The organism is Streptomyces sp. NPDC017056 (assembly GCF_044332485.1).
In the GTDB taxonomy this organism is placed as follows: domain Bacteria; phylum Actinomycetota; class Actinomycetes; order Streptomycetales; family Streptomycetaceae; genus Streptomyces.
The window spans coordinates 56157-111654 of sequence record NZ_JBIRPD010000022.1; the positions used below are offsets into that span (position 1 = coordinate 56157).

The 55498-nt window shown below is 70.4% G+C and carries 53 protein-coding genes and 2 pseudogenes (2 of these 55 only partly in view); 18 read left to right on the top strand and 37 right to left on the bottom strand.

Annotated elements, in window-relative coordinates; genetic code table 11:
• Window positions 1-309 (bottom strand): annotated as a pseudogene (locus ACH4OW_RS31960) (signal peptidase I); it reaches 62 nt to the left of the window's first position.
• Window positions 224-580, bottom strand: coding sequence for a MerR family DNA-binding transcriptional regulator (locus ACH4OW_RS31965; RefSeq protein WP_398031426.1), 357 nt, complete (start codon window positions 578-580; stop codon window positions 224-226). The pseudogene ACH4OW_RS31960 and the gene ACH4OW_RS31965 overlap by 86 nt, the downstream one beginning before the upstream one ends.
• Window positions 581-691: 111 nt before the next feature.
• Between ACH4OW_RS31965 and ACH4OW_RS31970 the strand changes: the two genes are divergently transcribed.
• From ACH4OW_RS31970 to ACH4OW_RS31980, 3 genes are all read left to right on the top strand, one after another.
• The gene (locus ACH4OW_RS31970; RefSeq protein ID WP_398031435.1) at window positions 692-886 is read left to right on the top strand and encodes a hypothetical protein; all 195 of its coding nucleotides are present in this window, start codon (window positions 692-694) and stop codon (window positions 884-886) included.
• A 122-nt stretch (window positions 887-1008) separates the two neighbouring features.
• The gene (locus ACH4OW_RS31975; protein WP_398031314.1) at window positions 1009-1722 is read left to right on the top strand and encodes a hypothetical protein; all 714 of its coding nucleotides are present in this window, start codon (window positions 1009-1011) and stop codon (window positions 1720-1722) included.
• 107 nt (window positions 1723-1829) lie between these two features.
• Window positions 1830-2504 (top strand): formylglycine-generating enzyme family protein, encoded by a 675-nt coding sequence (locus ACH4OW_RS31980; protein WP_398031315.1) that lies wholly within the window; start codon window positions 1830-1832, stop codon window positions 2502-2504.
• Between the two features lie 133 nt (window positions 2505-2637).
• Here the strand turns inward: ACH4OW_RS31980 and ACH4OW_RS31985 are convergent, their stop codons facing one another.
• Window positions 2638-4026 (bottom strand): hypothetical protein, encoded by a 1389-nt coding sequence (locus tag ACH4OW_RS31985; RefSeq protein ID WP_398031316.1) that lies wholly within the window; start codon window positions 4024-4026, stop codon window positions 2638-2640.
• A 540-nt stretch (window positions 4027-4566) separates the two neighbouring features.
• Here ACH4OW_RS31985 and ACH4OW_RS31990 point away from each other — a divergent pair.
• Entirely contained in the window at window positions 4567-4989 is a 423-nt protein-coding gene (locus ACH4OW_RS31990) for a cupin domain-containing protein (protein WP_398031317.1), read from the top strand.
• 84 nt (window positions 4990-5073) lie between these two features.
• A complete protein-coding gene (locus ACH4OW_RS31995) occupies window positions 5074-5823 on the top strand; it encodes an SDR family oxidoreductase (protein WP_398031318.1) in 750 nt (249 codons plus the stop codon).
• A gap of 13 nt (window positions 5824-5836) precedes the next feature.
• On the opposite strand, the gene ACH4OW_RS32000 is transcribed toward ACH4OW_RS31995, so the two are convergent.
• The 10 genes and pseudogenes from ACH4OW_RS32000 to ACH4OW_RS32045 all read right to left on the bottom strand — a co-directional run bounded on the left by ACH4OW_RS32000 (window position 5837) and on the right by ACH4OW_RS32045 (window position 12691).
• The gene (locus ACH4OW_RS32000) at window positions 5837-6337 is read right to left on the bottom strand and encodes a zinc-ribbon domain-containing protein (protein ID WP_398031319.1); all 501 of its coding nucleotides are present in this window, start codon (window positions 6335-6337) and stop codon (window positions 5837-5839) included.
• A 92-nt stretch (window positions 6338-6429) separates the two neighbouring features.
• A pseudogene (locus ACH4OW_RS32005) lies at window positions 6430-6528 on the bottom strand (zinc-ribbon domain-containing protein); the annotation flags it as partial.
• Between the two features lie 104 nt (window positions 6529-6632).
• Complete coding sequence (locus tag ACH4OW_RS32010) at window positions 6633-6923, bottom strand: zinc-ribbon domain-containing protein (protein WP_398031320.1); 291 nt, start codon at window positions 6921-6923, stop codon at window positions 6633-6635.
• 254 nt (window positions 6924-7177) lie between these two features.
• Entirely contained in the window at window positions 7178-7369 is a 192-nt protein-coding gene (locus tag ACH4OW_RS32015) for a hypothetical protein (protein ID WP_360134155.1), read from the bottom strand.
• Between the two features lie 50 nt (window positions 7370-7419).
• Entirely contained in the window at window positions 7420-7695 is a 276-nt protein-coding gene (locus ACH4OW_RS32020; protein ID WP_398031321.1) for a hypothetical protein, read from the bottom strand.
• Between the two features lie 360 nt (window positions 7696-8055).
• Window positions 8056-8322: a hypothetical protein gene (locus ACH4OW_RS32025; RefSeq protein WP_360133999.1), complete on the bottom strand. Its 267-nt coding sequence runs from the start codon at window positions 8320-8322 to the stop codon at window positions 8056-8058.
• Between the two features lie 187 nt (window positions 8323-8509).
• On the bottom strand, window positions 8510-9472 hold the full coding sequence (locus tag ACH4OW_RS32030; RefSeq protein ID WP_398031323.1) for a GNAT family N-acetyltransferase: 963 nt from the start codon (window positions 9470-9472) through the stop codon (window positions 8510-8512).
• Window positions 9473-9579: 107 nt separating this feature from the next.
• Window positions 9580-10542 carry a hypothetical protein gene (locus ACH4OW_RS32035; protein WP_398031324.1) on the bottom strand — a complete coding sequence of 321 codons (963 nt, stop codon included), beginning with the start codon at window positions 10540-10542 and terminating at the stop codon, window positions 9580-9582.
• Between the two features lie 523 nt (window positions 10543-11065).
• Complete coding sequence (locus ACH4OW_RS32040; protein WP_398031326.1) at window positions 11066-12082, bottom strand: metallophosphoesterase family protein; 1017 nt, start codon at window positions 12080-12082, stop codon at window positions 11066-11068.
• A 285-nt stretch (window positions 12083-12367) separates the two neighbouring features.
• Window positions 12368-12691: a cupin domain-containing protein gene (locus tag ACH4OW_RS32045; protein WP_398031327.1), complete on the bottom strand. Its 324-nt coding sequence runs from the start codon at window positions 12689-12691 to the stop codon at window positions 12368-12370.
• A 113-nt stretch (window positions 12692-12804) separates the two neighbouring features.
• On the opposite strand from ACH4OW_RS32045, the gene ACH4OW_RS32050 reads away from it, so the two are divergent.
• The 5 genes from ACH4OW_RS32050 (at window position 12805) to ACH4OW_RS32070 (ending at window position 17343) form a co-directional block, all read left to right on the top strand.
• Window positions 12805-13278, top strand: coding sequence for a MarR family winged helix-turn-helix transcriptional regulator (locus ACH4OW_RS32050; protein ID WP_398031329.1), 474 nt, complete (start codon window positions 12805-12807; stop codon window positions 13276-13278).
• Window positions 13279-13824: 546 nt separating this feature from the next.
• Entirely contained in the window at window positions 13825-14892 is a 1068-nt protein-coding gene (locus tag ACH4OW_RS32055) for a polyprenyl synthetase family protein (RefSeq protein WP_360133982.1), read from the top strand.
• 80 nt (window positions 14893-14972) lie between these two features.
• Window positions 14973-15872 (top strand): UbiA family prenyltransferase, encoded by a 900-nt coding sequence (locus tag ACH4OW_RS32060; RefSeq protein WP_360133980.1) that lies wholly within the window; start codon window positions 14973-14975, stop codon window positions 15870-15872.
• Window positions 15873-15886: 14 nt separating this feature from the next.
• Entirely contained in the window at window positions 15887-16522 is a 636-nt protein-coding gene (locus ACH4OW_RS32065) for an ABC transporter ATP-binding protein (RefSeq protein ID WP_360133977.1), read from the top strand.
• The gene (locus ACH4OW_RS32070; RefSeq protein ID WP_398031332.1) at window positions 16519-17343 is read left to right on the top strand and encodes a hypothetical protein; all 825 of its coding nucleotides are present in this window, start codon (window positions 16519-16521) and stop codon (window positions 17341-17343) included. The genes ACH4OW_RS32065 and ACH4OW_RS32070 overlap by 4 nt, the downstream gene beginning before the upstream one ends.
• On the opposite strand, the gene shc is transcribed toward ACH4OW_RS32070, so the two are convergent.
• A complete protein-coding gene (gene shc / locus ACH4OW_RS32075; RefSeq protein WP_398031334.1) occupies window positions 17340-19346 on the bottom strand; it encodes a squalene--hopene cyclase in 2007 nt (668 codons plus the stop codon). The genes ACH4OW_RS32070 and shc overlap by 4 nt on opposite strands.
• A gap of 407 nt (window positions 19347-19753) precedes the next feature.
• Between shc and ACH4OW_RS32080 the strand changes: the two genes are divergently transcribed.
• Window positions 19754-19960: a hypothetical protein gene (locus ACH4OW_RS32080; protein ID WP_398031336.1), complete on the top strand. Its 207-nt coding sequence runs from the start codon at window positions 19754-19756 to the stop codon at window positions 19958-19960.
• 102 nt (window positions 19961-20062) lie between these two features.
• Here ACH4OW_RS32080 and ACH4OW_RS32085 read toward each other — a convergent pair whose 3' ends face one another.
• The gene (locus ACH4OW_RS32085) at window positions 20063-21391 is read right to left on the bottom strand and encodes an erythromycin esterase family protein (RefSeq protein ID WP_398031338.1); all 1329 of its coding nucleotides are present in this window, start codon (window positions 21389-21391) and stop codon (window positions 20063-20065) included.
• 60 nt (window positions 21392-21451) lie between these two features.
• On the opposite strand from ACH4OW_RS32085, the gene ACH4OW_RS32090 reads away from it, so the two are divergent.
• A complete protein-coding gene (locus ACH4OW_RS32090; protein ID WP_360133962.1) occupies window positions 21452-22009 on the top strand; it encodes a helix-turn-helix domain-containing protein in 558 nt (185 codons plus the stop codon).
• On the opposite strand, the gene ACH4OW_RS32095 is transcribed toward ACH4OW_RS32090, so the two are convergent.
• A complete protein-coding gene (locus tag ACH4OW_RS32095) occupies window positions 22006-22680 on the bottom strand; it encodes a TetR/AcrR family transcriptional regulator (RefSeq protein WP_398031340.1) in 675 nt (224 codons plus the stop codon). The genes ACH4OW_RS32090 and ACH4OW_RS32095 overlap by 4 nt on opposite strands.
• 108 nt (window positions 22681-22788) lie before the next feature.
• On the opposite strand from ACH4OW_RS32095, the gene ACH4OW_RS32100 reads away from it, so the two are divergent.
• Both ACH4OW_RS32100 and ACH4OW_RS32105 read left to right on the top strand, forming a co-directional pair.
• Window positions 22789-24009 carry a cytochrome P450 gene (locus ACH4OW_RS32100; protein WP_398031342.1) on the top strand — a complete coding sequence of 407 codons (1221 nt, stop codon included), beginning with the start codon at window positions 22789-22791 and terminating at the stop codon, window positions 24007-24009.
• A gap of 20 nt (window positions 24010-24029) precedes the next feature.
• Window positions 24030-24221 carry a (4Fe-4S)-binding protein gene (locus tag ACH4OW_RS32105; protein ID WP_360133955.1) on the top strand — a complete coding sequence of 64 codons (192 nt, stop codon included), beginning with the start codon at window positions 24030-24032 and terminating at the stop codon, window positions 24219-24221.
• A gap of 53 nt (window positions 24222-24274) precedes the next feature.
• Here ACH4OW_RS32105 and ACH4OW_RS32110 read toward each other — a convergent pair whose 3' ends face one another.
• From ACH4OW_RS32110 to ACH4OW_RS32155, 10 genes are all read right to left on the bottom strand, one after another.
• Window positions 24275-24952 (bottom strand): hypothetical protein, encoded by a 678-nt coding sequence (locus ACH4OW_RS32110; protein WP_398031344.1) that lies wholly within the window; start codon window positions 24950-24952, stop codon window positions 24275-24277.
• 111 nt (window positions 24953-25063) lie between these two features.
• Window positions 25064-26017: a GNAT family N-acetyltransferase gene (locus ACH4OW_RS32115; protein ID WP_398031346.1), complete on the bottom strand. Its 954-nt coding sequence runs from the start codon at window positions 26015-26017 to the stop codon at window positions 25064-25066.
• Between the two features lie 50 nt (window positions 26018-26067).
• The gene (locus ACH4OW_RS32120; protein WP_398031348.1) at window positions 26068-26748 is read right to left on the bottom strand and encodes a nitroreductase; all 681 of its coding nucleotides are present in this window, start codon (window positions 26746-26748) and stop codon (window positions 26068-26070) included.
• Complete coding sequence (locus ACH4OW_RS32125) at window positions 26745-27341, bottom strand: TetR/AcrR family transcriptional regulator (protein WP_360133946.1); 597 nt, start codon at window positions 27339-27341, stop codon at window positions 26745-26747. The genes ACH4OW_RS32120 and ACH4OW_RS32125 overlap by 4 nt, the downstream gene beginning before the upstream one ends.
• A 134-nt stretch (window positions 27342-27475) precedes the next feature.
• On the bottom strand, window positions 27476-28756 hold the full coding sequence (locus ACH4OW_RS32130) for an acyltransferase family protein (RefSeq protein WP_398031350.1): 1281 nt from the start codon (window positions 28754-28756) through the stop codon (window positions 27476-27478).
• 7 nt (window positions 28757-28763) lie between these two features.
• Complete coding sequence (locus tag ACH4OW_RS32135; RefSeq protein ID WP_398031352.1) at window positions 28764-29651, bottom strand: SGNH/GDSL hydrolase family protein; 888 nt, start codon at window positions 29649-29651, stop codon at window positions 28764-28766.
• A 118-nt stretch (window positions 29652-29769) separates the two neighbouring features.
• The gene (locus ACH4OW_RS32140; RefSeq protein WP_398031354.1) at window positions 29770-30174 is read right to left on the bottom strand and encodes an ester cyclase; all 405 of its coding nucleotides are present in this window, start codon (window positions 30172-30174) and stop codon (window positions 29770-29772) included.
• A gap of 31 nt (window positions 30175-30205) precedes the next feature.
• The gene (locus ACH4OW_RS32145; RefSeq protein ID WP_398031355.1) at window positions 30206-30931 is read right to left on the bottom strand and encodes a TetR/AcrR family transcriptional regulator; all 726 of its coding nucleotides are present in this window, start codon (window positions 30929-30931) and stop codon (window positions 30206-30208) included.
• Window positions 30932-30990: 59 nt separating this feature from the next.
• A complete protein-coding gene (locus ACH4OW_RS32150) occupies window positions 30991-32028 on the bottom strand; it encodes a streptomycin biosynthesis protein (protein WP_398031357.1) in 1038 nt (345 codons plus the stop codon).
• A gap of 371 nt (window positions 32029-32399) precedes the next feature.
• Window positions 32400-34064 (bottom strand): sigma-70 family RNA polymerase sigma factor, encoded by a 1665-nt coding sequence (locus tag ACH4OW_RS32155; protein ID WP_398031359.1) that lies wholly within the window; start codon window positions 34062-34064, stop codon window positions 32400-32402.
• Between the two features lie 324 nt (window positions 34065-34388).
• On the opposite strand from ACH4OW_RS32155, the gene ACH4OW_RS32160 reads away from it, so the two are divergent.
• Both ACH4OW_RS32160 and ACH4OW_RS32165 read left to right on the top strand, forming a co-directional pair.
• The gene (locus ACH4OW_RS32160) at window positions 34389-35348 is read left to right on the top strand and encodes a D-alanyl-D-alanine carboxypeptidase family protein (RefSeq protein ID WP_398031361.1); all 960 of its coding nucleotides are present in this window, start codon (window positions 34389-34391) and stop codon (window positions 35346-35348) included.
• A 200-nt stretch (window positions 35349-35548) separates the two neighbouring features.
• Window positions 35549-36460: a CPBP family intramembrane glutamic endopeptidase gene (locus tag ACH4OW_RS32165; RefSeq protein ID WP_398031363.1), complete on the top strand. Its 912-nt coding sequence runs from the start codon at window positions 35549-35551 to the stop codon at window positions 36458-36460.
• Here ACH4OW_RS32165 and ACH4OW_RS32170 read toward each other — a convergent pair whose 3' ends face one another.
• Window positions 36461-37135, bottom strand: a complete 675-nt coding sequence (locus ACH4OW_RS32170) for a hypothetical protein (RefSeq protein WP_398031365.1) — start codon at window positions 37133-37135, stop codon at window positions 36461-36463.
• A gap of 122 nt (window positions 37136-37257) precedes the next feature.
• On the bottom strand, window positions 37258-37992 hold the full coding sequence (locus ACH4OW_RS32175) for a hypothetical protein (RefSeq protein WP_398031366.1): 735 nt from the start codon (window positions 37990-37992) through the stop codon (window positions 37258-37260).
• Window positions 37993-38279: 287 nt separating this feature from the next.
• Here ACH4OW_RS32175 and ACH4OW_RS32180 point away from each other — a divergent pair, with 287 nt between their 5' ends.
• Window positions 38280-38549 carry a hypothetical protein gene (locus ACH4OW_RS32180; protein WP_360133913.1) on the top strand — a complete coding sequence of 90 codons (270 nt, stop codon included), beginning with the start codon at window positions 38280-38282 and terminating at the stop codon, window positions 38547-38549.
• A 415-nt stretch (window positions 38550-38964) separates the two neighbouring features.
• Here the strand turns inward: ACH4OW_RS32180 and ACH4OW_RS32185 are convergent, their stop codons facing one another.
• From ACH4OW_RS32185 to ACH4OW_RS32210, 6 genes are all read right to left on the bottom strand, one after another.
• On the bottom strand, window positions 38965-39414 hold the full coding sequence (locus tag ACH4OW_RS32185; protein ID WP_398031368.1) for a nitroreductase family deazaflavin-dependent oxidoreductase: 450 nt from the start codon (window positions 39412-39414) through the stop codon (window positions 38965-38967).
• A 150-nt stretch (window positions 39415-39564) separates the two neighbouring features.
• Window positions 39565-40437 carry an ABC transporter permease gene (locus tag ACH4OW_RS32190; RefSeq protein WP_398031369.1) on the bottom strand — a complete coding sequence of 291 codons (873 nt, stop codon included), beginning with the start codon at window positions 40435-40437 and terminating at the stop codon, window positions 39565-39567.
• On the bottom strand, window positions 40434-41369 hold the full coding sequence (locus tag ACH4OW_RS32195; protein ID WP_398031371.1) for an ABC transporter ATP-binding protein: 936 nt from the start codon (window positions 41367-41369) through the stop codon (window positions 40434-40436). Before ACH4OW_RS32195 ends, ACH4OW_RS32190 begins: the two co-directional genes overlap by 4 nt.
• Window positions 41366-41692: a transcriptional regulator gene (locus ACH4OW_RS32200; RefSeq protein WP_360133904.1), complete on the bottom strand. Its 327-nt coding sequence runs from the start codon at window positions 41690-41692 to the stop codon at window positions 41366-41368. The genes ACH4OW_RS32195 and ACH4OW_RS32200 overlap by 4 nt, the downstream gene beginning before the upstream one ends.
• Entirely contained in the window at window positions 41689-42177 is a 489-nt protein-coding gene (locus ACH4OW_RS32205; protein WP_360133901.1) for a hypothetical protein, read from the bottom strand. The genes ACH4OW_RS32200 and ACH4OW_RS32205 overlap by 4 nt, the downstream gene beginning before the upstream one ends.
• Window positions 42178-42300: 123 nt before the next feature.
• Window positions 42301-43779 (bottom strand): PLP-dependent aminotransferase family protein, encoded by a 1479-nt coding sequence (locus ACH4OW_RS32210; protein ID WP_398031373.1) that lies wholly within the window; start codon window positions 43777-43779, stop codon window positions 42301-42303.
• 126 nt (window positions 43780-43905) lie between these two features.
• Between ACH4OW_RS32210 and ACH4OW_RS32215 the strand changes: the two genes are divergently transcribed.
• Entirely contained in the window at window positions 43906-44877 is a 972-nt protein-coding gene (locus tag ACH4OW_RS32215) for an NADP-dependent oxidoreductase (protein WP_398031375.1), read from the top strand.
• A 121-nt stretch (window positions 44878-44998) separates the two neighbouring features.
• On the opposite strand, the gene ACH4OW_RS32220 is transcribed toward ACH4OW_RS32215, so the two are convergent.
• From ACH4OW_RS32220 to ACH4OW_RS32230, 3 genes are all read right to left on the bottom strand, one after another.
• On the bottom strand, window positions 44999-45424 hold the full coding sequence (locus ACH4OW_RS32220) for a cold shock domain-containing protein (protein ID WP_360133892.1): 426 nt from the start codon (window positions 45422-45424) through the stop codon (window positions 44999-45001).
• A 235-nt stretch (window positions 45425-45659) separates the two neighbouring features.
• Window positions 45660-53078: a MupA/Atu3671 family FMN-dependent luciferase-like monooxygenase gene (locus tag ACH4OW_RS32225; protein ID WP_398031428.1), complete on the bottom strand. Its 7419-nt coding sequence runs from the start codon at window positions 53076-53078 to the stop codon at window positions 45660-45662.
• 47 nt (window positions 53079-53125) lie between these two features.
• Window positions 53126-55498, bottom strand: partial view of a type I polyketide synthase gene (locus ACH4OW_RS32230; RefSeq protein ID WP_398031376.1) — the 3' portion only. 927 nt of this gene lie beyond the right edge of the window; only the last 2373 of its 3300 coding nucleotides appear in the window; its start codon lies off the right edge, out of view; its stop codon occupies window positions 53126-53128.

The following is a 55498-nucleotide window of genomic DNA, read 5'->3' on the forward strand; positions in this document are numbered from 1 at the left end:
ACTCCTCCCCCGCTGTCCATGAATGGTCGATCCCACGCCCCACACCACATAATCACCCTGCTCTTCCAGCAGAACACTGCGGTCGGGAAGCTCAACGCGAAAGCGTCCCTTGATGAGTACTAGAAGAGCCGTTCGTTGCTCGCCTGTCACCCATTGACTTCGCTCATCGCCTCGCGGATGGACACCCCACTTGATCTCTACCGTCCCGCTGTAGCGAGGATCGTCAGCATCCTTGAAATGCCCGAGCAACCACCCCTTGTCCAGCACCGCATCTTTGCCCGCATTGCCTACATAGACGCCGTCGTTCATGTCCTCGGACGCTAGCAACTGCCGGCGGAAGGCGAGTCACCGCCTTCGCGACGGGCGACGGGCGACGGCGTAGAGACTGTGTCACCAAGGCCCAAACGGGTGTGTCTGGCCTGGGGAGGCTGCCTCGGCACTGACTGCTCAAGGCTCTTTCACCCTCACGTTGGTATCCGGTCTTCCGGTCGCGACGCGGGCGTACCAGCCCGGCGCGCTTCCATGCGCGTAGCGTCGCGGGCCGGATGCCGAGCTTGTCTGCCAGTGACCCGATGAACATGCCGTCGGGTCCGGTAAGCACCTCGGGCTCGGACGCTCCGGCGGGCGGCCCCACATCACGGATGGCGCTCTCCACGGCTTGCAGGGTTTGCTGGTCGTTGAGGAGCTGTGCGTGGCTTTCGTCGTTGAGATCGTGTTCATCAAGAAGGTCCCGCAAAGTTCGTACCAAGGCTCGGCGCCCTGTCTTGCCGGTCGGCAGCCGGGCGTCACAGGCCGTCGAAAACGGACCGCAACCGCGAGCAGCAAGTCTGCGTCGATCGCCCCGGTCTTTCGCGCCGCCTTTGCCCTGCCAACGGAGGGAAGTTGAGTATGTGTACTCATGCGCTCAGCCCTCGCCTTCTCGAAAGGTGGGGGCGGAGGTGCGGGATGAAGGAGGCCGTGAGGGCTTCGTTGTGCAGAGTTCGCAGGCGGTGCATTCAGGCAGGTGGGTTGCTGCTGGCATTCGCCCTGGTGGGGCTGACTGCGGCGTGCTCGCGCGAGCCTTCGGAGGAGAAGCTGCGGGCGCAGGCCACCTCGCCCGTAGCGAACTCTCGTAGGGAGGTGGAGGAGCAGAAGATACGCACCCTGATCGAGCGACTGACCGCTGTGGAGGGCCTGGAGCACGTGCTCACGCGCTTCGCTGACTCCTGTGCCAAGCCCTACAACGGGTCGGTGTTCGAGAGCAACCGGTCACCGTACGCCCTGACGTGCAGCATGCAGGCTGACGTCTATTTCGGCGTCCGGGGAGACATCACCGACGTTCTGCCCCGCGTCCGCGCAGCCAACATCGCGGCCTGGGGTTTGCAGGACGATGAGGGGCACGACCTGCCGCACGCGGCCGGCACCATAACGTACGCGCTCACCTACCATCGTGATCACGGACGGTTCCCGGACGGCAGCCTGATGTCCGAACCGCAACTCGAAGCCCCAGGGCTGCGGATGGACTGGGACCGGCCGGATCTGCCACTCCACTACCGGATCGAAGATCCCACGCCGTGTCCCGAGGCCGGATCCGACGGAATCTACCAACGCTGCTCGACCGTCCCGAAGACCGCGATGAGCATGACGGCCGCGCGAGCCCGCTATGGAACTGTCCTGTCCCTCAGCTTCGACCACTGGGGCTCGACCGCGTACCACTACTTCACGGTGCCCCGCCGCAAGTGACCTGCCGGACTCGTTTGACTACCACCGACCAGGCAGTACGGGGCCGCGGCCCGCGATGGAGGGCGACAGCCTCGGGCGCTGCGCGGTGCCGCTACGATCATTCACTCATGGATATGAGCGCAGAAGAGATGATCGCCATCCCGCCCGGGCGGGTAACACTGTCCGACCGGCGGACGAAACACAGCTGGTCCGTTGATCTGGAGCCCTACGAACTCGCGGCGTTTCCGGTGACCCAGGCACTGTACGCGCAGGTCACCGGGCAGCAGCCGAGCACCGCCCGGGGAGACACACTGCCTGTCGAGAGCGTTTCTTGGTGGGATGCGGTCCGCTTCTGCAATGCCCTTTCCCAACGTGACGGGTACGCGCCCGCATACCACCGCACTGCCGACGACGAAGGTATCGAGTGGGATGCATCCGCCGACGGTTACCGGCTGCCGACCGAAGCCGAGTGGGAACATGCCTGCCATGCCGGTACGACCGGAGCGCACTACGGGGCGCTCGACGAGATCGCTTGGTATCGAGGCAACTCGCACGAGCGAATCCACGCTGTGGGCGGCAAGCGCCCCAATCCGTGGGGCCTCCACGACATGCTCGGCAACAGCTGGGACTGGTGCTGGGACATCTACGATGCCGAGGTCTACGGTGACTACAGAGTGCTGCGCGGCGGTGGCTGGTTCGACGAGCACTGGAGCTGCCGGGCTTCCGCGCGGCGCCGCAGTCACCCGACGTTCCAAGTCGACGACGTGGGTTTCCGCATCGCACGTTCCCTTGAGGCTGCCTAGAACGGGAGTGGGACTAGGTAGTTGAGGCGTTGCCTCCCGCTGGCCGGGAGACAACGTCTCATGACTACCCTTTAGGTGCAGCGCATAACGCCTCAAGCCGTAACGTGGGTATGCGCGCCCTCGGCTTCGGGTATCAGCCGAGGTATTCCACCTTCACCGGCGCGGTGTTGTTCTCCTGATTGGGGTCGATCTCCGGATCGGACGTAGCGGAGATGCTTCCCTGGGCACCCTCTACGCGCTTGTCGATACGGGCCCGCAGCCAGGAACTGCCGTCGAGACGTCCGGCGCAGTGCACCAAGCCATTTCCCTGCTCGGCGTACCAGCAGTAGGAGATTTCGCTCGGGTGGTCTCCGAGCTTCACCGGCACCAAGCTGACGCCTTCGGGCAACTGCAGCCGCAGCACGCCTCCATCGTAATTCCGCGGGGAGGGCACCTGCGTTTCGACCACCTGGCCGACCTTGCCCTTGATGGCGAATCCGATGGCCTGTACGTCGTTGATCTGGTTCGTGCTGAACGTGAGGTTGCTGCTGGACATCTCCGCCTTCCAAGACGGTGACGAAATGAAATCGTCCCCGCTGCCGTCAACAGGACGCAAGCCCAGCGGCCCCCCGGTGCCGCGCGGTGCCGAGGCGGGCAACAGCGTGTTGTTGAGGGGGTCGTGCGCCCGGAGCACGGAGTAGAAGACCTTGCCGTACATCGCCGTCTTGTCGACCACGGCCGTCAACGACCCGTCGGTCTCGTACGCCGCCCCGGCCGGCAGCGGACCGGGCAGCTCGCACAGCGCCTTGGTGGGAGATACGGCCTTGTCGTAGCGGCAATTGCTGTACTGCCTGCGCAGCGTCGCTTCCTCCGTCGACAGCAAAACGAAGAAGCTGTCGTCGATCGCCGTGTCGCCCTTGTTGCCGAAAGCGGGCGTCAGCCGCAATGCGGAGCCGGGCTCTACCCCGGCCAGCGGCTGGTTCTGCCGTGCGGTCAGGACCGGCGCCCCCATGACGATGTGGGTGGTGTGCCGGATGGTGGGAGCGTTGGCGCTGGTCACGGTAATGTTCATGTCCCCGGCGGGGCCCAGCGTCGCACCCGGCTCCGGCGTCAGGCGGAACGGGGTGAAAAGCGCACCCGAGTCGATGTCTCCCAGCGCGCAGGTCATCAGGGAGCCCGAGCGTTTGCAGCCGTAACCCGTGTTCTCCCAGACGACGCGCACCTTGCCCTTGAAGGCGGCAAGGTCGATATTCACCTTGACGTTCTTGACCGTCAACGGCTCACCGTCGGCTGAATGTCCGGTCGCCTTGAGGCTGACCTGATACTCGGTTGGACCTGCGTCGGGAGCCGACGCTTGATACTTCGGTATGTAGTACGTGTTCATCATGTGCTCGGCCTGCAACTGCGCACTCGTGGCCTGCTGTGCCCCGCCGCCGACGGCGGCCACCGGCGTAGTGCCACCGACCGCCACCACCGTGCCCAGCGCCAACAGCAGAGCCGCCGCCCCGGCCCCGACCAGGCGCTGCCCCCGCGTACTTGCCATAGTTCCCTTCATACGTGATCGGACTGGCAGGGATGCCAAATGGTTGTAACAGTTGTACTTTCTGTCAGGGGTAGTCGGCGTCTGAGGGGGGACGCAGGGCGAGTAGTACCTGTGCCAGGCCAGACCAGGCCAGGTGATGTTCCATCCGCGAGTCTCTGTCAGTCCGACGGAGCCACGTCGGCCCGGCCTTTAACCGACGACTGCCTGTGAGTACCGAGGTGGGCCACTTGCACGAGGGACCGGCTCCCTGGCTGCCCGCCTCCAGCGCAGTGTTATGTCGAGGACGTGTCCGGATCGGCGCTCACCGAGCAGGGCCCTCACCGAGCAGGCTGGAGGCTCTGAACAATGGGCCTCCTCTTCGAGATGCCCCGCGAGCCATCAGGCTGAGCGCCAAGGTCCGCCAGTCGTGGCTCTTGAAGGGTTGGCGCCAGACCTACCGGCAGGGGTGCGTTCCCCTATGTGTCAGGAGTATGTGCCAGGAGTGTGACTGCACCGACATCGGCTACAGGACCGAATCCGACGCAGAAGCGGAGGCCCACCATGACCGACACACACGAGCAGCCGCGCTCAGAGGTATGGAAGACCGCGCTCACTGTGCTGCAGGAGGTCGCCCCGCCCGTCATTCCGGAGGGCGCGCACGTGATGACTGTCCAGATCGAGTACCCGTCTGGCGACCCGGGTACCCCGCCGCACCGCCACTCCGGTCCGGCCTTCGGGTACGTACTGGAGGGTGAGATGCGCTTCGAGTTGGAAGGCGAACCGCAGCGCATCGTCCGAACCGGGGAGACGTTCTGGGAGCCTGGCGGGGACGTCATTCACTACCAGGACGGCAACGCCCGCACCGACGCTCCCCTGCGCTTTCTCGTCACCATGCACTGCGTGCCGGGACAGCCCATGCTCGTCCTGGTCGACGACGATGAGCTCAAGCGGCGCGCGCATCTGCGTGCGCCCCGGCCGACCTGACGCGTTCTCGCCGATAGATCAGCAAGTGTGGGCATCAAACCGCCATGGGAGCTGTCGCAGCGATCGAAGCAAGGAGTGCGCAACGTGAAGATCGTGGTCATCGGAGGAACCGGCCTCATCGGCAGGAAAGTGGTCGCCAATCTCAACGACCTTGGGCATGAGGCGGCGCCGGCCGCACCCAGCACGGGCGTAGACACCCTTACCGGCGAAGGTCTCGCCACCGCGCTGGCCGGAGCCCGGGTGGTCGTGGACGTGACAAACTCCCCCTCCTTCGAGGAGGAGGCGGTACTGAATTTTTTCACCACATCCACACGCAACCTGCTGGCCGCCGAAGAAGCGGCGGGGGTGACGCACCACCTGGCACTGTCTATCGTCGGCATCGACGGGCTGCCCGACAACGGATACTTCCAGGCGAAAGTGGCTCAGGAGCGCCTGGTCAGACAAGGGCCGATCCCCTACTCGATCGTCCGGGCAACGCAGTTCTTCGAGTTCGTCAAAGGCATCGCCGACACCGCCACCGACGGCGACACCGTGCGCGTCCCGCCCGTATTTTTCCAGCCGATGGCGGCCGACGATGTGGCCGAAGCGGTAGCCAGAACGGCTGCGGAGGCACCGCTGGGAGGCATCACGGAGGTGGCTGGACCTCAGTTGTTCCGCTTCGACGAACTCCTCGCCGAGGCGTTGCGCGCGTGGAAAGACCCACGCACGGTCGTCGCCGACCCGCACGCCCTCTACTTCGGCTCCGAGCTGACGGAGCGCAGCCTCGTCCCCGACGAGGGCCGCGCCCGACTGGCCGCTACCCGCTTCGACGACTGGCTGCTCCACTCTGCTTGAGCAGTGGCAGCACCTACTTGCGCAGGGCATCGGCCAAGCGCAGCGGAGGTGTTTGGTCCCCGTGGCGTCGGCTCGAAGGCACGGTCTTGCGGCCTGGCACCCTTGCGGCGCCGGGCGTAATGGAGCCCTGGCGTACCTGGGCCTGCCATACGTGACGATGCTTGCGAATTCGCAAGGCGCGGTAACCGCTGCCCGGGGTCATCTCATGCGGGCCTTTGGGGTTCGCATCGTGCCATTGGGCTACCAGTCCGGGTTCGATCTCCTGTGCCGAGGACTGCGCAAGCACGCACTTCGAGCAGCCGTACTTCACCCGCTGCGCGACCCGCTGACGCATTTTATGGCCCAGGGGACAGTGCCACCAGCGCGAGTGGCTCGAACCGGGCACGATATCGAGCGGGGTGTCGGGGTTGTTGGCGCAGTCCCGGCCTCGGGCGATGCCCGGGCACGGGACTGCGAATTTGTTGTCGGTCCCGGCCTTCTTGTTGGCGCGCTCCCGGCAACCTCGCCCACCCAATCGGGACGCGGGCGAGGCCAGTCAACGGTGCCCCGTGGTCTGCGCGGCCCCGTGCCACGCTCGCTCTGAGTGGCCTTTGCACAGGCAGGACAGTCGGTGCCCCGGCTGGCGCGCTGCGCTACGGAGCACTCCCAGCGGTGTTGGCGCGTGCGGCAGATCCAGGTGGCGCGCTGCTGGCTCCCTACCTTCACCTATCCGAGCGTGAAAGGGGGGTCCGGGGCACGCTCCGCAACAAGCTAGCTTCGGGTACAGGTCGGTGCACGTCTCTCCGGGGCCAGGCATGGAGAGGTACAGCTCAGTTCTGCATGAGGGGACAGCCGGGCTGGTCCTGGTGCGAGCGGGTCCCGTTGGAGACGACGGCAGACCAGGTACGTCCGCACCTGCTACACGTCCACCGCAGGCGGCGCCTTGAGTGCGCGCTCACCTGCACTGCGGCCAGGCCCTCGTCGAGTTCCGGAACAAGCTCCGCGGCAATCCTGGGAAAGGAGCAACCACTGCGTCGGACGCGGTTGAAGACGGTCATCTCGAAGTCTCGGCCACACTCGGGGCACTGGGACCAGGCACGATACGCCGAGCCACGCCCCACCTGGCGGGCGGTGATCTCGGTGGGCTACCGGCTGGCCCCAGAGGGCCGGTTCCTGGCTGGCCTGGACGACGACGCCTGTGCCGTACCGAGTTGGACGGCTGAGCAGGCAGCCGAACTCGGCGTCGAAGCCCCGCCACGCCACACGCAGCCCCGGCTCCGAATTCGGCGCCATCCTGCGCTGTGCCCTGCCACATGAGGTGGCCGGCCCGGACGAGGCTGCGGGGGGCAGGGTGTTGAGCCTCACTGCGCAGCTGTCAGGTGTAGACGAGGCGGACGACGGTGACCGTCAGTACCGTGGCACTGACGTAGTAGCGGACCACCACACCGCTGACGACGGCCTCGCGCCGGTCCTCGTCGGCTTTGACGGCGGTGGAACCGTGCCCGTACGAGTCGGCGGCCAGGCGCTGCATCCCGGCGTCGAAGGCGACCCGTAACGCGTGTGGCATGGCGCGGCAGGCCTGGTCGGCGGGCGGGGCGTACTGGAGTCGGTAGTGGCTCACGCCACCTCCGAACCGGGTGTGCCGGCGTCGGTGGCACCGATGTCCTCGTCGCGGGCCAGGCGCTCGAAAAGCTCCTCGTCCTCTTTTTCGGCGTTGGTGCCGGCCAAGGCCCAGCGCACCAAAGCGGTGGGGAGCTCGGTGGCGGCGACGTGCTCGATGTCGCGGTCGAACTGGGCGGCCCGGTCGTCGTCCAAGCGGGCGCGGATGGCCGCGATGGTGCCGGGCAGCTCCACGATCTCACCGTCGATGACGGTCTTGAGGGTGGCGTCCACAGTAGGCCTCCTTCCAGCCCAGTACGGTACGCCGCCACCCCAGGCCAAGGCCCGTCTTCGCGGAAGGTTCATCTCCCGGGGCCGCTTCGGGGCCTCTGGACGACCACCCGCTACGAACGACCGGCGAGTGGGAGTGCTGGTTATGTAGAGCCCTCGACACCGCGGGCTCGGCACCCCGGGAAGGAAGGTTCGGATGTGGGGTCGTGCTCTACAGGGGTGTTGCCTGCGGGTGGTGGGGCGGGGAGGACGATGCCGTAGCCGGAAGTGCAGGCAGAGCCCGCCGATGGTCGCATCGGGGGCTCTGTCAGCTGGCCCGTCCGGGCGGCGGTGCCGCCCGGCGAGCATTCCGTACCCCGTGAGCTACGGGGTGGTGAACAGCCACCACGAGGTCGTGCCGTTCTGTGCGCAGAAGAACGACTGCCACTGGCCCGCCTGCTGCCCCTGGTTTCCGGCAACCCAGCAGACTTCATAGCTCGCATAAGGGCCGTAGACCGCAGTAGGGGCGGCAACCATTGCCCGGTGGGCGGGCTCGGACGCCCGTGGCGCGGCCGTCGCTGCCGACGGCAGGGCGAACCCCATGCAGGTCAGCGTGGCTACACAGGCGACTCGCAACATCTTCTTCACCATGGACGCTCCCCCTCGATGTTCTTGCGGTGGAGGCGACCCTAGCCCGCTCGACCCCAGCCCCACGATCACCCACAGTGATGATCCGAAGGGCGCCTGTTTGGAACGGGCCGGAGCCTTCCGCTCGCTGGTGCTGCCGCTGTTACGCAAGGACGGCGCACGCCCGGGGTGCCGGGCGCCGGAGGGCGACTCAGAGTTCGCGCCGGAAGGTTACCCGGTCCAACGAGGGGCCGTCGTAGTCGGCGATCGGGGCGGAGGGGGTGAAGCCAAGGGCGCTGTGGAAGGCGATGGAGCGGTCGTTCTGGGGTGAGGTGATCGCCTTGACGACCGTCCGGCCGTTCGCGCGCGCCATGTCGAAGAACCGGTCGTACAGGAAGCGGCCCAAGCCGCTGCGCCGCCACGCGGGGGCAACTCCGGTGAAGTGAATGTACGCCTCCTCCGGGACGGACGGGGAAAGGAAGCCTATGACGAAGCCCGCCAGCTCGCCGTCGCGCTCGGCTATCAGGCTGGTGTCGTAGAAGTGGTTCACGAACACTCGGGTCAGGTCGCGGGAGGCAGCGCGGCCCCACCAGTCGTCGACCACCGCGACGAGGGAGTCGAAGTCCTGCGGTACAGCCGCGCGCGTGGTGAAGGGTTCCAATGTGCGGACCTGTGGCGCGCCGAGTTTCTTACGAAAGGCCACCCGTTCCTGGCCTGGTCCGTCGTAGTCACTGTGTGTCGGCAGGCCGTCAATTTCCCGGTCCCCCGCATCCAGCTCGAAGCCCATGGCACGGTGAAAAGCGATGGATCCGGTGTTCTGCGGCGAGGTGATGGCACGCACCTCGCTGCGGCCGGCCGCTGCGGCGCGTTCGAAGAAGGCGGTGTAAAGGCGGCGGGCCACTCCCTGCTTGCGCAGCTTCGGGTCCACTCCGACGAAGTGGATATACGCTTCGTGCGGGTGGTCGGCGGAGTGGAAGCCCACGAGGAACGCGCGGATCCCCGTTTCGTCCTCCAACACCAGGCTGGTGCTCGCGAAGTGTTGCAGGAACAGCCGTGGCAGCAGCAGCGATAGCTCGCGCGCCTGTTCCGGGGTCCGGGAGTCGCCCCACCACTGTTGTATGCACTCCACGAGCGTGGGGTAGTCGGCTGTACGGGCCCGGCGTACGTCGTGCATGTCCTGCCTCTCAGTCGGTATAGGTGTCGGTGACGGGGGTGGCGGTGGTATCGGTGTTGGTAGTGGCGTGGTCGGTGCGTTTCCATCTCACGGGGCTTATGTGAGGGCTACCTACCCTCATCCCTGATTTCCAGCGCCTCTCGCGCCAAGCCGATGAACGTGACGTAGGCTTCCCGGAACTGTCGGTAGGCATCGTCATAGTCGCGCCGCCGGTCGGGACTGCCGTCACCGATGAGTGCCTTGAGCAGAGGTTGCAGGTGACGCGCCAGTTGTCGCACCCGCTCCGCCTCGGCGGAGACTTCGGCAGGGCCGTCGAGCCGGACCTCGTGGTTCGCCCTGTTCATGTCCCCGACGGCCGGGCCGATGTCCTCGTACATCCGCGTCAGGATCCGGTCCTTGCTTTCACGGTCGCGCGCCGCGTCGGCCTCAAGGATCTGCCAGGTGACGACATTGAACGCGTGAACGCAGTTCATCATCTCCCGGTAGGCGGACCGGCGTCGGTCACGTTGTTCACGAAGAGCCTGTGCAGTTGCGGCTGTTCGGGCCTGGGCCAGCCCTGCGCGCAAGGTCGCCCGTCCGGTGAGATAGCTGGATGCGAGCGCGGTCAGCGCGGTCAGTATGCCGACCCACAGTGCACTGTTAGCCATGATCCCGGAGTCTGTCAGCCGGGAGCCCGTGGAACCAGCCTGTGAGTCGGTCGCCGTCCCGGCCGCCTCGTGGGCTTCCTGCGCGCTGCTCACGACCTGCGTTCGGGCTGCCTCCGGGCTGTCCCGGGCAGGGGCCCTGAGGACATGGCCGTCGCGGATGAGTACATCTACGGATGGCCCGCCGGCAGCCATGAGCAGCAGGATGGCTTCATGACTGGACACGAGAGTCACCGCCAAGGCCCCACGGGGACCGCCCGCGACCACCGCGCCGCAGAGAACGTAATAAAAGCTGTTCTTCTTGTGGTGGGCGTCGCGGTTGCGGCCGTGGTGCTCTACATGGTCTTCTTTGTCGGCACCTTCGCGATAGCCAGCTGACCAGTTGACCGGCCGGGCAGTTGACTGGTCGGACAGCCGGCCGGCCATCGCGCCGTTTCTAGTTTCTCAGCGCGTATTGAACCTTACGCTCTTGAAGACGACGCTACGCGGTGACACCTGTCCGGGAGCGAGGCGGCGGCTCTTTCCTTTGCAGCCTTTTCGGGTGTAGACGGTGAGCGGACGGTTCGTCTCGTTGCGTGGTGCGCGGGCCTCCTGGTTCATGGCGAGGCACCTCTTGTCCGGTGGGTTCTCTACGGAGTAGGTCTGCCGATCGGGGCCTTCCCACACGAATTGGCCGCTGGAGGCCACCGCCGCGCTCTGAGGCAGCGCAAGGGCGAGGAGTAGCCCGCAGAGGGCTGTGGCACGGGACGGACGCATCACGAATCCTTTGTGTCGACGGCGCGCTATTCGGGGAAACTGCCCATGCGCTTAACGACAACCGCCGGTATACGACACGCGTGATCACCACGAACACCGGGCTCTGGCGGCAACGGCCCGTACAAAGTTGCCTGCAACGGCCCGTACAAGAGCGCCCTTCACCATCCGTACGGGAAAGCACTCGGGCCGGAAATCAGCGGGACAGCGGTACGGTGATTTCCTTCAGCCAGGCGCGGCGGGCGAAGTCGCGGGCCTTGATGACGACCGCGTCCTGGTGCACCTCGACCTGTAGTCCTTGGTTGAAGGCTCCTCCTACGGCGACTTCGCCGCCCTTGCCGTCGTCCCGGTAACCCGTCTGGATCGCGCCCGTGTTGACCACGGTGAACCCGTTGAGATTCGCGGTGCCCGGCACGACGCGGCGCACCACCCAGTCGGAGAGTTCCAGGTCCCAGTGGGTGTGGCCGGAGAAGAGGAAGACGTCGGGGTGCCGGCCGAGCAGACTCAAGAGGCGGTCGGCCTGGAGGTAGTCGCCGGCGTAGAGCTTGTTGCGGGTGCCGGAGACCGTGTTGGGGAGGGGGTGGTGGGTGATCACCATGACCGGCTTGCGGCGGCGTGACCAGTACCAGAGGCGGTTCTCCAGCCAGGTGAACTGCGCCTCGCTGATCCAGACCTCGTCCCAGAGCTTGGCGTCGTGGTAGTGCGCGTACCGCTCGGTGCCGAGGGTGAGGACCGGGATGCCGCCGAAGGAGGTCTCCGCGTGGACCGTGCCGCGCTTGGCGAAGCGGTAGAAGCTGCGGAAGAGTGAATCCTCGGTGGTGTTGTTGGGCCAGGTGTCTTGCGACAGCGTGTCGGGGTTACGCCACTTCGGCACGTAGAACTCGTGGTTGCCGATCGCCCAGGCCACGTCGCGCGGGTGGGAGTGGCGTTCCAGTTCCGTGCTGACCTGCGCGTATTCGGCGTCGTAGCCGCGCGGTGTGATGTCGCCCGCGACGGCGAGCCCGGCGCTGTGCGGGTTGACGGCCGCCATGTCGTCCAGGGCCCGGCCGAAGTCGCGCAGGTCTCCTTGGATGTCGCTGATGACGTTGAACCGTACGGTATCCCGGCCGCGCCCCCGCCCCAGGGCCCCGGCCGGGGTGGCGTGGGCCTGCGAGGAGCCGGCGGTGGCTGCCAAAGCGCCTCCGCCGGCGGCGAGCAGGGATCTGCGGTCCATGTGCGACTCCGTGTCCGTGAGGCGTATGGGCTGTCGCTGTGCAGTTGGCACAGTGCCCTTGGTGAACATCACCTGCGCCGGGTGCACTCAGTCCTACGTCGAGTGGGCACGTGCATGTGCAAGGTGTGAACAGACGCGTGGAGGAGGACGGGAAGCAGCACGGGAAGTAGTACGGGGAGACGGCAACCTGCCGGTTGGGCGCGCGCCTTGGGCGGGAGTCGATGTTGCGGCCGCGCGGGCGGTGTGCGCCCTTTCGTCGGGCTGGACGGCCCGGTGGCGTCCTGCCTATACGGTCCAGGGCGGCACAGTTTTGTCGGCGCTGCCGGGAACAGACGCGGATGCGCCCGGCGTGGCGGCGACGATGGCGGCGAAGCCTTCCTGTGGGTCGGCGCTGACGCGCCGTGGCACCGCGGCAGGCATGACGAGGGTGTCCCCCGGTTCCACGAGGAGTTGCTCGTCGTCGAGTTCGACGGTTGCGCGGCCGCCCACAACGGTCCACACCTGCTCGGCGTCGAAGGTGTGGAGCGGTCCCCTGGCACCGGGCTGCATGTCGACGCGCCATACGGCGTGCCCGGCGCCGCCCAGGGTCGGCGAGGCGAGTGTGGTCATGACGGCGTTGGGTGTTTCGGTACGGCGACTCTCGGCGCGGCGGATGACAGGCATCGCGGGAACCCCTAAACTCGACAACGTGGTTGTCGAGATAGTGAACCTGGTTGTCCATCATGTCAAGTGACCCCTCCCCCGGATTCGAGCTGCCACTGCGCCTGTTCCTGGCCTTCCGCACGCTCATCGACGACCTCCACGACGAACTGGCACGTCAAGGACATGCCGACGTCCGACCGATGCACGGCTTCGTCTTCCAGGCGATCGGCCCGGCCGGCACCACCGCCGCCGAGCTCGGCCGCCGGCTCGGCGTGTCCAAACAAGCCGCCGGCAAGACGATCGACGCACTGGAGCGCCTCGGCTATGTGGAGCGCGGCACGGATCCGCGTGACGCGCGGCGCAAGACCGTACGGCTCACGGATCGCGGCACGGATTGCCTGGACCGGTCGGCGCGCATCTTCGACCGCCTGCGGGCCAACTGGGCCGAAGTTCTCGGCGAGGACCGCCTTCGCGCTCTGGAGGGCGACCTTCGCAAGATGACCTCCGCCGAGCCGTTCCTGCTTGACGTGCCGGGCTGGTTCGGCGGCTCTTAGCGGGCCGGACGGGGATCGCGCATTTGAGGCGCGGATATATGTCGGCCCGCCGAATTCGCCTTGCCGCGAGCTGGTTTCGCCTCCATGCGAGCCGGTTTCAGGGGGCGTCGCTTCTTCTCGTCCGAGGCTCCCCCAACGGGTCGCATAAAAACACCGACCAGTCGGATAAACCGCCCCATGCATCAATACACCCATATGCTAATTAAATTAACACTTCCCACAAGCCCTCAATAAATGGACATGGATGGCGAATCAGCGTAACTTCGGTTCAAATCCACTTCCGCCTGCCCTCTCCTACAAAAGGTGCGGGCGCCAACCGAAGGATCGGACGAATGGTCAACGAACCCGTCCGTAGGACACCGGCCTCGCCGGGCGACACCCGCCGCAGTCCCGCACACCGGCACCGGCTTTGGCCGGACGGCCCGGCGACGGCTTACGGGGCCGTCTCCCCCGCGTACGGCCCAGCGGCCGACGGCACGCCCTTCGGGGAACTCCGTTTCACCGGGCAGTACGGGGCAGCTTCCGGGGCTGGGGCGCGCTCTTGCCATGAATGCTGAAACGCTGACGGCCGAGTCCGACTTCTTCGCTCCACGCGCAGCCATCGACGACCTTCTGTGTGCGTTCCTCACGGAAAAGGCCCACACCGCTTCGGTGCCCGGCCACTCGGCTCTCGCCCTTCTGCTGCGTGACTTCCTCGACGGGGGCAAGCGGATCCGCCCACTGCTGAGCGTGACCGGCTGGCACGCCGCAGGAGGGCAGGGAGATCCCGCGCCGGCCCTGAGACTGGCCGCCTCGATCGAATTGGCGCACGCTTGCGCCCTGATTCACGACGACATCATGGACGCGGCCGACAGCCGCCGCGGCCGCCCCACGGTCCACCGGCTGCTGACCAAACACCATCACCTGCCGTCGCTGGCGGAGTGGTTCGGTATCAGCGGAGCCATTCTCGTGGGCGACCTCGCCCTTGTCTGGTCCGACGAACTGCTGCACACCACGCCCATGCCGGACGCCCGGCGCGTCGCCGTGCTGCGCTGCGTCGACATGGCGCGGAGCGAGCTGATCGCAGGGCAGCACCTGGACCTGCTCACCACCAGCGACCTCGATGTGAGCATCGAGACGACGCTGACCGTGGTCCGCTACAAGACGGCCAAGTACACCGTCGAACGCCCCTTGCAGGTGGGGGCCGCGCTCGCCGGTGCGGGGCAGCGGGTCATGGACGCCTGCAGTGCCTACGGTGTGCCCCTCGGCGAAGCGTTCCAGCTGCGGGACGACGTGCTCGGGGTGTTCGGTGACCCGGAAGTGATGGGCAAGTCGCATCTGGACGATCTGCGCGAGGGCAAATGCACCAGCCTCATCGCCCACGCCCTGCGCGCCGCCGCTCCCGCCCAGGCCGCCCGCCTGCGCACGCTCATCGGCGACCCCCAACTGGGGGAACGGGAAGCCGCCGAGGTCCGCGACATCCTCACGAGCACCGGGGCCCGCGCCGCGGTCGAGCGGATGATCGAGGAAAGGTACCGGCAGGCCCTGGACGCGCTGTCGGCGGCGCCCCTCGCGCACGGCGCGGTCCGCACTCTCAAGGCTGTCGCGGAGACGGCCGTCCACCGGACGGCCTGAGCCCGAGGGGCCGTCCACCGAACGGCACGAAGAGATGAGCGGACCGTGACCCGCCGGCCCGAGGAGTACGGAACCGAGCAATGACGACCATGACGACGAGCGCCCCCGCGGCGCTGCTGCAAACCGTCTGGCGGGAGATCCGCCTGAGCTGGCTGTTCATTCGCGTCGACCGCTGGACCACGGTCTTCCCCGGCACCTGTTTCGTCGCGGCGGCCGCCGTCCACGCGCGGCTGAGCCCGCGCGAGACGGCGGTCACCGTGGCGCTCGGCGCGGTGTACTTCTGGCTGTTCATCTACGAGCACACCCTCGCCAACCAACTGGTCGGCGTCGAGGAGGACCGCCTCAACAAGCCCTTCCGGCCCCTGGTCACCGGCGAGAGCACCGTCCGGGGCGCGCGGCTGCGGCTGATGGCCGTACGCATCGCCTTCCCCGCGTACGGCTACTGCCTGGGCGTCTTGAAGTGGGCACTCATGTGGCAGATCCTCTCGCTGCTCCAGCACGAGTACGGCTGGGGCCGCCACTGGCTGGGCAGGAATCTGTACGCCGGGATCGGGGTCATCGCCCAGTTGGCCGCCGCGTGGGAGATCGTCACCGTGCTCACGCCCGACGCCTGGCGCTGGATCTGGACGCTGACGATCACGGTGACCTTCCTCATGTCCGTCCAGGACCTGCGTGACATGCACGGCGACCGCGCGGTCCGCCGCTCCACCATGCCCCTGGTCTTCGGCGAGCTGCCCACCCGGATCTTCCTGTGCGCCGGCTTCGCCGTCGGCCCCGTGTTCATCCACTCCTTCCTGATGGCGCCCGCCGGCCCGCACTGGTGGCTGGTCACCACCGACGTGTTCCTGTGCGGTCTGAGCCTGCTGCTGGCCGCCCGGGTGCTGCTCCTGCACGGCCCCGAGCACGATCAGCGCAGCTACCGCCTGGTGGAACAGTGGTACACCCTCGCCCTCGCCGCTTCGATCTACACACTTCGCTGACGAAAGGGCCCGATGTGCCGCCAGAGGCAACGCAACGGCAGTCACGGCTGCGGATCGACGGTGTCTGGAAGTCGTACGGCCGCAGACAGGTCCTGTGTGGCGCCGACCTCGACGTGCCCCCGGGTGCCCTGGTCGGTGTCGTCGGCGAGAACGGCGCGGGCAAGAGCACGCTGCTACGCATCGCGGTGGGGCAGCTGGCCCCCGACCGGGGCACGGTGGTCCGCGCCGGCGCGGTGGGGTACTGCCCGCAGCGCGCCGTACTGAACGACTCGTTCACCGTGCCCCAGCACCTGCGGCTGTTCCAGGTGGCCTACCGGATGCCCGACCTGGCGCGGGCCCACGAGCTGATGGACGAGCTGGCGTTCGCCGACTGCGGGCGGCAGCGGACAGGGGAGCTGAGCGGAGGGACCCGGCAGAAGCTGAATCTGCTGGTCGCCCTGATGCACGACCCGCAGCTGCTGGTACTGGACGAGCCGTACCAAGGGTTCGACTGGGACACCCACCAGCGTTTCTGGGCACTGGCCGCCCGCCTGCGGGACGCGGGCCGGTCGATCGTCGTGGTCTCGCACCTGCTGCACGACCTGCACCACTTCGACGCGGTCGGCCACTTGCGCGAGGGCCGCCTGCACATCGAGGAGCCCGCCCGGTGAGGCCGTACCCGGCGGCGTTCGCCGAGATGCTGCGCTGTACGCTGCTCGGCCAGCTGCGCAACCGTACGGCCCTGCTCCTGGCGGTCGCCTTCATCCCCGCGTGGGTTGCCGTGGCCCGCCTGTGCGCTTCGGATCAGGCGGTGCGCTTCCCCATGGGCTCACTCGGCACGACCGCCGTCGCGCCGGCCAGCGACATCAGCCAGATCGTCAATGCGCTCGCCGCCGTCACCCTGGTCACCGGGTTCGTGACGTTCATGGAGACGTACAAGGCCGGGGAGATGGACCGCCGGTTGCTGCTGGCCGGTTACCCGCGCGTCCCGATGCTGCTGGCGAAGGCCGCCGGGGTCGCCCTCATCACCACGGTGCTGGCCCTGTACACCGTGGCCGTGCTGTGGGCCTCCGTGCCCGTACGGCAGTGGGGACCGCTGGCTCTCGGTCTTCTCGGCGCCGGCCTCGCGTACGGCGGCATCGGTCTGCTGCTGGGGTCGCTGGTCCGCGGTGAGCTGGAGGGTTTCTTCCTCGTCATCATGCTCAGCCTGGTCGACACCGGCCTGCAGAACCCGGTCTTCACCGTGGTCGACCTGTCCGGCCTCGAAGCGCTGCCCCTGTACGGCGCGAACCAGCTGGCGCTGGCGGCGTCGTTCACGTCCCGTACCCCCTGGTCGTACGGCCTGTTCTCACTCGCCTGGTCCACCGGGACCAGCGCCCTGGCCCTTCTCGTCCTCCATCTCCGCACGCGCTCCCACTGCGCGGGCCGGGCCGGTGCGGCCACCGGGGTGCCCGCACCGGTGACCGCGGCGGGGCCGCCCGGCCGTCTCTAACAGCCGCCTTCCGGGCCCCGGTGGCCGCCTTCCCGGCCTTGGTGCCGGGCATAGCGGCCGAGGGCCATGAGGGGGAAGACGTGCCGGTAGTACCCGTAGCGGCAGGCCACGGCCCGGGGGACGAGCACGCCGGTAAAGTGCGGTTCTTCCCAGGTGCCGTCGTCCGTCTGCTGCCCGGTCAGCCGGCGCACCCCGGAGCGCACCGCGTCACTGTCGCGTTCGCCCACCGCGAGCAGCCCGAGCAGCGCCCAGGCGGTCTGGGACGGCGTGGAGGGGCCGCGCCCGAGGAGCGCCGGGTCGGCGTAGGACTCCCAGTCCTCGCCCCAGCCGCCGTCATCGTTCTGTACCGACGTCAGCCAGGTGACGGCACGCCGGACGGCGGGGTGGTCGCCGGGCGTGCCGGCGGCGGCGAGGGCCTGGAGGACGCAGCCGGTGCCGTAGACGTGGTTGACGCCCCAGCGCCCGGACCATGCCCCGCTGTCCTCCTGCTGCCCGAGCAGCCAGCGCACGGCGCGCCGGGTGGCGGGATCGCGCTGCCTGCCGAGGGCTGCCAGCATCTCGACCATGTGGGCCGTGACATCGGGGGTCGGCGGGTCGGTGCAGTACTCACCGAAGTCGAAAAAGGGGAGCTTGCCGGGCAGGGTGCTGGTGTTGTCGGCGTCGAAGGCCGCCCAGCCGCCGTTCCCGCTCTGCATTCCCACGCTCCACCGCACCGCCCTGCGCACGGCGTCGTCCAGGCGTGCCTGTTCGGGGTGGTCGACGCGGAGCAGCGCGAGGACCACTTCGGAGGTGTCGTCGAGGTCGGGGTAGTTCTGGTTGTGGAACTGGAAGGACCACCCGCCAGGGGCGAGGTGGGGCCGCCGTACGGCCCAGTCGCCGGGCCGGTCTGCCTGTTGGGTGAGCAGCCAGTCGGCGGCCTTGACCAGCGCGGGGTGCCCGGCGGGCAGGCCGGCGTCGCGCAGTGCGGTGGTGGACAGGCAGGTGTCCCAGACCGGACTGTGCACGGTCTGGAGTCTGCGTACGTCGTTCTCGGGCCAGGAGGCGCAGTCGTCCAGGAAGCCGAACGCGGCCTTGAGCACCGGGTGGCCGGGCGGGAAGCCGTTCAGGTGCAGGGCGAGCATCACCCACGTGGTGATGGGTGTACACGCTCCCCAGCTGCCGTCCGCCTCCTGCCGTTCGAGGAGCCAGCCGGCACCCGCGTTCACGGCGGCCCTGCGCACCGGGCCGGGGATGATCCGGCGGCCCGCGCGCAGCAGGGTGTTGACGCGTTGGAAAACGCCTTCCCAGCTGATGGCCGGAGCCGGCGTACGGCCGGTGTCGGTGCCGTCGGACGGGGTGAAGAGTTCGTCGATGCCGAAGGGGACCGGCCGCACGAACCGGTGCGCGCTGATGATGCTGAGCGAGACGAGTGCCTGGCGCATCACGAAACCGAAGGAATAGATGTTCAGCGGCGCCCACTTGGGCAGCGCGATGATCTCCGGCGGAACCTCGGGCAGGCCGTCCCAGCTGTACAGGCCGAGCATGGCGAGCCATACGCGGGGCTCCAGCTGGACCTCCGTGACGCCGCCCTGCTCACGCACCCAGGCCGCGCTGCGGAGCATGTGCTCCTCGTCCGGGCGGTGCCCGGCGAGCCGGAGCGCCACGTACGCCTGGACGGTGGTGCCCAGATGACCGGGCCCGTCGAAAACGAGGGGCCAGGAGCCGTCAGCGCTCTGCTGTGAACGGATCCACCGGCCGCTCGCGGCGGCCACCTGTTCGTCCAGTACGCCCAGCAGGTGTCGCAGGAACAGGTCGTGGGCGTCGTAGCTCACATCCGTGCTGAAGAACTCCTTCCACCAGCCCTCGGTGGCCTGCCGGGCCAGCAAGTGGTCCGCGGCCCGCAGCACGGCGCGCTGGGCCGCTTCCTCCGTCGCGTCGGACGGCGGGAAGGCGAAGCTGACGCTCTCCTCCCCCGCCAGGAGCGGGTTCTCCTCTTGTGGCGCGTCGTCGGCTGTCGTCGTCATGGCACTCCTGCGCCTCGCTGGTGGTCCGGGATCATGTGCGCCGCATCGGCGGTCGCCGTCCACGGCAAAGAGCCGTGGGACCGGAACGTCGCAGGTACCCACGGCGGAGCGACAGCCTCAGGGGCCGAATGCCGCAAAACTATCCGCAGGCCATGAGAAGCCGCACCCGGGCACGCGAAATATCACCTGTCTGCCCCACGGAGCGCCGCCGCAGGGGGGCGCCTACACGCCGCTGACCGGGCCCATGTCCTCAGCGGATTCCCCTCCCCGACGACGGTGCCGGCGAAGACCGGAGCCCAGGCGGCCGGTAGCCGCGGACCACCCGGGTGCCTCAGGCGGAATGCGGACTCCGGCTAGAACGGGTGTGCTGGTAAGCCCAGGATGCCTGTTTCGGAGGAGTGATCAGCATGCGCGTACGTCTCGTCTTGGCCGGTGCGGTCTTGGCTGCCGTCACTGTTGTTCCTGTAGCAACCGCCGCCGAGGCCGTGGACGGCCCCGCGGGCGCGCCGAAGACCGCGGCCAATACCTACGTCGATACTCCGGGCTCGGGTTTCGCCGCGGTCCCCCAGGGCAATCGCGAGCTCGTCGGCCGCATCATGACCGGCCTCGCCTGACCCAGCCGGCCGTGGTGCCCCCGGTCTCGTTCACCTCACTCGCCGCGGGCGCGTGACCCAACAGGTCTCACGTGCGGTCGCGCGCCCGCGGGACGCGTGCTGTCAGCCGCCGCCGTTCCATTGGGCGAACGGCTTCTGCACTTCCCCGGGTGCGTATGTAAGGGCGGTCGGGTCGGGGTCGGCCGGGCTGACGTGCGGGAGATGGATGATGGCGTCGTAAGCGTCCAGCGGGCTCTGGTCGCCGTAGAAGGCGCCCATCCCGGCGCGCTGTTGGGTGACGGTACGGACCAACGTCTCGTCGGCCGGGGCCAGTCGGCGCAGGTCGGCCGCGAAGGGGCCGTCGTGGCTCGCGGCCATCAGCGCGTCGAGGCTGCCGGGCCGGGGTGCCTCCATTTCGGTGAAGAGTGTGCCGGTGTAGAAGTCGGGGCCCGTGTTGAGGATGTGGCCGGTGCCGGAGGTCGTACCGATGACGCGGTAATCGGCACCCAGCCGGTCGGCGAGGTGCATACCCATCTGCGTGGCCGGCGGCAGGCCGGGCATGGAGACGGGCCAACGCTGGACATGGCCGTTGTGGGCGGCCAGGACGATCCTGTCCTCGCGGTGCAGCGCCCATGCGACCGTGTCCGCGAGGGCGGCGTCGCGGTGGAAGAACATCGCCGACCGGTCGCCGCGGGTCATCCCACGGACCGTGGAGTCGAGGGAGATGGTCAGGTGCAGTGCGTGCAGCGCACGCTCGTAGGCTTCCACGGTCGTCCGCCGCACGTAGTCCAGGCGCCGGCCTCTCATGCGCTGCGCCAGGTCGGCGAGGTTCGCCGTCAGCGCGTCACGGCGTTCGGGGGCGAGCTGGCCGTAGGAGGCGAAGGCGGCCGGGCCGGAGAACGCGGATTCCGCCGCGTAGGAGGAGGCCGTCTCCCGTATGCCCGGGTCAGGGCGGAACTCGGGGTCGGCCTGGGCGAGGAACGACAACACCACGTCCAGGCCGGGGAGCAGGGAGGCCGCCGAGCCGGGCAGGTCGATTCCGTAGAACCCGACGGGGCGTTCGGCGGTGGCGTTGTGCCGGCGCATCCACTCCAGGTGCCGCCGCATCTGCGTCCACATTCCCATCAGCGACGTCATGCCGTGCGCCATGGCCTGTCCGAGGGGCTCCGCACCGCCTCGCACCCAGTCGTCGACCAGCCGGCTTTCGACGAAGCCGGTTTCCATCGCATAGGCGCCGAACCCGTGCCGCTCGACCAGGTAGCGCAGCAGCCGGTGGCGTAACTGGAAGAACTCGCGGTTGTAGTGGGCGCTTTCGCCGATCGCCACCACGCGGGCGTCGCCGATCACTTCGTCCAGCCAGCCGAGGTCCTCCCATGGTCCGGTCGGATCGAGGGTCCGCAGCGGCAGCACTGCCGCGCCGCTCAGCCGGACCGTGGATGCGTTGTCGGTCATCTCCGCGCCTCCATCTATTCCCATTTTTGGGAACAGTACCAGGAGTGGGATCATGAGTACGTGGATACCCTCGACCTGCTGCTGCACCCGGTCCGACTGCGCGTCGTGCACGCCATGTCCGGCGCAGACACCCGCACCACCTCCGACCTCTGCGCCCGCCTGCCCGACGTCCCCAAGACCACCCTCTATCGGCACGTCGGGCTGCTGGCCGAGGCGGGGGTCCTGGAAGTCGTCGGGGAGCAGCGCGTGCATGGGGCCGTCGAAAGGCATTACCGCCTGCGGCAAGAGCGCACGCTGATCGACGCCGACGCGGCCGCGTCGATGTCCCCGGACGACCACCGCGCCGGGTTCACCTCCGCCATGGCCGTCCTGCACGCGGAGTTCAACGCCTACCTCGACCAGGACGGAGCCGACCCCTACAACGACTCGGTGGGCTACCGGCAGGGAACGCTCTGGCTCGACCCCGAGGAGCTCGGCGAGCTGATCGACGTACTGCGCAAGGCCTTCGGGTCGGGGGCAGGCAACAAGCCGGCTCCCGGGCGCCGCCCCTACCTGCTGAGCGCCATTCTGTTTCCGACACAGGAGCCCCGGGATGCGGGCGGGGCCGCCGCCGGCTAGCAGGGGTTGGGGCCGGTGGTGTCTGGCGGGGCGGTGTAGGGCTTCGGGGCCGGGGCCAGGACCAGGGGGAGGTAGACGTTGTCGACGATGTCGGTGACGGTGTCGTCGCCGACGGGGGCGCCGAACAGCAGGAACTCGTTGCGCAACAGGTCGGTGGCGACGGTCGCCCGCCGGGAGCCGAGGATCCACGGCTCGACCTCGCCGCGCTCGACGGCCCGCTGCAGGACGGTGCGGATCACCGCGGGGCCGACCTTGTGGACGTGTTCGCGGATCAGCCTGGCCAGTTCGGGGTCGCGGGTCATCTCGGCGAGCAGGCCGCGCAGGATGCCGCCGATCGGGCTGGTCATCTTCGCCGACATCTGCCGCAGCAGGGCGATCGTGTCAGTGCGCAGCGATCCGGTGTCGGGGAGGTCGACCTCGGAAAAGCCCCGCACCTTGCAGGCGTCCAGGACCAGTTCGGCGCGGCCGGACCAGCGGCGGTAGAGGGCGGCCTTGCTCGTACGGGCCCGGGCGGCCACCCGTTCCATGGTCAGCGCGGCGTAGCCCGCCTCGGTGAGTTCTTCCAGGGTGGCCGCGCGAATGGCGTTCTCCAGTTCCTCGCCTCGGCGGCGGGGACCTTTGCGGTGGTCAACGGCCGATTCCGCGATCCGGTCGTCGCTCGGTGACTGCATGACTCCTCAAAGTTTGCCGAGAGGACGTTGCGTTCTCTAGGGGGGCAGCCTAGCCTGCCAGTTAGAGAACTGACCGTTCTTTAAGTGTCAGCGCCTTCAAGGGGACTCATGACCGAGACCGCTGCAACACTCCACGCACACGGCACTCCCGCCTTCCCGAGCGACCGCACCTGCCCGTACCAACTGCCCTCGCAGTACGCCGAATTACGTGACCAGCAGGGCTCGTTGCACAAGGTGACCCTCTACGACGGCCGCCAGGCATGGGTGGTCACCAAGCACGAGACGGCACGCAAACTGCTCGCCGACCCCCGGCTGTCGTCCGACCGCAGGCACGACGACTTCCCGCTCACCTCACCGCGCCTGCAGGGCCTGCGCGACCGGCGCCCCGCGTTCATCGGCATGGACCCGCCGGAGCACGGGCCCCGACGGCGCATGACCATCAGCGAGTTCACCGTCAAGCGCATCAAGGGGATGCGCACCGACGTCGAACGCATCGTGCACGGCTTCATCGACGAGATGCTCGCCGCCGGCCCGCCGGCCGACCTGGTCAGCCAGTTCGCGCTGCCGGTGCCCTCCATGGTGATCTGCCAACTGCTCGGCGTGCCCTACGCCGACCACGATTTCTTCCAGGACGCCAGCAGGCGCCTGGTGCAGTCGACGTCCGCCGCGGAAGTGGCCGGGGCACGCGACGACATGGAGCGCTACTTCGACGAGCTGATCACCAAGCTGGAGGCCGAACCCGGCTCGGGACTGCTCGGCAGCCTGGTCACCCGGCAGCTGGCGGACGGCGCGATCGACCGCGAGGAACTCATCTCGAACGCGCTGCTGCTGCTCGTCGCCGGTCACGAGACCACGGCCTCGATGACCTCGCTCAGCGTGATCACCCTGCTGGAACACCCCGACCAGCACGCGGCCCTGCGGGCCGACCCGGGCCTGGTGCCCGGCGCGGTCGAAGAGCTGCTGCGCTACCTCGCCATCGCCGACATCGCGGGCGCCCGCCTCGCCACGGCCGACATCGAGATCGACGGGCAGCTCATCCGGGCGGGCGAGGGTGTGATCGTCACCAACTCCATCGCCAACCGTGACGCTTCGGTCTTCGCCGACCCGGACACCTTCGACGTGCACCGCTCGGCCCGCCACCACCTCGCCTTCGGCTACGGCGTCCACCAGTGCCTCGGCCAGAACCTGGCCCGGCTGGAACTCGAAATCATCCTCACCGCACTGTTCGACCGCATTCCGACGCTGCGTCTGGCCGTACCGGTCGACGAACTGACGCTGCGCCCCGGCACCACCATCCAAGGCGTCAACGAACTCCCGGTCACCTGGTGACCGCGGCGAAGGGAGCGACCATGCGGGTGACCGCCGACCGTTCCGTGTGCGTCGGCGCGGGCATGTGCGCGCTGACCGCACCCGGGGTCTTCGACCAGGACGAGGAAGGTCTCGTCACGGTCCTGGTGTCCGAACCGGACGAGGAGGACCGGGAGGCCACGCGCGATGCCGGCGCCCTGTGCCCTTCCGGGGCCGTCCGGGTGTCCGAGTAGGGGCAGGCCGGGCGAGTTGCGGCAGGCCCCCGGCCGGTGACTGTGGGTGCAGCTCAGAACTGGCAGAAGGCATACAGGTTTCCGGCGGGCGGGAAGCCGCCGTCCGCCGGAAGCGGGCTGATGACGACCCGGGCCTCCTCGTTGCTGTGGTACGAGCACGGCTCCGTGCCCTGGCCCAGCAGCAGCACGTTGCCGCCGCGGCGCCAGCCCGTATACCGGTGCTGCCCGCCGGGGACGTCCGGGTCCCTGACGACGGCATCCAGCTCGGGCGGGCCCAGCAGCGTACGGAACCGGCCGACAGCGTCCGAGAAGTGCGCGTCGTACTCCGCGCGGCCGGCGCCCTTGCGGCTGGTCCAGCCCGGCAGGCCGCCCCAGGAGTCCTCGGTGAACGCGCAGTCAGGGCCGACCTCGTACAGCTCGGTGAAAGGCATCAGGAAGGCGCGGTCGCCGTCGTAGACATGGTGGCCGGTCCCGGTGACGAAGCGCGCCATGAACGACAGCTCGGTCTCCGCGTCGTCCCTCCAGCCCAAGGCGCGCATCGCCGCGTCACCGGCCTCCCACGCGCCTTCCCCGTCCCACCGCAGGTCCGTCAGGCTCACGATCTGCCGGGCCAGGTCCGGGGTGACGGGGCAGACGGCCACGTAGCTCGCGTCTGCGTCCTCGCTGCGGCCGCCGTTGCCGTTGCCGCTGGGCGCCTCGGCGCCGGTGCGTTCCTCTCCCCGTTCCAGCACGATGTCGTTCCCCGTCCCCTGTGACTGCTGATGCTGATCGGCACTTTACGTTCCTGATCACGTGTAGTCCGAACCGGGCTACACGGTGGCGGGGGCCGGTGGGACGCGGCGTCAGGCGGGGAGGATCAGCTCCCAGACGTCGACGGCGTAGTCGAGCGTCATGCCGTGCCGTTCGTACAGTGCGAGTGCGCCGCTGCCGTTGTCGGTGTCCACGCCGAGACCGATACGGTCGCGGCCCAGCGCCGCGTAGCTCCCGAAGGCGTGGCGCAGGAGGTGGCCGCCCAGGCCCTGGCCCCGGACCCGGCTCAGGACGCCGAGCCGGCTGATCCAGGCCATGGCCTCACGATCGTTGCGGCTGTACAGCGCGGCGACGTCGCCGTCGCCCTCGACGTGGGCGATCCACACCAGCGACCAGTCGGCGCTGTCGGCGTCGATGTCGTCCAGCCACTGTTCGTACGTCCGCGGCTGGAAGTCGAAGTGACCGGCGAAGGTCTCCTGGAAAAGGGCGTGAGCGCGTCGGCGGTCCGGCTCGGTCAGGCAAGGGCGCAGCGTGACGCCGGGGGGCGGCTCCGCGACCCGGTCAGTGGTGGTGGAGAGGCGGCGGTGCATGACGTTATAACGCCGTACCGCGCGCCAACCACGTCCGCGCAGCCCGTGCAGGTCCATGGTGGGCCTGGTGTTGAGATGCAGGTGTACGACCGCTCGCGCCGCCCCGTTGGCGGCGGCTCGTTCCACGGCCCGCGCTTCCATCAGGTCGAACAGATGGAGGGCGCCCAATGGCCGGCCGGGCAGGGTGTAGTGGTCCATGTCGATCCGCTCGCCGCCGGACTCGTCCCATAAGAGGCCGTACGCGATGAGCCGGTCGCCATCGAACATCAGCCAGGAGTCGTGTTCCAGGTCCACCTCCGGATGTTTCAGGTCCTTCCGGACGAGGTGCAGGTCGGTGTCCGGGCGGCCTATTTCCAGCAGGTCGACCTCGTTGAGCAGCGCGCATATCGCCGCCGCGTCCTCAAGCGCCGCCGGGCGCACGGTCAGGCCGGGCGGCGGGGCCATGGGCTGGGTCATGGGAGAACTGTCCGGCGCGGAAGGACCGGCCCGCAACGGACTTTTCGCGGTCACGCGTGGAAGCGGGTCGTCTCGTGCAAGGGGGCGCGGGGGACGGTGATGCCGTTCACGGGCGCGGAGGTGTCCGCGTAACCGAAGGAGACACCGAAGAGTATCTTCCTGTCCGTGACGCCCAGCGATTCCCGGATGGTGTCGGCGTAAAAGCTCAGAAGTCCCTGCGGGCAACTGGCGATGCCGTATGCCGTCATGGCCAGAAGCAGCGTCTGTCCGTACATGCCGACGTCGGCAGCCATGCGTTCTTCGGCGTTGGGCGGCATGAAGAGCAAGGCGACATGCGGTGCGCCGTAAAAGTCCAGGCTCTCGGCGTTGAACGCTTCACGTTCCGCGTGGTCTTCCCTGCCGATGCCCAGTGCGCCGTACATCGCCGCTCCTGCCGAACGGCGCCGCTGCTCGTAAGGACCGCTGTACATGTCGTCCCGGTAAGGGAAATCCAGTGACATGCGCTTGCTCGCGTGTGCGGCTCGCAGGTTTTCGCTCAGCCGGTCCCGGGCGGCGCCGCTGACGACTTCGACGTGCCAGGGCTGGGTGTTGGAATTCGAAGGCGCGGCACCGGCGAGGGTGAATACGGCCCGCAGGGTTTCCTCCGGCACGGGGCGCGGAAGAAAGGCGCGGGTCGCGCGCCTGCCACGGATGAGTGCCTCGGCGTGGTGGGGCAGCTCGGCCGTCGTCATGGCGTTCTCGTTTCGCAGAGGTGGGAGTCGATGATGCGGTCCGCCGCCTCTTTCAGGGCGGCCGCGGATCTCTCGGCCGAGTAGATCTGGGTGGTGATGCTGGCCCCTTCCACCAGCATCTGGAGCATGTACCCCAGGGACCGGGGGTCGCGGACCGGGAGTTGGGCGACCAGGTCGGTCAGCAGTCCCAGGTACTCGGCTTTCAGTTCGCCGACGGCCACCCGCACCGGATGGCCGCGGTCGGGGAATTCGACGGACGCGTTCGCGAGCGCGCATCCCCGGTATCCGGGTTCGCTGATCTGGTCCGCGATCTCGGCGATCACATGGCGCAGCTGCGCCAGCGGATCGTCGGGACAGGCGGCGCGGGCGGCCTCCAGCCAGACGCGCGGGGGCACGGCCTTCGCTTTCACATAAGCCAGCGCGAGGCCGTCCTTGGACTCGAAGTTGCGGTAGATGCTCGGCTTTCCCACGCCGGAGCGCTCCGCGATTTCCGCCACGCCTGCCGAGCGGATGCCTTCGCGGTAGAAGAGTTCGCACGCGGTCTCCCATACGCGCTGTCCCGCCGGCGAGTGCCGTGCTTCCCCGTCCGTCATGAGATCCCCTCGGTCGTGTACGAACACACCGCGTACCGATCGGTACGCGGTAGATGGTACCGATCGGTACGCGGAGCGTCAACCACAGGAAAACCGCGCACGGGCGCCGTTAAGAACGCCCGTGCGCAGGGGTATTAAGGACGGGCGGAGGGAGCGGAGCCGAGTCGGGTGAGATCCACCGAGTCGGCGCCCTGCTGCGGCGCGGGGAGGAAAATGCAGGCACCCGCTACGACTGCCAGTGCGACCGCGAGGGAGACCGTCCCCTTACGCCCGCGGGCCCAGCGGGCCTTGAAGCGTACGGGGTCCTCGACGAGCGCCTTGGAAAGGAAGCCGGCGGCCAGTGAGAGGGTTACGAGAACCGTCGTACGGGCCCAGCCGCCGAAGCCGAGACGTTCCTCGGAGAGGAACAAGTAGATCGGCCAGTGCCATAGATAAAGGCTGTACGAGGCGCCGCCCAGGGAGCGCAGTGGCGTGCTGCCCAGGAGGCGGCCCGCCGGGCTGGACGGTGCGTGCGCGAGCAGCGCGATGAGCAGGGCGGCGGCCAGGGAGTGGAGGAAGAGTCCGCCACGGAAGAGGAACGGCGCGTTCGGCCCGTGAGTAAGGAACCAGTACGCTCCGATCCCGCAGGCCAGGGCGGCGCAGAGCGCCCCGGCCAGTCGGCCGCCGGTCTTCGACAGTGCCCGGCGGACCGGGTCGGTGGCCATCAGCGCGCCCAGCAGCAGCGAGAAGGCGCGGGTGTCGGTGCCCTCGTACACGCGGGTGGTGTCCGGCCCTTGGGTGAGGGCGATCATCAGCGCCAGGGACGCGAGGGCACCGACGGCGGCGACCACGGGTACGAGCCGGCGTGTGGCCCGCTTTCGGACGAGGGCGGCGACCACCAGTGGCCAGACCACGTAGAACTGCCACTCGACGCCGATGCTCCACAGGTGACCGAAGACGCGGGTGTCGGCGTCGTTCCAGTAGCCGACCTGCTCGCTGACGAAGTGCCAGTTCGTCGCCTGGAGCGCTGCCCACGGGCCGTCCTCCAGGGCGAAGCCGAGGAGGTACGACGGCCCGACGGCCCACGCCAGGAGCAGCGTGACGACGATCAGCACCGTCAGCGCGGGCAGCAGGCGGCGTGCCCGGCGTTCCCAGAACGCGGAGAGGTCGATGGCACCGCGCCGGTCGCCCGCTTCTTTGAGCAGCAGACCGGTGATCAGGAAGCCGGAGAGGACGAAGAACAGGTCGACGCCGAGGAATCCACCGCCGAAGTGTCCGGCGTGGAAGAACAGGACACCGAGTACGGCGAGGCCGCGGAGACCGTCCAGTGGTGTGATGTGGCGGCCGCCCGTACGCGGGCGGCCGTGCCCGCGGCGGCGGGCGGGCGGCGCGGTCCCTGGCGGGGCGGGTGCGGGTGTCGGTGAGGTCACGGGCATCGGGGCGTCAGCCGCACTTGAGCTGGCCGTAGACCTTGTCTCCGGTCCAGGAGCCCTTCGCCCACTGGTCCGCGGGCGCCGGCGTGAAGGCGTAGTACCGGCTCAGCCGGCCGCCGAACCAGTTGGCGAAGGCCGCCGAGCCCTGCTGGCAGGAGTGGATGCCGTCCTTGCTGCGCTGGGCCTTGGCCGCGGCGCTGTCGGTGCCCCACAGTTCGGAGGCGTCGAGGAAGCGGACCCGGTCCGCGTTCTTGTCCGCGACTTCCTTGGCGGCCTTCGGGGCTGACGCGACGGCGGCCTCGTGGCCCTTGTAGAAGTCGTCGATCTTGAAGGGCGGCGCGGAGACGAGGACGAGTTCGGCGCCGGCGTCCTTCGCGGCCTCGGCGAGCTGCGCGTAGGAGTCGCTCTGCTGGGCCTTTGTGCCCCAGTCGTACGTGGTGACCTGGTAGGCGATGACGTCCGGGTGGAAGGAGCCGACCGCCTTGGCCAGGTCCTTGAACGTGCTCTCGGCGAACGTGCCGGTGGGGCCGTCGCCCTTGACGACCGTGCCGCCGCCGGCGGAGGCGACGGACTTGAACTCCACGCCGCTCGCCTTCATGGCGGCGCCGAGCGCCGGGGCCTCGGCCTCGGCGATCGAGTCGCCCATCCAGAGCATCTTCGACAGTTTCTTCCCGTCGGCCTTTCCTGCCGGCGGGGTGGCGGCGGAGGCGTCGCCGCCGGACGCCGGCTGGCCGCAACCGGTGAGAGCGAGCGTGGTCGCACCCGCGGCCAGGACGGCTCCGAGGGCCGTCATCGGGGCCCTGCGCCGCCGGGGGCGGCGGGCCGGGGCCGCGGACGTCGTGACGTGGTCGGTCCGGGGTGCGAGGGGCGGAACGTTCCCGCTGTTCGTGCTGTGCATGCTGTCGAGGTAAGCACGGCGCACGGGCCGTTTCGGGCCTCGTCATCTCCCGCTCACAGAGCGGGGAAACCGCCGTCATACAGCGCGCACGAGGTGATCGAATTCCGACGTGAAAACGTCAGCGGGCACCGAGTGCGGACATCATCCCGAGGCCGTCCGAGACGACCCAGTACTCGGCGAAACGGCCGTCGGCGACGCGGAAGATGTCCTGCCCGGCGAAGGAGACCCGGGTGCCGGGCGCGGCGGTGGCACCGGGGATACCGCCACGGTACGAGCCGTGGAACGTCCAGCGCGCGGCCACCAGGCCGTCGGCGACGATCGGACCGACGTCCACTGTGACCTGGATGTCGGTGAAGTAGCCGTGCGATTGGCGGATCTGCTCGGCCGCGCCCTGCGGTCCGTGCACGTCAAAGGCGGGCCAGTGGCCGACGAAGCCGGGGGTGAGGATTTCCTCGGCCACGGAGAAGTCACCGTGCCACAGGTCGGAGATCCAGCGGTGGTAGAGGTGCTCGGCGGAGTCCATGACCTCATTTTGCGTACGTGTACGCAACGGGTCAATCGTCAGCCCGCCGCCGCGTGGCGCGCCGCGCCGTCAGGGCGTCGACCAGCACGGCGAGGTCGTCGGCGAAGCGCTCGCGACGGTCCGGGGAGAGCCAGTAAGGACGCAGCGCGGCCACCGTGGGGTACCGGGCGGAGTCGGCCTCGGCGGGCACGCTGACCTGGTACGGAGGCCGATCGCCAGGGCGGTCGGCATGCTGGGCGAGGCCGCCGAGGAGGAAATTCCAGACGATCCGGTTGGCCGTGGCCGCCTGCTCCAGGGACAGGCCGCAGGCCTGCCACGCGGCGTAGATCTCCTCCAGCAGCCACAGGATCGAGGGAGCGAGCAGATCGCCCCGGCCCAGCACGTCCACGATCCACGGCCGGGCCGCCAGTTCGTCGTGCTGCCAGGTCAGCAGGGCGAGCAGGCGGGCCCGCGGCTCTTCGGGCAGCACGGGCCGGGGCAGCCGGGCCACGATGCGGTCCAGGAGCAGGAGCAGCAGTTCGTCCTTGTCCCGCACGTGCCGGTAGATGCTCATGGGGGCGCTGCCCAGTGTCTCGGCGACCCGCCGCATGGTCAGCGCCCGGCTGCCTTCCCGGGTGACGATGTCCAGGGCCGCCTCGACGATCCGGTCACGGGACAGCCGGGCCGGCCGCCCGCGGCGCGCCGCCCCTCCCCCGGCGGCCGGGCCCCGCCCCGCCGGGCCCGTTCCTGCCGTACCTGACGCACTGTGCTCACTCACGGAGGCAGTCTGTCATCGGGCCCCGGACGCGCGGCCGGAAGACCTCTCTCCGGCCCCGGCTACGCGCCGACCGATCCGGCCGCGTGGTGTTCGGCGGCCCGCCGAGCCAGTTGTGACCAGCTGTCCGAGCAGTCCCTGGCCAGCTGGGCGACGACGGTCCGGCAGTTCTGCGGTATGCCGGCCGAGATCTCGTCCCACTCTTCGGTGCTGATCGCGTGGATGCCGAGCAGCCGCAGCAGGGTGCGGCCGGTGTCGTTGTACCGCAGGGCCGGGTCGCCCTTGAGCCGGTTGACGGCCTCCTTCCGGTCCGGCACGGGCATCCGCGCGTAAGCCGCCACCCGGTCGGTCTCCCCGGGCGGCACCGCGGCCCGGCCCGTCGCGTCTGCCCGCCCGCGGTGACCGGTTCCTTTGCCGCCCCTCTCCCGCACGTCCCGCTCCCTGAGCAGGGGGTCCTCGCCGCGGCGGACCCGGTTGCGCACGTCGCGGGCGGTTTCCGGGGAGATGCCCGCCGCGCGGGCGATCTGCCGGAGCGAGAGGCCCGGGTCCGCCGCGATGAGGTCACCGGCGAGCCGGCGGCCCTCGGCGCCGTCGAGCGGCCGGAACCGCCCGTCCTGACCGACCCGGCCTCGCCTGCCGTCCCCGGTCGTCGCGGCGCTCGGCAGCTGCCGGCGGATCTTGGCCACCGTCGCCGGAGCCATGCCGACGGTCGAGGCGATCATCCGGTTCGACCACAGGGGGTGTGAGCTGATGATGCGTGCGGCCGCGGCCTTGCGGTCCGCCTTGGTGAGCGGCAGGCCGTGGGCGGCGTTGGACTCGACGGCGAGGACGAAGGCGTCCGCCTCGTCACCCTCGAAGAATCTGACGCCTATGGTGCTCTGGCCGCGCCGTTCGGCCGCGCGCAGCCGGTGCATGCCGTCGATCACCCGCAGCGTGTCCCGGTGGGCGATGATGGGCGGCAGCGGCGTGTCCGTCACCGCCAGCATCTCGACGTGGTCCTGATTCGCCCCTGCGACCCTCGGGGAATCGCTCACCGACAACGCGCCGATCTCTACCTCGACGACCCTTCGCATATCGACCTGCGCCTGCCCAGGTTCCATGCCCGCTCCCCCGCTTCGGCGCGCGCTCGGCGCGGCGGGCCGGGAGCCACCGGTCCGTCCCCACGCCCGGTGGCTCCCCCACACCGCCACAGCCGGTCGCCGCCGGGTGACTGTGGTCGTACGGCATCCCGCCCGGATCACGGTGGGCTTTGTGGACCCCTGTGCACGTGGCGTGGAGATGCCGTCGTGCTGCGATGTTGAGACGGTGCGCCGGACCAGGGAAGAGGCTCCTTGTACAGGACTTGTCCGGGACTTGTCCGGCCTGTTCAGGCGGGGGCACCGGACCAAATCCGAACAATGGCGAACAGCTTGGCCGGTGTAGGACAACCGGGCCGGCCGTCGCGGACGGCCCGGCTTCCCCCGGCCGGCGGCTACCGCGCGCCGAACACCTGGGTCCACGTCGGTCCGCCGGGGCCGTCGTGGGCGCCGACGCCGGTCTCCTTGAAGGCGCAGTTGAGGATGTTCGCCCGGTGGCCCGGGCTGTTCATCCAGCTCTTCATGACGTCGGCGGGCGTCCGCTGGCCCCTGGCGATGTTCTCGCCGTACGTACTCCACTGGTATCCGGCGGCCTTGATCCGGTCGCCGGGGTCCCTGCCGTCCGGGCTGGTGTGGTCGAAGTAGTTCCGGGCGTCCATGTCCTGGGAGTGGCGCGCGGCGGCCGTGTCGAGCTGGGAGTTCTCGCTCACGGGCCCGCAGCCCTGCTTGGCGCGTTCGGTGTTGACCAGCGCGGTGACCTGCTGGGCGAAGGACGAGTGGCCGCCTGCGGAACCCGAGGCCGGGACAGGGTCGGCCGAGGAGGGGCGCGGCGCCGGACGGGCCGGCTCGGTGGGCGCCTTCTTCTTGCGCGGGGTGTGCGGCTCCTTGGAGGGCGACGAGGAGGGGGTGGGGCTCGGGCTCTGGCTGGTCCGGGAGGGGGAAGGGCTCGCCGGGGGCGTGTTCGCCGGGTGGCCCGTCAGGGGTGCCGACTCGGGCTCGGTGGCGGCCCGGGTGGCGCCCGGCTCGTCCTCGGGCCCTGAGCCGATCAGCGGGAGCACGCCGCCCACCGTCGCCAGGGCAGCGGCGGCCACGGCCGCCGCGGTGACGGCGCGACGGCGGCGGACACGGCGGTCCTGCCGCAACGCGTCGCGGGCCTGGGCCCGTCCGCCCGCGGAAGAGGAGGCGCCGCCCACCACGGGCCCGCCCGCGGAGGGGGATATCCCGCTCGCCGCGGGGCTCGCGGCGGGTTGCCGGGTGGCCGCCGCGAGGACCGGGCTCTCCACCGTGTCCGGGGCGAGCGCCGCGGCCAGCGGTACGAGAGCCAGGCCGACGAGCAGCCGGTCGGCGGGCACCAGCCCGGACGAGAACGCGGAGCAGACCGTGCACTCGCGGGCGTGCCGGGCGATGCGCTTGCGCCACAGTGCGGACGGCGCCCCGTCCCACTGCTCGACCACCGATTCCAGCAGGACGCACCGCGGCTGCGCCGACAGCGCGCGCACCACCACGCGGGAGGCCTCCAGCTGGGACTTCATCCGCTGGACGCGTACGGCCGTGTGCTGGGGCGTCAGTTCCAGGGCGGCGGCGACCTCGGCCCTGGTCAGCTCGCCGGCCGCCTCCAGCCACCACAGGGACAGCAGCTCACGGTCGGCCTCGTCGAGCCAGCGGGTGGCTTCGGCGACCTCCTTGCGCTGCCCTGACAGGCCGAGGCGGACGATGGTCAGCCCGACGAAGTCGGCACGGGGGTCGGGGACGTCGTACGCGTCGTCCAGGCCGCCGTCCACGGGTACGGCCCGGTCCTGCCGCCAGTGGGCCCGTATCTGGTTCATCGTGATGGCCACCAGCCAGGACCGGAATCCGGCCGGGTCGCGCAGGTCACCGAGGCTGTTGATGGCCCGGAGCATGGTCTCCTGCGCCACGTCGTCCACGTCCGCGTGGCCGTGCAGCGCCCGCCCCACGATGTTGTACACCAGGGGCATGGACTCGGTGACGAGCCGCTCCCTGGCCTGGCCGTCCCCCGCCTGTGCGGCCATGATCACCGCAGGGTCGAGTTCGCTGCTCACGCTCTGTCCACTCTCTCTCGACTCGGGCCTGTTCCGTCCCACACTCAGGAGATGCAGCGGGGGCCGGGCCGATAACAGAAATCGAGCAATCATCCGTCGGATTCGTTCATGAGAGCGAAACGATACGGGGTGGCGGGCGGCGTCCCGCGGGCGGCACCGCGTGCCCCGACGGGCTTTGCAGGCCCGTGACCAGGCAGGCCGGGGCCGGCGAGGGGGCACTTGTTTTCTCCCGGCCCATAGCCCTCGGGGCACGTGCGAAATCTCTCTCGCGGGACGCGCATCCATCGGTGCGCCTCCTACGTCTCACGAGTAAGCCACCTCCCCATGTGGCTGCAACCCAGGGGTATTTGGAGAAACACATTGAAATCACGCATTAAGGGCGTGCGTCGTCTGTCCGCGACTGCCGTCACCGCCGCGGGAGCCGTCCTGATGACCGGGGCGTTCGCCGCCCCGGCACAGGCCGCGGCCCCCAAGGCACCCGCGGCGCAGGCCGCGGCTCCCAAGGCACCCGCGATCACCGCCCCGGGCGGTTTCGTGATGAACAACGGCACCGGCAAGGCCCTGTTCACCAAGGCGGCGGACACCCGCCGTTCGATCGGGTCCACCACCAAGATCATGACCGCTCAGGTGGTGCTGTCGCAGAAGAAGCTCAACCTGGACGCGAAGGTCACGGTCGACAAGGCGTACAGCGACTACATCGTCGCCAAGACCGCCTCGTCGGCCCGCCTCATCGTCGGGGACAAGGTCACCGTCCGCCAGCTCCTCTACGGGCTGATGCTCCCGTCCGGCTGCGACGCGGCGTACGCGCTCGCCGACAAGTTCGGCACCGGGTCCACCCGGGCGGCGCGCGTGAAGTCGTTCATCGGCCAGATGAACACCTCGGCCAAGAACCTGGGCCTCAAGAACACGCGCTTCGACTCCTTCGACGGCATCGGCAACGGCGCGAACTACTCGACGCCGCGCGATCTGACGAAGCTGGCCTCCAGCGCGTTGAAGAACGCCACGTTCCGTACGGTCGTGCAGACGAAGACGACCAAGCAGAAGGTCACCACGAAGAGCGGCGGCTACCGCTACATGTCGTGGACCAACACCAACAACCTGCTCGGCAGCTACCAGGGCACCATCGGCGTCAAGACCGGCTCGGGCCCGGAAGCCAAGTACTGCCTGGTCTTCGCCGCCACCCGGAACGGCAAGACGGTCATCGGTACGGTCCTGGCCTCGTCCTCGGCGGCCAACCGCACCGCCGACGCCAAGAAGCTGCTGGATTACGGCTTCAAGGCGTAGCGGACATCGAGGGTCTGCCCGCGGCATCCGGTCGCGGGCAGGCCCTTTTTGCTGTCTTGTGCGGTACGAGGGTGCGGTACAGGGGGGTGGATACACCTTCGTGGTGCGGCCGGGTGCACCGGGGCGGAGGGGGCAACGCAGGCAGCAGACGGGGGATGGCCGGATTACCTCCGTCCGTGCCCGCTCATAGCGTCTTCGCCATGACCAACTCAATGCGGGTGCTCCCGCCACCGGCCCCACGTCTGCGCAGCCGCGGAGTGCCGGTATACCTCGGTGTGGCCTACCTGGGCATGTGGGCGGCCATGTCTCCCCTTCTGGTGAAGGGCTTCCAGCGGGAGAGCGCCCGCGCCGAGATCGGCGCTCTGGAGCAGCTGTGCATTGCGGCCGCGATGTTCGCACCGGCGCTCGCCGCGCTCCTCGTGGTCCGGTACGTGGAACGCGCAGGCCGGATACGGGACGTCCTCGCCCTCCGGTGGCCGCGGCCTTGGGGCCGTACCGCGCGCTCGTGCCTCTTGGCCCTCGCGGTGCCCGCCGCCCTCACCGTCGCCGCGCTCGGCATCGCCGCCGCGGCGGGCCGCTACTCCTTCGCCCCGCACTGGGGCGGACTCGGGACGTGGGCGGTCACCATGCTGTTCCAGATGGCGATCTCGCTGCCGCTGTTCTTCGGCGAGGAACTGGGCTGGCAGGGCTACCTCTTCCCCCGCCTGGCAGGGGACGGCACCGGCCTGCGCCTGGTGTGGGCGTACGTGGGCACCGGCGCCGCCTTCGCCCTGTGGCACCTGCCCACACTGCTGATGGGCGGGCAGTACCCCGGCCGGCCCTGGTATGTGACCGTACCCGCCATGGTGATCGGCTGCGTACTCGTCCTGCCGGTCTTCACCTGGCTGCGGCTGCGCTCCGGATCGGTCGTCCCCGCGGTCGTCGGCCACACCTTCGTCAGCACGGCGAGCGTGGGGACGGTCAAGGCGTTCGCCGCGCCGCAAGCCACCCTGGACCCCCTGCACATGGGGATGACCGGCTGGCCCGGCTGGATCGCCACGGGCGCGTTCGTCGCCTTCCTCGCGCTGACCGGACGCCTCCGGCCGGCTGCTTACGCCAACGCCGGCCGGTGACTACGCCCGGCGCTGGAAACGGAGGTCGGCCCACACGTCGGGAAGCGGCTTCTTCCAATGCTGGGCCTGCGGGAAGAGCGCGTCGAAACGGTCACGTACCTTGCGGGCGAAGTACACCGGCATCCAGGAACCGTCGTGGAAACCCAACTGGTAATGGCCCTTCGAGTGGTCCTTGCAGTCGCGGACCCAGACCAGTTCCTGTGGTGTGCAACGCCAGCCCGGTTCCGGGCGCAGCACCGCGTTCCTGCCCAGCCCGTGTTCTGATCCCAGGTAGACGAGCTGAGCCCGGCGGTCGGTCATCAGCAGGATCTTGTGAGCGACCGGGCCGAGCGGCCGCAGGCCCCGCAGCAACCCGCCGGCGAGACTGTCCCACGGCCCCCAGAACGGTTCCTTCTTCTGCAGGGCCTTCTGGCGCCGCGCCGGGTCGCCGTAGTCTCCGCGCGGCGGATCACTCGCACCGAGAAAGCTGAACACGGCGCCGAACACGCGGTCCGAGACGGAATCCCCTTGCCATGCGGGCGCGCCGAACACGGGGATGTCCAGTTCCTTCGGTGGCGCGGGCGTCGTGTGGAGGCGGCAGGCACCGACGTCCACGGGGAGCATGTCCATCATCCGCTCACCGGGTTCGAGGACTTGTTCCACCAGACCGCGCAGCGCGCGCCCGTCCTCGGCCATGGGATCCACGTTCTTGCTCCTGCTCCTCAGTCGACGCGCGCACCGGCACCGGCGGTCTTCGCGGAGCCGTCAGGGCCTGCCGGCGCGCGGGCCGGGCGTCCGGCGAAGGCCGGTCGGCCAACCTACCCGGTTTCCTGCCGGACCGAAGCGGCGGGGTACGCGGGGGCCGAGGGGCTGCCGGAGGGCGAGGGCGCCCCGGACGCGGCGGAATACGTCGAGGTCGTGGGGGCGGCGGGGTGACCGGAGGCCGCGGGGTGACCGGGAACCACGGGGTGGCCGGCGGCGGGGTGGCCGGGGGCCGCGCAACCGCCGGAGGGGGTACGGACCGTGCGGCTGCCGGAGGCGCCGGGCAGGCCGGCGGACGCGGAAGCCGCGGTGGCGGCGGATTTCATGCGTTCCTCGTCGTAATCCTTCCAGTTCGCCGGCGGCCACGTCGCCCCGGGCGCCGCCAGTGCCTTGTCGATTGCCTCCCGCAGACCTTCTCCGAAGAATTCGGCGACTTGTCGTACCAATTTCAGCGCCTCGATGGTGCCCGAGCTGAGGGGCCTGGCCATTCGATCGGCACCACCGGGCACGCTGCGCGGGGTGAAATGCGCGATCCTGGTCGCCCGGAGAGCCTGCGGGTGCAGACCGGCGCAGGCGTAACCGATCGCCAGGGCGATCCGCCGTACCGCGTCGTCCGCTCCGCGCGTCAACTCCCCGGCTCCGAGAAGCGTTTGATTGGGGCTGCCGGGCCCTTCGTTCCCGTCGGACGTCCGAGGCGGCAGCTTTTTCTCCTCGGCCACGAGCAGTCGGTGCGCCCGCTCCATGACGGCCGCAACAAAAGCCAGTTCTTCCAGGTCGATGGACTGGGTCATCGCGATCCTCCCCTGCCGTGTGCGTACAACGGCACCGTAGAATCGGCCGGCCCCATACAGGACCCGATCCGGCGGAAGCAGACCCATTGGAGTTACGGACGGGCCTGATTTCCGGGCATCAGTGCGCGCCGGCGTCGATGAGTTCGCGCGCGCCGGAGCCACCCGGCGAAGCGTGTTCACCCGGCCGGGCAGGCGCCGTCCCCCCGTTCGCCCGTCCCGGCGTGCGGAGCGGCGGGGGCTGGGTCAAGGTCATCTCGTCAGCTCCACTACATGATCAGGAGAGTCACATGCTTCGTAACGTCGCGATCACCCTCGCCGGTGTGACGGCGGCCGGTTTCCTGGCCGCCGGGCCCGCTGCCGCCGACCCGGGCGGCGGCGGCGCCGCGGGCGGCACGTACGCCTCCGGCGGCTACTCGTCCCAGAACACGCTCGCCGGCTACCGGCACCACAACGTCGGCGGCCCCTCCGGCGTCACCTCCACGGGTGCCGCGTACGCCCACAGCAAGGCGAGCGGTTCGTTCGACTACGGCCACTACTTCCGGGCCGTCTGGCACTGAGCCCGGCCCGGACCGCTTCGGCACACCCGACCGCCGCGCCCCGCGTCCGTCGCACGGCGCGGGGGCGCGTCCACACCGTACGGGTTCCTGCTGACGGACCCGTGGCATCGTCGGCCGCCCTTCCCCTTCACGTTCAGACGCCTCGACGGCGGACGCTGCCACACGCACGCTTGCCCCACGGATCCCAGCACTCCGTGGCGGATGACGGAATGCACGCCGAACGGCCCTCCGCACGGGAAACTCCCGTGCGGAGGGCCGTTCGGCGTGCTCGTTCGGAACGGAACGGCCGTTCGGAGCGCTCATTCGGAACGGAACGGCCGTTCGGAACGGTGCGGGGAGCAGGCAAGGGGCCGGGGTGACGGCCTGGCCCCTTGCCGCCCGTGCGGGTGCTGCCGCCGGTACGTACCGGCTCTCCTCAGCTGTGGTCCTGCTCCGGGGTCTCCAGGACGAAGACCGGGATCTCGCGGTCGGTCTTCCGCTGGTAGTCGGCGTAGTCGGGGAACGCCTCGACCGCGCGCCCCCACCACAGGGCCTTCTCCTCGCCCGTCACCTCACGGGCCACCAGGTCCTGGCGCACGGGGCCGTCCTGGAGCTCGACCCGCGGATCGGCCACGACGTTGTGGTACCAGACGGGATGCTTGGGCGCGCCGCCCAGGGAGGCGACCACGGCGTAGGTGCCCTGGTGCTCCACCCTCATCAGCGGCGACTTGCGGATCTTGCCGCTCTTGGCTCCTCTGGTCGTCAGCACGACGACCGGCAGACCCCTTATCGTCGTCCCCTCGGTGCCGCCGCTGCTCTCGTACAGCTCGACCTGGTCGCGTACCCACTGTTCCGGGCTCGGTTCGTACTCGCCCTCAAGTGGCATGGCATCCGTCCCATCGTCGCTCGTGCGTTCGGTGTCGGTTCGCACGGCCCCGTCGCGGCCCGTCGGCCACCCGTGAACGACCTGACCTTGTCTCAACACCGGGGGCGGGCGCAATCATCCCGCCGGGTGTCGCGGCGCCCCTTCCCGTCCCTACGCCACCGGCGCTCCCGCGCCTCCCATGGCCGCCTTGCGCTGACGGCCCGCCAGGCGGGAACCGGACTCCCGGCGCGTCGTCCTGCGGAGCAGCGGTACGGCGAGGAGGAAGCCGAGGACGGCCCAGGCGGTGAGGACCAGGGCGACCATGGGCAGTTCCCAGGAACCCGCGGCCTCGGCGGCGAGGGCGCTGTCCGGCAGCAGGGCCGACCGCAGGCCCTGCGCCATCCACTTGAGCGGGAAGAGCGCGGCTATCTGCTGCACGATCTGGGGCATCCGGGTGCTCGGGAACATCGTTCCCGAGATCACCAGCAGCACCATGGAGGGCAGCATGATCAGTGCGAGCGCCTCGCGCGGGTTGGGCAGGACGGCGCCGATGGCCGCGCCGAGCGGGACGACCGCGAGCAGTCCGAGGACGGCGACCCAGACCAGGGTGAGCCACTGTGCGGGGCCGGCCGGCAGCGGGCCGTCGGCCAGCAGCGCGCCGGCGGTGAGCAGCAGCACGAGGGAGCCGACGGCCATGCCGACGATCAGCAACGCCTTGGCGATCAGGTAGGCGGGTATGCCGCCCGGCGTGGCCCGCAGCCGCAGCAGGGCGCCCTCTTCGCGCTCGGTGACCAGCATCTGCGGGATGTTCAGCATGCCGAGCTGGAAGAGCAGATAGGCGGAGAACCCGGCGATCATCAGGTGCCCCATGGGCAGCTCGGTTCCGGGGACGGCGTCGTTGACGGTCACGGCGAGCACGATCGGCACCAGGACGTTCACCAGGTGGCCGCCCATCTCCTTGCCGCTGCGCAGCAGCTGGCGGAGCTCGATGACCCCGCGCCGGGTACCCGCGCGCAGGTACCTCCGCGTTTCCGTCCCCCTCATGCGGCACTGTCCTCTCGGTTCTCGGTGTTCACCATGTGCAGGTAGGTGTCCTCCAGCGTCGGACGGCGCACCTCCAGGTCGGCTATCGGTCCGCCGGTGTCGCGGTGCAGTTCCCACACCAGCCGGGAGGGGTCGTCGGTGCGCTCCCGCCGCGGGGTGCCGTCGCCGGCCGTCCAGCGCACCTCGGCACGGGCGGCGGCTTGCCGGGCCAGTTCGGCAGGGGTGCCGCAGACCCGTATGCGCCCCTTGACCAGTACGGCGATGCGGTCGGCGAGCCGTTCGGCCTCGACGAGGTCGTGCGTGGTGAGCAGGACGGTGACGCCCTCGTCGCGTGCGAGCTTCTCCACGAGCGCGTGGAAGTCGTAGCGCGCCTCCGGGTCGAAGCCGGTGGTGGGTTCGTCGAGGAAGAGGAGCTCGGGGCGGCCGACGATGCCGAGGGCGACGTCGAGGCGGCGGCGCTGCCCGCCGGACAGCCTGTTGACCTGCTGGTCCGCCTGGGCGGTCAGGCCGACCAGGTCGAGCAGCGCGGCCGGGTCCCGCGGGTCGGGGTAGTACGCGGCGAAGTGCCCCAGCAGCTCGCCCACCCGCCACCGGGCGTGGTCGCGCCAGGACTGCAGGACGAGTCCGAGCCGGCCGCGCCACGCGTCGCCGCCGCGCACCGGGTCCGTGCCGAGCACGTGTACGTCGCCGGACGAGCGCCGGCGGAAGCCTTCGAGTATCTCCACGGTGGTCGTCTTGCCGGCGCCGTTCGGGCCGAGCAGGGCGAAGATCTCGCCGCGGTGGATGTCCAGGTCGACGCCTCGCAGCACTTCGGTGGAGCCGTAGGTCATGCGCAGGTCGCGGACATGGACGACGGTTTCGGTGACAGGGGTTTCGGTGACAGGGGTTTCGGTGACAGGGGTTTCGGTGACAGGGGTTTCGGTCGTGCTCATCGGCGGGCCTCCGTGCGCGTCGGGCTCGCGGCGGCGCCTTCGACGATCGCGCGCAGCGCTGCCACGTGTCCTTCGAACGCGGCCCGCCCCTGTGCGGTGAGCCGGACCTTGGTGCGGCGCTTGCGCCCGCCGCCTTCCTTCTGGATTTCCAGGTAGTGGGCCTCCTCCAGCGTGTGGAGCTGTTTGGAGAGCGCCGAGTCGCTGAGCGAGAGGCTGTCCCGGATGAACGGGAAGTCGGCCCATTCGGTGGCGGCGAGCAGCGCGACCACCGAAAGTCGGGTGGCGGGGTGGATCAGTTCGTCGAATCCCGCGGGAGTGCTCATCGCCGGCTCCCGTCGTGGTTGCGCACCGGGGCGAGGGCCCATCGGTTGGCGGGCGCCGTGACCAGCAGGAAGAGGCCGGAGCACAGCGTGGCCTGGACAAGGCTGCCGTACGACAGTCGGGCCCACTCCACCAGCCAGCCGGAGAGCCCTATGCTGGCCGCGCTCACCACGGCGGCGGCGACGAAGACGACCGACGAGCGCCATGTGTAGTGCGAACGGTGCAGCCGCATACGGGATTTGCGGCTCGCCCGTACGGCCATGGCGCCGAGCACGACCATGTAGAGCGCCGTCACTCCCCAGGTTCCCCACCCGGGCAGGTCGAGACCGCTGACGGCCAGGTAGACCCACATGGCGGCGGCGATCGGCAGATACGCCCGCCGTCCGTTTCCCGCGCAGCGCTCCAGCTCGTCGTAGACCCGCTCCTGCGGGACCCGGATCCGCTGCAGATCCGCCCATGCGCGCTCGGCATCCACGGGTGTGGTCATGCACATCGCCTCCCCAAGACGTTGACGTGCCGAATCTTCGGCAGTCGGCACCCATGCCGCCGACTTTCCCTATAGGAAAGTTACCGCTGACTTTCCCGCTGGGCAAGTAAAAAATGCGGGAGGTCAGGCGATCCAGTGCGTACGCCGCGGGGTGGACGCGGGCGTGAGGCCGTCGGCGAGGGCGGCGGCCATGCGGTGTACGGCCTCGCGGAGGGTGTCGGCGGGGGTGGTGTACGGGATTCTCAGGCGGTGTTCGAAGACGCCGGGGTCGGCGGCGAAGCAGGCGCCGCCCTCGACGCGTACCCCGTAGTCGAGCGCCCGGTCGGCCAGCGCGGCGGAGAGCGGGCGCCCCAGGTCCACCCACAGGGACAGGCCACCGGGCGGCAGTTGCCAGGTCCACTCCGGCAGCCGCTCGGACAGGGCCGCAGCCAGGGCGGCGCGCTGCTCGCGCAGCTCTTCCAGCCGGAGCGGCAGCAGTTCCCCGGCGCGGTCCAGGAGTTCGAGGGCCAGCAGCTGGTCCAGGACCGAGCCGCCCATGTCGGTGGCGACCCGCTGGCCGGCGAGTTCGGTGACCAGCCGGGCGGGCGCGCGCAGCCAGCCGATGCGCAGGCCCGCCCAGTGCGTCTTGCTCATCGAGCCGGTGGTGATGACCTGGGCGGCCGCTCCCGGCGTGGCGTGGGAGGCGAAGGGCGCCGGGCGGGGGATGTCGAGGGCAAGGTCGGCCAGGGTTTCGTCGACGACCAGCCAGGTGCCGGTGCGTTGCGCGGCGCGCAGCACGCGGGCGCGCTGCGGCCCGGGCATGAGGCGGCCTGTCGGGTTGTGGAAGTCGGGGATCAGGTAGGCCAGCCGTGGCACGGCCTGGCGCAGGGCCGCTTCCATGATTCCGGTGTCCCAGCCGCCGTCGGTCACGGGGACGGTCACCGTACGCAGGCGGGCGCGCCGCATCGCCTCCAGGGCGTTCGGGTAGGACGGGTTCTCGGTCATGACCCGGTCGTCGGGGCGGCACAGCAGTCCCAGGACGAGCGTGAGCGCGTGTTGGGCACCGGAGGTCACCAGGATCTGTTCGGGCACGGTGGCCAGGCCCCGGCGGGTGAACCGTTCGGCGATGATGGCGCGCAGTTCCGGGAGGCCGTAGGGGTGGTAGCCGGGTGTGTGGACGTGCTCGGCCAGCTGCGGGGAGATCCGGGTGAGGGCTTCGGCGAGCGCCTGGTGCGGCAGCCCGGGGGCGGCCCTGGCCAGGTCGATGGCGGTGTCCCGGGATCCGATGAGCCGGGTGACGCCGCGGGGAGTACGGCTCTCGGGCAGGGCCGTCCAGGTGCCGGAGCCCTGGCGGCTGTGCGCGTATCCGCCCTCGCGCAGCAGGTCGTACACGGCGGTGGCGGTGGCGCGGCTGACGCCCAGGGCCGCGGCCAGTTCCCGTTCGGCGGGGAGCTTGACGTGCAACGCGATCCGCCCGTCGAGGATCAGCTCGCTGATCGCACCGGCCAGCCGGCGGTAGGCGGGCCTGGCTGCCGACGGGTCGGGCAGCAGCGCGGCGAGCTGCCGGCTCCCCATGGCGCGGCTCGCCCTGCCCGCGGGCGGAAATGCTTCCTTCTGGCCCATGCCACTCCCCCGGAATCGGCCGCGTCTTGCAGACCATTCAGCGTACAGAGCCGGTAATTTCCGTACGGAGATGATCAACAGGCCGGGCCGTCCTCGCGCGGCCCGGCACGTCCCCAGGAGAGCGGCATGAGCGACCGGCCCACCATGCGCACGATCACCCAGGACTCCTTCGGCGGCCCCGAGGTGCTGCACCTCGCCCAGGTGCCCCGGCCCGAGCCGCTGCCCACCGAGGTACTGGTGCGGGTGTGCTCGGCCGGGGTGAACCCGGTGGACTGGAAGACCCGTTCGGGCGGCGGTATGGCGGGCGTCCTCGGGGACCCGCCGTTCACCGTGGGCTGGGACGTCAGCGGGGTCGTCGAGGAGGTCGGCTTTGGCGTGCACACGGTCGAGGTGGGCGACGAGGTGTACGGGATGCCGTGGTTCCCGCGGCAGGCCGGCGCGTACGGCGAGTACGTGACCGCGCCGGCCCGGCAGTTCGCGCGCAAGCCGGCGGCGCTCGACCACGACCACGCGGCCGCCGTGCCGCTGGCCGCGCTCACCGCCTGGCAGTCGCTGGTGGACGCGGCCGGCGTCGAGGCGGGGCAGCGGGTCCTGGTCCACGCGGCAGCGGGCGGCGTCGGCCATTTCGCGGTGCAGTTCGCCAAACATCTGGGCGCGCACGTCATCGGTACGGCCCGGGCGGCCAAGCACGACTGGCTGCGTTCGCTCGGGGCCGACGAGCTGGTCGACTACACCAAGGAGCGCTTCGAGGACGTGGTCCGCGACGTCGACGTGGTCGTCGACCTGGTCGGGGACGAGCACGACCGGACCAGCACCCGTTCCCTGCGCACGCTGCGGCGGGGCGGCACGCTCATCGCCGTCCCCTCCGGGGTCTCGCCCGACCTGGTGGAGGCGGCCCGCGCACAGGGCGTGCGGGCGAGCGGCTTCCTGGTGGAGCCGGACGGCGCGGCGCTCGCCCGGATCGGCGGGCTCGTCGACGCGGGGGCGGTGACGGTCGAGGTCGAGGACGTACTGCCGCTCGCCGAGGCCGCGGAGGCCCATCGCCGCGGCGAGGAAGGCCGCACCCGCGGGAAGCTGGTGCTGCGGGTGGCCTCCTGAAAGGGCGACCGGCATTCCTGGCGGGTTTCGCGGGCGCGGCGCGGCGACGGCCGACCGCCGCACGCGCGCCCGGCCGGGATTCACCCCGCGGCCGGGCGCGCCCGCAAACCGATGCGAAGGGTTATGCGTCGACCCATTCGTGGGACTGGGCCTGCTTCAGCAGCCGCTGGCGGGCCTGGAGGATCTGCTCGCCCGTCATGCTCGGCACGCCGGAGACCAGCACTTCGGTCACCTCGTCCAGGAACTCCTGGGCGGAGAGCGTGTCGCAGAGGACGCCGTCCTCCAGATTCCCGTCGTGGCCCGCGCCGTGGGAGCGGTGGATACCGCCGGACCGGCTGGGCGCGGCTTCCAGGAAGCGCACTTCCGAAGCCTTGGGGCCCCGGTCCCCTTCGTCCACCAGGAATTCGACCTTGACGCCGGGGGCCATCAGGCCCTTGTCGAATTCGAGGTCGTTCACGTGCACGAAGACGTCTTCTCCACCGTCGTCGGGGACGACGAATCCGTAGCCGCGCACCTCGTCAAACCGAATGACCTTGCCCGAAACCATCACAGTGCCCCAAACCCCAATTCCACAACTGCCCGCACATTTCGCATACACCCGCCGCCGTTCCCGGCGGCGCCGTTCCCGCCCGGCGCCCGGTAAAGGCATTCGCCGACGGCGGGGACGATTCGGTGGATGTCCCGCCCATACTATTGCCGAGCGACGGCGGAACGTCCAGCCCGGCGGCCCGCCTTACACGCTCACGGCGTACGCGGGCGGGCCGCGGGGGCGCGCAACCGGGTCAGTCGGCGGCCAGGGCGGCCCGCACCTCCTCGGCGAGGAGCCGTACGTACTCGCCGGTCCAGCCCTCGATCGTGCCGTGCTCCCACAGGTCGGTCGAGTACTCGACGTATCCGGCCAGCGCGTCGCCCGCCGGGACGAGCCCGAGGTTGAACTCCGCGCGGGACGCCGGCACGGCCAGGTCCTCGACCGCGGTGTCCAGGCCGGGCAGGTCGATGTCCGTCCTCAGCGAGTTCTGGTACTGGAATCCGCAGGACACGCGGTCCGGTATGTCGGCCCCCGTCTCCTCGCGCAGCGCCTCGGCGAGCCGCCGCAGCGGCACGATGTGGTCGACGGCCTCGGTCGACGCGTACGCGACCTGGCGGACGAGCCGGGTGAAGGTCTCGGCCTCGTCGAGCCGGATCCGCAGCGGGAAGCCCACGGCCGTGCAGGCCACCAGCGACTCGAAGGCCCGGCGCTCGCGGTTGGCGTAGGAGATGTTGAGGACGACTTCCGGCCTTCCGGAGAGCTTGGCCATCAGCCGTCCCAGGGCGGCGACGGTGACCGCGTACGGGGTCGTGTCGCACTTCCTGGCCAGCCGTTCCACGTCGGCGCGTACGTCCGCGTCCACCGTGAAGAGCACGGCGCGGCCCTGTCCGCTCAGGGTTTCCGGGCGCGGCCGGTCCAGGGGCAGCGCGTGCCGGAAGGGGGCTCCGTCCAGTTGGCGGGCCCAGTAGTCGAGGACGCGCTTCTCGGGCTTCTCCTGGTTGCCGCCCTGCTGCCACAGCGCGTATTCGGTCGGCTGCGGCACCGTGTCGTCCAGTTCGTGGGGCTTTCCGGTCACGGCGGCCGTGTAGAGGGCGGCGAAGTCGCTCAGCAGGATGCTGACGGCCCAGCCGTCGCAGACGGAGTGGTGGAGGAGGCACAACAGCACCCAGGCCGACGGGCCGGTGCGCAGCAGGCGGTACTTCGGCGCCACCCCTTCGGCGAGGTCGAACCGGGTGCCCGCGACCTCCGCGCTGATCCGTTCGACCTCGGCGCCGTCCGCGTCTCCCGTCAGGTCCTCGGCCCGCAGGTCCACCGGCCGCGGCCGGAACACCTCCTGCCACCAGTCCTCGCCGTCCTTCACGTACCGGGTGCGCAGCGCCTCGTGGCGGGCCGCGAGCTGGGTGAGCGCGGTGCGCAGGGCCGGTATGTCCAGGTCCCCTGTCAGGGTGATGCGCAGGGCGATGTTGTAGACCTGCGGCAGCGCGTGGCGGTGGTGCTGGTCGATGAACGCCCGCTGCTGGAGGGTGACGGGGGCCCTGGCCGCCGCGCCGGTGGCGCCGCCCGCCGGTTCGTCCGCTTCCCCGTCCGCAGCGGGCTCGTCGCCTGCCAGGTAGTCCGCCATGGCCCGTACCGTCGGCTCCTGGTAGAAGCGGACCATCGGGTATTCCCGCCCGAACACCTCGCGGGCGCGGTTGACCAGCCGGATCGCGGCGATCGAGTGACCGCCGAGGTCGAAGAAGGAGGTGTCGGGGCCGATGACGTCGGGTGTGAGATCGAATGCGTCGGCCCAGAGGGCGCGCAGGCGGCGCTCCAAGCCGGTTCGGGCGGCGGTGGTCTGCTCGGGAGGGGTCTCCGGCCGGTGGGGCTGTTGTGCGCCGCGGCCCGGGTGCGCGGCGGTGACGGTCCCGGGGGCCGGCAGCGCGGCGCGGTCCAGTTTTCCGTTGCCCGCGAGAGGCAGTTCGGCGAGGACCGCCCAGGCCCGTGGTACGAGGTACTCGGGCAGCCGGGCCGTGAGGTCGCGGGCCAGGCGGTCGGCGAACGCCTGGCGGCCGGCCGCCGTCAGGGCTTCCGCGCCGGTGCCGGCCGGTACGGCATAGGCGGCGAGGTATGCCTCGCCGCGGCTGTCGCGGCGGGCCAGCACGGCCGCTTCGCGTACTCCGTCCAGGCCGCTGAGCGCGCGGGCGGTCTCTTCCGGTTCGACCCGGTATCCGCGGATCTTCACCTGGTCGTCGACCCGGCCACGGAACTCCAGCGCCCCGGTCTCGGTCCACCGCACCAGGTCACCGGTGCGGTAGTACAACGGGCCTGCCGCCGGTTCGTGCGCGCCGGATTTCAGCGGATCCGGCGCGAAACGTTCTGCGGTCGGCGCCGGGGCGCCCAGGTAGCCGCGGGCCACGCCAGGGCCTCCGACGTACAGCTCCCCCACGCCGCCGCGCGGCACCGGCGTGCCCGACGCGTCGAGGACCCGCAGCCACACGTTGTCGACCGGGCGGCCGATCGGAATCGGCGCGGAGCCGGCCTCCGGTGTGCGCGGGCCGACGGACTGCGCGGTGCACAGCACGGTGATCTCGGTGGGCCCGTACACGTTGACCGTTTCGTACGCCACGTCCGGGTGCGGCCGGGCGCGCAGCACGTCACCGCCCAGGAGCAGGTGCCGCAGCGGCGGCTGTTCGGCGGGCGGCAGCGCGAGCAGCGTCTCGCCCAGCGCGGTGGGCAGGATCGAGAAGGTCACCTGCTCCCGCGCGTACCAGCGGGCCAGCGCGAGCGGGTCCGTGCGGACCGAGTCGTCGGCGATGGTGACGGACGCCCCCGCGGTCAGCGCGGGCCAGATCTCCAGGACCGAGGCGTCGAAGCTCTGGCTGCACACCAGGGCGCTGCGGTCGGCCGAGGTGAAGGCGAAGCGCTTGTGGTGCCACTGGCAGAGGTCGACGACGCTGCGGTGCGGCACCGCGACGCCCTTGGGTGCGCCCGTGCTGCCGGAGGTGTAGATGACGTAGCACAGGGACTCGGGCCCCGCGCCGGCCGGCGAGGTCTTCCTCGCCCGGCTGGTGACGGCGTGCTCCCTCCCGTCGAGGCCGGTGACGTCGATGACGGTCAGGCCGTCGGGAAGGGTGAGGTCGTCGGCCCGGGAGCCGGTGCTCAGCAGGAGGCGGGCGCCGCACTCCGCGAGCACCGCGGCGGCCCTGGCGCGCCCCAGGGACGGGTCCAGCGGCACATACGCCCGGCCGGACTTGAGTACCGCGAGCATCGCCACGACCAGGTCGGTGGAGCGCGGCAGCCACAGGGCCACCACGTCGTCCGTCCCGCCGCCCGGCGCGGACCGCTCCCGGATGACGTCGGCCAGTTGCCCGGCCCTGGCCTCCAGTTGGCGGTAGCTGAGCCGGTCGTCGCCGCAGAGGACGGCGGTGCGGTACGGGGCCTGGGCCGCGCGCCGGGCGACCATGCCGTGGACGGTGGCGCGCGACACCGGCCGGATCGGGCCGTGGAGCCACGCGGTGGGCACCGGTTCCCCGGCGCGCGTGGCACCGGCGTCGCGGGCCTTCGTGGTACCGAGGCGGGACAGCGGGGTCTCCGGTGCCGCCACGGCCGCTTCGAGGAGGTCGCGGAAGGTACGGAAGAACCCGTCCACGGTGTCCGCGTCGAACAGGTCGGTGTTGTACTCCAGGTGGCAGCGGATGCCTTCGGGCTGGTCGGTGAAGTACACGCTGAGGTCCGTGAGGGCCTTGTCCGGGCCCGCGTCGATCACGGTGGCCCGGACGCCGGGCAGGTCGAAGCGGAACGGGTCGCTGCTCTCGAACTCCGCGAGCACCTGGAAGACCGGCGTGCGGTCGGCGGTGCGCGCCGGGGCCAGCTCCCGTACGACGGTCTCGAAGGGAACGTCCGCGTGGTCGTACGCGTCCAGGGCGACGCCCCGCACCCGGTCGAGGAACGTGGCGAACCCCGGGTCCCCGGACAGGTCGAAGCGGAGCGCGAGCGTGTTGACGAAGAAGCCGAGCAGGTCCTCGGCGCCCTGGGGGCGGTCGGACATCGGGGTGCCGACGACGATGTCCCGCTGCCCGGTGACCCGGTGCAGCATCGCGGTGAAGCCGGCGAGCAGGGTCATGAAGAGGGTGCCGCGCCGCCGCTTGCTCAGGTCCCGCAGCCGCCCGGACAGCTCCGGGCCGAGCCGGTGGAACACGGCGCGCCCGTTGGAGGTCATCTCCGCGGGCCGCGGGCGGTCGCGGGGCAGGTCCAGCACGGGCAGGTCGCCGCCGAGCGTGCCGAGCCAGTACTTGAGGTCCGCGGCGCTGCCGGGTTCCTCCAACGTACGCAGCTGAGCGCGGGCGTGGTCGGCGTACGTGCTGGTGAGGGCGGGCAGGTCGGCGTCGGAGCCGTCCCGGGCGGCGCGGTAGAGCGCGGACAGGTCGCGGGCCAGGACGGTGGCGGAGGCCGCGTCCACGACGATGTGGTGCAGGGAGAAGACCAGGACGTGCCGCTCCGCACCCAGCTCGATCAGACGGGTGACGAACAGCGGCCCGTTGACGAGGTCGAAGCGCCGCGCGCTCTCCTCCTCCAGGACGGCGCGGATCGCGGCGTCCTCGCCGGCCATGCCCGCGTCCGTGCGGTCGAGCACCGCGAAGTCCGGCTCGGACGGCGGCCGTACGAGCTGGCAGGGCTCGTCGTCGATCTCCCGGAAGACGGTGCGCAGCCCCTCGTGCCGGGCCACCAGCCCGCGCAGCGCCGTACGCAGCGCGGACACGTCGAGCGGGCCGTCCAGGCGGATGGCCTTGGTCTCGTTGTAGGCGGTGCGACCCGGGAGCATCCGTTCGAGGAACCAGATGCGCTGCTGTCCGGGTGAGAGCGGCGCGGCGCTCTCCTGGGCGGGTTCGGGAGGCGCCGTACGGGCGGGCGGCGCTGACACGCGGACGCTCTCCACGGGCTCGTGGTACCGGCGGCGCAGCGCGTCGACGTGCGTCAGGCCGTCGCGCAGCGCGTCCCGGGAGACGCCGAAGTCGACGAGCGAGACGATCTCGTCGGCGCCCGCGTCGCGCACCGCGTCCACCACGGAGGCGACGGTGTCGGCCGTGCCGATGAGCGCCCGCTGGTCGCAGTAGCGGTCGTAGGCGCGGCGGAAGAGCACGTCGAGGTCGTCCTCGGTGAGCGTGGCCAGGTCGACGTGGTGGCCGAGGCTGTTGGCGACGTTGCCGAACAGGGAGAGCGAGGCGCGCATGTAGCGCGACAGCGGCTCGTACGCCTCGGCGCGCGCGGTCCGGTGGTCGGCCGCGAGGTAGGTGTGCAGCAGGACGGCCACCCGCCCGGCGTCCGGGTCGAGGCCGTGCTCGGCCCGGGTACGGCGGTAGAGGGCGACGTTCTCGGCGAGTTGCTCGACGCTCTGGGTCATCAGGTTGGTGACCACGCCGACGTCGTTCCGTGCGGCAGCCGCGTACGAAGCGGGGTTGCCCACCACCGCCGTGAACACGGGCGGGGAGTCCTGGACGGGGCGCGGGAAGAGCCGTACCTCGGTCTCGCCGTCGCCGCCGGTGCGCCGCACCGCCTCCCCGCGCCAGAGCCGGCGCACCTGCTCCAGCTGCTCGTACATCATCTCCTTGTGCCGGCCGAAGCGCTCGGGGAAGAAGACGAAGTCGTTGGCGTGCCAGCCGCCGGCGCAGCCGATGCCGACCCTGCCGCCGGAGAGGTTGTCGGCCATCGACCACTCCTCCGCGACCCGGACCGGGTCGTGCAGGGGCAGGACGACCGAGCCCGCGTTGAGCCGGATGCGCCGCGTCTCGCGGGCGAGGGCGGCGGCGAGCACGACGGGGTTGGGGAACAGCCCGCCGAAGGAGTGGAAGTGCCGTTCGGGCATCCAGAGAGCGTGGAAGCCGTGCCGGTCGGCGAAGCGGGCGGTCTCCAGGATGTGGTCGTACTTGCCGGCGGACGGCGCGGTGGTGCCGTCCTGAGGAGCCTGGGAGTCCTGGGGAGCCTGGGGGTAGTCGCCGAAGAAGTAGATGCTGAAGTCGGGGGCGCGGCGGGTGGTTGGAGTGGCCGGGGTCGCCGGGGTGGCCGGGGTGGTTGTGGCTTTGGTGGTGCGCGCGGCGGCCGTGTTCAGGGCCACGCCGGGGGCGGTGTCCGCCGCCCGGGCGGCCGGCTTCGCCACCGCCACCGGCACCGGTTTCGGTGCCGGTTTCGGGCCGCCCGGGAAGAACCCCGCGCCGCGCAGCTCGCGGAGCGAGCCGCGGACCGCGTCGGCGACGAACTCGACGTCCTCGTCGGAGTGGGCGGTCGACAGGAAGAAGTTGCGCCATTCCCAGACGTGCACCCCGCGCAGCATGAGGTGGTGGTACAGCAGCTCCATGTCCGCGCGGTGTTCGAAGCGGAACTGGGAGCCGAAGTGGCTGATCCGCAGCGGGAATCCCTCGTCCTCGAAGAAGCGGTTCAGCGTGCCCGCTAGTTCGCCGGTACGGGCGTTGAGCTGCTCTTGGAGCCGGGGGCTGTGCTCCTTGAGGTGTGCCAGGACCGCGCGGGCGGCGACCATCGACACCGGGTGCTGGATGTACGTACCGCCGAAGAAAGTGGTGTCGGCGGGCGGGTAGCTGGCGTCCCCGTACTGCCAGAAGCCGCCGTCCACCCCGTCCATGATGTCCGCGCGGCCCGCGATGGCGCCGATGGGGAAGCCGCCGCCGAGCAGCTTCCCGTACGTGGCGAGGTCGGGGCTGACGCCGTACAGCTCCTGGGCGCCGCGGAGCGCCGGGCGGAATCCCGTCAGCATCTCGTCGAACATCAAGACGATGCCGTGGCGCCGGGTCAGCTCGCGCAGCTGCCGTACGAACCCGACGGGCCGCAGCGACGGGTGGCGGCTCTGTACGGGCTCGACGATGACCGCGGCGATGTCGTCCGCGTGCTCGGCGATGGCCTCCAGGCTCGCGGCGCTGCCGTAGTCGAGGACCGTCAGGTCGGCGACGCTGTTGTGCGGGATGCCGGTGGAGACGGGGACGGTGGCCCGATCGGCGCCGGTGCCGGTGGAGCGGCCCAGTACGTTGTCGGCGTGGCCGTGGTAGGCGCCGTGGAAGGTGACGATGCGGCGGCGGCCGGTGGCGGCGCGGGCCAGGCGGATCGCGGCGGAGTTGGCCTCCGTGCCGGAGTTGGCGAACGCCACCCGCTGCATGCCCGTCAGCTCCGCCAGCAGCTCGGCGGCCTCGCCGGTCTCGACGTTGCGGGGGCCGAGCTGGATGCCCCGGGACAGGTGCTCGCGGACAGCCTCGCTGACGAACTCCGGCTCGTGGCCGAAGAGGAGGACGCCGAAACCCATGGTGATGTCGACATAGCGGTTGCCGTCGACGTCCTCCAGCCGGGAGCCGCTCGCCCGGTGCCCGGCGATCGGGTACAGCATCTCCTTGGTCTTGCTGCGGAAGCCGACGACGGCGCGGCTGTCGGCCAGCACGCGGCGGTAGCGCTGGGCGATCTCCTTGGACGTGGCGGTCCTGGCCGTGTACCGGCGTACCAGGTCGTCGAGGTGCGCCTGCTGCGCTGCGGACGCGGAGCCGCCCACCATGCCCGAGCCGCGCGGGACGGTCACCCGGGGGCCGTGCACGGCCTGCTGCCGCTCGGCCGCCGGCTGCTCGTCCCGCGGCGGCGCCGGCTCGTCCGGAGTGGCGGCCACGATCCGCTGCGCGACGCGCCGTGCGAGGTCGGCCATGGCCGCCAGGTCCTGGTCCACCGCCGCTGCCGCGGCACTCAGCCCGGTCACTTGCCGCCCGCCTTTCCGTTGGGCACCGCACCGCCGCCGGTCAGCAGCCGGGACAGCTGTTCCATCTGGGACATCATCTGGAGCTGGAGCTGCGAGAGCTGCCGCACCTGGCGGGCGAGGTCGGCCAGTTCCGCGCGCGTCACCCGGCCCGGCTCGTCCACCGCGGGCTCCGCAGCTGGTACGGGATCGGCGGGTGCCGGCGCCGGTACGGGCTGAGCGGGCTCCGGAGCCGGTACGGGCTCGGCGGGCTCCGGAGCCGGTACGGGTTCGGCGGGCGCCGCGGGCGCGGCCGGTTCGCCTCCCATCCGTCCCACGATCAGCTCCGCGAGCTGCCGTGACGTGCTCGCCTCCTCGAACAGCTCCCGCATCGCGACCTTGACCCGGTGTTCCTGCTCCAGCTCGCGCAGCACGCTGATCATCTGCAGGGAGTCCGCGCCGAGATCGAAGAAGGAGGTGTCCCCGGTGATCACGCCCGCGTCGTGGCCGAGGTGCTTGGCGACCAACTCGATGACGCGCCCGAGTACCCGCTCGAACACTGCCTCGTCCTGTGCCACGTCTTCCTCTTCTCTCGCTGATGCGTGTGCTGTCCCGCCGGGACCGGCCGCCAGGACGGCGGTCGGTTCCGGCCCCAACCAGTAGTGCTCGTGCTGGAAGCGGTAGCCGGGCAGGCTGGTTCTGCGGCCCTGGCATCCCTCCGTCAGCGCGGGCCAGGCGATCTGCGCCCCGGCGCAGTGGAGGTGCGCCACCGCGCCCCACAGGGGGCTCGGCCCGGCACCGCGGCGCAGCGTCGGCACCGCCCGCACGCCGGGCAGTGCCGCGCGGGCGAGTCCGCTGAGGGTGGTGTGCGGGCCGATTTCCACGAGTGCGTCGGTGCCCGTCTCCCCGAGCGTGCGCAGCACCGCGTCGAACCGCACCGGTTCCCGTGTCTGCCGTACGAAGTAGCCCGCGTCCGGCACCCAGCCCGGCGCGTGGCGGCGGCCGTCGAGGCAGCTCACGAAGCCGGTCGTGACGGGGCGGAACGTGATGCCGTCGAGCAGGTCACGGAACTTGTCCAGGACCGGGTCGACGAGCGCGGTGTGGAAGGCGCGTGTCACCGGCAGCCGTTGCGCGGTGACGCCGCGCTCCGCCGTCAGTGCCAGGAGCCGGTCCACGGCGGTGGCGGGGCCGGCGAGTACCTGCCGCTGTTCCCCGTTGACGACGGCGAGTTCGAGGCCGGGGATCTCGGCGGTGAGCCGCAGGGCGGTCGGCAGGTCCGCCGATACGGCGGCCATGGCGCCGGGCGCGCAGTGGTCCTGCATCAGCCTGCCGCGCTCGGCGGTGATCCGCAGGCCGTCCGCTGCGGTCAGCGCGCCGGCCGCGCACAGGGCCGCGTACTCGCCCACGCTGTGCCCGGCCACGACGTCCGGCACGATGCCGAGGTGGCGCCAGAGGCCGGTGAGCGCGTATTGCAGGGCGAAGAGAGCCGGTTGCGCGGTCCGGGTGTCCTCTGTTGCGGCGCGGTCGGCCTCGGGGTCGAGCAGCACTTCCAGGAGGGAGGTGCCGTAGAGCTCCTGGTGGTGTCGTTCGCAGGTGTCGAGCAGGTCCCGTACGACGCCGTAGCGCTCGTACAGGGGTTGGGCCATGCCGGGGTACGGGCTGCCCTGGCCGGTGAACAGGAAACCGGCGTTCACGCGGCCGTCCCGGGGTAACGCTCCCGTCGTCACGGCCGGGTTTGCGGTTCCCGTGCCGTCGGCGCCGGTGAGCCAGCCGTCGAGGGCGGCGGCGAGGGCGGCCGGGGACCCGCCCCTGGCCGCCAGCCGGTGGCGGTGGTGGACGCGTCCCGCCGCGGTGGTCACCAGGTCCGCGAGGTCCGCGTCGGGGTGCCGCTTGAGGTGGTCGCGTAACGCGTGGGCGTTCGCGGTGAGGGCTGCTTCGGAATGGCCGGACAGTACGAGGACGTCCGGCGGGGCCGGGGCGGCGGTGCGGGGAGCGGGCTCGGGGGCCTGCTCCAGGATGATGTGCACGTTCGTGCCGCCGACGCCCAGCGAGGTGACCCCGGCCCGGCGCGGCGTGCCGCCCCGCGGCCAGGGATGCGCGGACTCGGGGATGTAGAAGGGGCTCCGGTCCAGGTCGAGCGCGGGGTTGGGCCGGTCGAAGTTGGCCATCGGCGGAATGACGCCGTGCTTGAGCACCAGCAGGGCCTTGATGAGACTCGCCAGGCCCGAGCAGACGTCGAGGTGGCCGATGTTGGCCTTGGTCGAGCCGATCGCGCAGTAGCCGGTCCGGTCGGTGTCCGCGCGGTACGCGGAGGTGGCGCCGTCGAATTCGATCGGGTCGCCCTTCAACGTGCCCGTACCGTGTGTTTCGAGGTAGCCGACGGTGTCCGCGCC

What these genes read in the sequence shown, in the direction of transcription:
- ACH4OW_RS31965 (WP_398031426.1), bottom strand. Translation starts at nt 580, where the DNA reads ATGTTCATCGGGTCACTGGCAGACAAGCTCGGCATCCGGCCCGCGACG.
- ACH4OW_RS31980 (WP_398031315.1), top strand. Translation starts at nt 1,830, where the DNA reads ATGGATATGAGCGCAGAAGAGATGATCGCCATCCCGCCCGGGCGGGTA.
- ACH4OW_RS31985 (WP_398031316.1), bottom strand. Translation starts at nt 4,026, where the DNA reads ATGGCAAGTACGCGGGGGCAGCGCCTGGTCGGGGCCGGGGCGGCGGCT.
- ACH4OW_RS31990 (WP_398031317.1), top strand. Translation starts at nt 4,567, where the DNA reads ATGACCGACACACACGAGCAGCCGCGCTCAGAGGTATGGAAGACCGCG.
- ACH4OW_RS32015 (WP_360134155.1), bottom strand. Translation starts at nt 7,369, where the DNA reads ATGCCACACGCGTTACGGGTCGCCTTCGACGCCGGGATGCAGCGCCTG.
- ACH4OW_RS32025 (WP_360133999.1), bottom strand. Translation starts at nt 8,322, where the DNA reads ATGGTGAAGAAGATGTTGCGAGTCGCCTGTGTAGCCACGCTGACCTGC.
- ACH4OW_RS32030 (WP_398031323.1), bottom strand. Translation starts at nt 9,472, where the DNA reads ATGCACGACGTACGCCGGGCCCGTACAGCCGACTACCCCACGCTCGTG.
- ACH4OW_RS32035 (WP_398031324.1), bottom strand. Translation starts at nt 10,542, where the DNA reads ATGGCCGGCCGGCTGTCCGACCAGTCAACTGCCCGGCCGGTCAACTGG.
- ACH4OW_RS32040 (WP_398031326.1), bottom strand. Translation starts at nt 12,082, where the DNA reads ATGGACCGCAGATCCCTGCTCGCCGCCGGCGGAGGCGCTTTGGCAGCC.
- ACH4OW_RS32045 (WP_398031327.1), bottom strand. Translation starts at nt 12,691, where the DNA reads ATGACCACACTCGCCTCGCCGACCCTGGGCGGCGCCGGGCACGCCGTA.
- ACH4OW_RS32050 (WP_398031329.1), top strand. Translation starts at nt 12,805, where the DNA reads ATGTCAAGTGACCCCTCCCCCGGATTCGAGCTGCCACTGCGCCTGTTC.
- ACH4OW_RS32055 (WP_360133982.1), top strand. Translation starts at nt 13,825, where the DNA reads ATGAATGCTGAAACGCTGACGGCCGAGTCCGACTTCTTCGCTCCACGC.
- ACH4OW_RS32060 (WP_360133980.1), top strand. Translation starts at nt 14,973, where the DNA reads ATGACGACCATGACGACGAGCGCCCCCGCGGCGCTGCTGCAAACCGTC.
- shc (WP_398031334.1), bottom strand. Translation starts at nt 19,346, where the DNA reads ATGACGACGACAGCCGACGACGCGCCACAAGAGGAGAACCCGCTCCTG.
- ACH4OW_RS32080 (WP_398031336.1), top strand. Translation starts at nt 19,754, where the DNA reads ATGCGCGTACGTCTCGTCTTGGCCGGTGCGGTCTTGGCTGCCGTCACT.
- ACH4OW_RS32085 (WP_398031338.1), bottom strand. Translation starts at nt 21,391, where the DNA reads ATGACCGACAACGCATCCACGGTCCGGCTGAGCGGCGCGGCAGTGCTG.
- ACH4OW_RS32095 (WP_398031340.1), bottom strand. Translation starts at nt 22,680, where the DNA reads ATGCAGTCACCGAGCGACGACCGGATCGCGGAATCGGCCGTTGACCAC.
- ACH4OW_RS32100 (WP_398031342.1), top strand. Translation starts at nt 22,789, where the DNA reads ATGACCGAGACCGCTGCAACACTCCACGCACACGGCACTCCCGCCTTC.
- ACH4OW_RS32105 (WP_360133955.1), top strand. Translation starts at nt 24,030, where the DNA reads ATGCGGGTGACCGCCGACCGTTCCGTGTGCGTCGGCGCGGGCATGTGC.
- ACH4OW_RS32115 (WP_398031346.1), bottom strand. Translation starts at nt 26,017, where the DNA reads ATGACCCAGCCCATGGCCCCGCCGCCCGGCCTGACCGTGCGCCCGGCG.
- ACH4OW_RS32120 (WP_398031348.1), bottom strand. Translation starts at nt 26,748, where the DNA reads ATGACGACGGCCGAGCTGCCCCACCACGCCGAGGCACTCATCCGTGGC.
- ACH4OW_RS32125 (WP_360133946.1), bottom strand. Translation starts at nt 27,341, where the DNA reads ATGACGGACGGGGAAGCACGGCACTCGCCGGCGGGACAGCGCGTATGG.
- ACH4OW_RS32130 (WP_398031350.1), bottom strand. Translation starts at nt 28,756, where the DNA reads ATGCCCGTGACCTCACCGACACCCGCACCCGCCCCGCCAGGGACCGCG.
- ACH4OW_RS32135 (WP_398031352.1), bottom strand. Translation starts at nt 29,651, where the DNA reads ATGCACAGCACGAACAGCGGGAACGTTCCGCCCCTCGCACCCCGGACC.
- ACH4OW_RS32140 (WP_398031354.1), bottom strand. Translation starts at nt 30,174, where the DNA reads ATGGACTCCGCCGAGCACCTCTACCACCGCTGGATCTCCGACCTGTGG.
- ACH4OW_RS32150 (WP_398031357.1), bottom strand. Translation starts at nt 32,028, where the DNA reads ATGGAACCTGGGCAGGCGCAGGTCGATATGCGAAGGGTCGTCGAGGTA.
- ACH4OW_RS32160 (WP_398031361.1), top strand. Translation starts at nt 34,389, where the DNA reads ATGTGGCTGCAACCCAGGGGTATTTGGAGAAACACATTGAAATCACGC.
- ACH4OW_RS32165 (WP_398031363.1), top strand. Translation starts at nt 35,549, where the DNA reads ATGACCAACTCAATGCGGGTGCTCCCGCCACCGGCCCCACGTCTGCGC.
- ACH4OW_RS32170 (WP_398031365.1), bottom strand. Translation starts at nt 37,135, where the DNA reads ATGGCCGAGGACGGGCGCGCGCTGCGCGGTCTGGTGGAACAAGTCCTC.
- ACH4OW_RS32175 (WP_398031366.1), bottom strand. Translation starts at nt 37,992, where the DNA reads ATGACCCAGTCCATCGACCTGGAAGAACTGGCTTTTGTTGCGGCCGTC.
- ACH4OW_RS32180 (WP_360133913.1), top strand. Translation starts at nt 38,280, where the DNA reads ATGCTTCGTAACGTCGCGATCACCCTCGCCGGTGTGACGGCGGCCGGT.
- ACH4OW_RS32185 (WP_398031368.1), bottom strand. Translation starts at nt 39,414, where the DNA reads ATGCCACTTGAGGGCGAGTACGAACCGAGCCCGGAACAGTGGGTACGC.
- ACH4OW_RS32190 (WP_398031369.1), bottom strand. Translation starts at nt 40,437, where the DNA reads ATGAGGGGGACGGAAACGCGGAGGTACCTGCGCGCGGGTACCCGGCGC.
- ACH4OW_RS32195 (WP_398031371.1), bottom strand. Translation starts at nt 41,369, where the DNA reads ATGAGCACGACCGAAACCCCTGTCACCGAAACCCCTGTCACCGAAACC.
- ACH4OW_RS32200 (WP_360133904.1), bottom strand. Translation starts at nt 41,692, where the DNA reads ATGAGCACTCCCGCGGGATTCGACGAACTGATCCACCCCGCCACCCGA.
- ACH4OW_RS32205 (WP_360133901.1), bottom strand. Translation starts at nt 42,177, where the DNA reads ATGACCACACCCGTGGATGCCGAGCGCGCATGGGCGGATCTGCAGCGG.
- ACH4OW_RS32210 (WP_398031373.1), bottom strand. Translation starts at nt 43,779, where the DNA reads ATGGGCCAGAAGGAAGCATTTCCGCCCGCGGGCAGGGCGAGCCGCGCC.
- ACH4OW_RS32215 (WP_398031375.1), top strand. Translation starts at nt 43,906, where the DNA reads ATGAGCGACCGGCCCACCATGCGCACGATCACCCAGGACTCCTTCGGC.
- ACH4OW_RS32220 (WP_360133892.1), bottom strand. Translation starts at nt 45,424, where the DNA reads ATGGTTTCGGGCAAGGTCATTCGGTTTGACGAGGTGCGCGGCTACGGA.
- ACH4OW_RS32225 (WP_398031428.1), bottom strand. Translation starts at nt 53,078, where the DNA reads ATGGCCGACCTCGCACGGCGCGTCGCGCAGCGGATCGTGGCCGCCACT.